We start from the raw sequence: 56,646 nt of genomic DNA on the forward strand, positions 1-56,646 counted from the left end.
CGCGTCTGGATCCGGAACGCGGCGGCCGCCGCCTGGCGAACTACCTGCGGGTCATGACCACCGAAGCCCAGACCATCGCCCGCGCCTGCGGCAAGTCGCATATCCAGAATCTCGAGCCGGAGGACCTGGTCGCGCTCGATATCGAATCCGCGGCCATGGCCCGGGTGCCGCTGGCAGGCACGGACTGGATCCCGGGGCGCGCCAAGAGTGAAATATAGATATTCAAGCAACATAAGAATTTTATACCAAAATTCGCCTTTATTCAATATTTTTTAAAAATTCACAACCTAATAATAATTGTGACGAAAATTACTTTTCTTCATTCAAGGAGAGCCCAATGCGACACGGAGACATTTCCAGCAGTGCCGATACCGTCGGCGTCGCGGTCGTCAACTACAAGATGCCGCGCCTGCACACCCGCGCCGAGGTGCTCGACAACGCCAACAAGATCGCGGACATGATCCAAGGCATGAAAGTCGGTCTGCCCGGCATGGATCTCGTCATCTTCCCTGAATACAGCACGATGGGGATCATGTACGACAACGACGAGATGATGGAAACCGCCGCCACTATCCCCGGCGACGAGACCGCGATCTTTTCAGAGGCCTGCCGTCAGGCCGATACCTGGGGCGTGTTCTCGATTACCGGCGAACGCCACGAAGACCACCCCAACAAGGCGCCCTACAACACGCTGATCCTGATCGACAACAAGGGCGAGGTCGTACAGAAGTACCGCAAGTGCATCCCCTGGTGTCCGATCGAAGGCTGGTATCCGGGCGACAAGACCTACGTGGTCGACGGCCCCAAGGGGCTCAAGGTCAGCCTGATCATCTGCGACGACGGCAACTACCCCGAAATCTGGCGCGACTGTGCCATGAAGGGCGCCGAGTTGATCGTGCGCTGCCAGGGCTATATGTACCCGGCCAAGGAACAGCAGGTGATGATGTCCAAGTGCATGGCCTGGGCCAACAACTGCTATGTGGCGGTGGCCAACGCCTCGGGCTTCGACGGCGTCTACAGCTACTTCGGTCACTCGTCGGTGATCGGCTTCGACGGCCGCACGCTCGGCGAATGCGGCACCGAGGAGAACGGCATCCAGTACGCCCAGCTGTCGGTGCCGGAAATCCGCGACGCCCGCGCCAACGACCAGTCGCAGAATCATCTGTTCAAGCTGTTGCACCGCGGCTACAGCGGCACCAACGACTCCGGCGAAGGCGACAAGGGCATCGCCGACTGCCCGTTCGAGTTCTACCGCACCTGGGTCATGGACGCGAAGAAAGCCCAGGAGGACGTCGAGGCGATGACCCGCAGTACCGCTACCACGGCGGACTGCCCGGTGGGCACGCTCTCGCACCCGGGCAAGGAAAAGACCGCCGGCGGCTGATCGACGCCCTCTCGCGGCGGCGCCGTGATCGGCGCCGCCGCACCTTCGACCGCTGGAGCCGATCAGGCACATGCCCTTCATCAACGACATGCTGGCCGAGAACGCGCAGCACGCGACGGCGACGGCACACACGACCGGCGCCGAGAGCCGGCAGACGCTAGCCAACCGCACCTCCCGTTTTCATTTCGAACCGGCCGACGTCATGCATGCGCTGCATGCGCGCATCGTTGGTCAGGATCAGGCGCTGGCAACGGTCGAATCGGCCCTGAAGATCGTCAAGGCCGATATCGGCGATCCCCGCCGCCCGCTCCATATCGCCCTGCTCCTCGGGCCGACCGGCGTCGGCAAGACCGAACTCGTGCGCGTGCTGGCCGAGGCCATCCACGGCCAGGCGGATGCCTTCTGCCGTATCGACATGAACACGCTTGCCCAGGAGCACTACGCGGCCGCACTCACCGGCGCGCCGCCCGGCTATGTCGGCAGCAAGGAAGGCACCACGCTCCTCGACCCCGACCGTATCGCCGGCAGCTTCGGCGCGCCCGGCCTGGTCCTGTTCGACGAAATCGAGAAAGCCAGCCGGGAAGTCTCGCGCTCGCTGCTCAACGTCTTCGACAACGGCCAACTCACGCTGACCTCGGGCGCAAAGACGATCGACTTTCGCAATACGCTGATCTTCATGACCAGCAATCTCGGCGCGCGCGAACTGCAGCGCTACGAGACCAGCCTGAGACGCGGCTGGCGACGCCTGCTGCCGATCTCGACCGCACGCCGACGCCGCAACATGCGCCGTCTGGTCGATACGGCACTGCACGACACGTTCGATCCCGAGTTCATCAACCGTATCGACGCCATCACCCGCTTCAATTGGATCGAGCACGACATGCTCGATGCGCTCATCGACATCGAGCTGGCCAAGCTCAACACCCGCCTGGCACGTATCGGCCGGCGCGCCGAACTCGACGACAGCGCCCGCGCGCTGCTGCGCGATGCCGGCTTCGACCGTCGCTACGGCGCCCGGGCCATGGGGCGCGCTTTTCGGCAACACGTCGAGCTGGCCGTGGCCGAGGCGTTGGTCGATGCCGATCTACGCAAACGCGACCCCGCCGAAATCGAGCCAATGCAAGGCCGCGTTGGCCCGGATGCCGCAATACGTTTCAGTTAGACAAATTCCTTCCACAAAATCGCGCGGCGGAGTTCTGACGAAACCATGACGTTAACGCAGCGAAACCGCCATTCGAATTGCCAAAAAAGATCAATTTTTCGCAGCGGCAAAGAAAATTAATATATATATAAATTTAACCCCAAATATCTCCGTTTCAATTTTTACGTCATTAATCCATTCGACGAACCGAAAAACCTATTTCTATTTTTGGCTTATTTTTTGCCTTGCTATTTTATAGAGATTCTAATTTCAGAATCCTCTGCCTCAATTTAGTTCACAGGGAGACAACATGAGCAAGAAACGCACTTCGGCGACACCATGGCTGACGGCGCTGCTTCTATGCGGTGCGTGCGGCACACTCCAGGCCCAGACCGCCGACAGCGCGCCCAACAGCGACGCGCCCCCGGAAGACACGACGATGGCGGAGACCCCGCCCAGCCCGGGCGAACATATCTCGGGCACCGTCGGCTTCGACTACGCCTCCCACTTCATTTCCTACGGCGGGGATGTCTGGGGCGCCGGCGACGAGTTCTACGGCACGCAGTCCACGACCTTTGGCTATGTCGACCTGGGCGTCGACCTGCCGAACGGCTTCGCGCTGACACTCGGGGCATGGAGTGATATCAACAACAACGCCGAGAACAGCATTGGCGGCAACATCCAGGAAATCGACGTCTACGGCGGCCTGACCTATACCACCGGCGCCGTGACCCTCGGCGCGGTCTATCAACAGTGGTATTACGGCGGCGATACCGAGCGCGTGCTCGATCTCAGTGTCGGCCTGGACGACTCAGGCTTCTGGGGCGACAGCGGCTTCGCCCTCAATCCGAGCTTCGTGAGCCATATTCGCGTCAACGGCCAGGAGAGTCAGGATGACGGCGCCGCCTTCGTCGGTTCGGTCGAGCCCGGCGTGACGCTCTCGGACGACGAGACCCTGCCCTTGTCGCTCGCCTTCCCCGCAAGCATCGGCTTCATGACCGACGACTTCCAAGGCGGCGACGGCGGCTTCGGCTACGCCTCGATCGGCGCGACGCTGGGGATCGGGCTCGATTTCATCCCCGTCGGCTATGGCGACTGGAGCGTCGCTGTCAACACGACCTACTATCACACCGAAGAGGACGTCATTCCCGGCAACCCCGAAGAGGACTTCGTCACCGGGACTGTCGGCATCGCGATGGCATTCTGAAACACACACTGCGAACTTGCGCCAAACGCTGTTTTGCGATAACAATATTTTTGATAACACGCTAGCGTGAAGTTACTGCATAGCGCGCACTGCGCCTCATTTTGCCGCGAAACAGCGTTTGGCTCAACGAGCTGGGCTGCACAGAGAATTTAACCATAGGTCCCCTGAAATGTTGCAAAGGTAATCCCAGGCAAATAGCACGCATCAGCGGTGGAATTTTCTCGTACTCTGAACCGACGAGGGTAAGTCCCCCATCGACCATACCCCGCTATTGAGTAGCACGCCGATCTGGAGTCCAATCACCCGAAGTCTGGAGATTGGACATGAAGAAGCTCTACACCGAAGAGCAGATCATTGGCTTTCTGAAGGAAGCGGTAGCCGGCACGCCGGTTGAGGAGTTGTGCCGCCGGCACGGCTTTTCCGAGGCCAGCTATTACACGAGGCGAAACAAGTTCGGCGGCATGGACGTCTCGGACGCCAAGCGTCTGAAGGCGCTCGAGACGGAGAACAGCCGCTTGAAGCGCCTGTTGGCCGAGTCGATGCTCGAAAACGAGGTCACCCGCGAGGCCTTACGAAAAAATGGTGACCGCAACAGCTAGTGTCCTGTTTCGTTAATCCGTTCACAGTATCGTTTGACAGAATTTAGGATCTGATCGGCGGTTTTGGTCCAGACAAAAGGTTTTGGGTCGGCGTTATATATCTTCAGATAATTCCGGATAGCGCCTTCCAGTTCGGCCGTGCTGCGATGCGTACCGCGACGAATCTGCTTGTCGGTGAGCTGCGCGAACCAGCGTTCCACGAGGTTGAGCCATGAAGCGCTGGTCGGCGTGAAGTGGAGCTGGAAGCGGGGATGTTTCACCAGCCAATTGTGAATCATCGCGGTCTTATGCGTGCCGTAGTTATCGAGCACGAGGTGGACTGCCAGATCGGCCGGTACTTGGCGTTCGATCGCTTGAAGAAACTGCTTGAATTCACACGCGCGGTGGCGTCGATGGCATTGACCCAATACCTCGCCTGTCGCCGTGTTCAACGCGGCAAAAAGGGACGTGGTGCCATGCCGAACATAGTCGTGGGTCCGGCGCTCAGGGAGCCCGGGACGCAGCGGCAATCCGGGCTGGGTTCGATCCAATGCCTGAATTTGTGATTTCTCGTCGACGCAGAGCACCACTGCTCGCTCCGGCGGATTGAGATACAACCCGACCACATCCCGTACCTTTTCGATGAACAGTGGATCCCGGGACAGCTTGAAGGTTTCGACGCGATGGGGCTGCAACGCGAACGCGCGCCAGATGCGGTGCACAGCCGTGGCGCTGAGGCCCGTCGCGTTCGCCATCGAGCGTGTGCTCCAGTGGGTGGCATCCGAAGGTATGGATTCGAGGGTTTTGGCGATCACACGCTCTACATCCGCATCACTGATGCGTCGAGGTGCGCCCGGCCGCGGTTCGTCTAGCAGGCCGTCACACCCGCTCTGGATAAAACGTCGACGCCATTTGCCGACGCTCTCGCGAGTGGTCTTGAGCTGCTCAGCCACCGCCATATCACTGCAGCCTTCAGCACACAGCAAGATGATTCGCGCGCGTTGTGCCAGGGCCTGAGCCGTTTTGGGTCGCCGCTTCCAGCGCTCAAGCTCAGACCGTTGATCCGCCGAAAGCGTCGGCGTGACCCGAGTATGATGGTTCGCCATGATCTGCGCTCCGAACGCGCTGTATGCGCGATCAGCGCAGTATAGCCGCAATTCTTACGCTGATAACGAATTAAGGAAACAGGACACTAGGTGTGACCTCTCAGTAGATTGTTCATCCGAGCCGCATTCCCTGAAGCTGATGGGTGCTGAAATCCGTCAGACGTAAGGAGCGACCCGGATGAACACGCACAAGAATGCGCGACTCACCGTTCACAGTCGACAGGTGCTTGTCCGTCGCGTGATCGAGCACGGGCTGCGGCCCATCGACGTGGCCCAGGCCATGGCCGTGAGTCCGCGTACTGTGTACAAGTGGCTGGATCGCTATCGACGCGAAGGCGGGGCCGGATTGTCGGATCGTACCTGCCGGCCCCATCGATGCCCGCATCGGCTTTCCGAAGCGCAGCGAGCCCGCGTGATCCGTTTGCGCCGACAACGGCTGATTTATCGCGCGATCGTGCGCCAGACCGGCGTGCCCCGCGCGACGGTTGCCCGCGTGCTTCAACGCGCCGGCCTGAATCGCCTGGCGGCGCTTGAGCCGTCACGGCCGGTACGACGATATGAGCACGCGGCCCCGGGCGATCTGCTGCACCTGGACATCAAGAAAGTGAACCGTTTCACGCGCCCGGGCCACCGTGTGACGGGCGACCGGCGGCACAAGTCACGCGGTGCCGGCTGGGACTATGTGCATATGGCCATCGATGACCACAGCCGAGTGGCCCATGCCACGATCTGGCCGGACGAAACCGGCGCCAGCGCCGTTCGGGCGTTGATCGCCGCGCTACGTTACTACCGGCGTCTGGGCGTGCGGTTCAAAGCGGTGCTGACCGACAACGGGGCCTGTTATCGATCCCGCCGCTTTGCCAGGGCCTGTCGCCGACTCGGGCTCAAACACAAGCGCACGTGGCCATACCGGCCACGCACCAACGGCAAAGCTGAGCGGTGGATCCAGACGGCACTACACGAATGGGCGTATGCGCATGTCTATCAGAACGCCGACGAGCGCGCGGCCTATCTGCCGTACTGGCTCCACGACTACAACTGGCATCGACCGCATGCCAGCCTGCAGCACAAACCACCGATCAGCCGATTGCAGCTATCCGTGAACAGTGTGGTGGGTTTACACAACTAGGTCACGAGAAAATTCGCTTTTGACCTGCGTTTTTTAGGAACATTATCGTCATACGCTTAGTATCAATCCAGCGCCGCAGGCGACAACGGCAGCACCGGCGATCCGAAGCAGTCGCGGCCTAGCGGTCAACCCTCGGCCACCTAGAATGCAACCAACTCCAGTGATGAGTGCACTCGAAACCATAAAACCGACCATGCACTGCAGCGCTTCGGCGCCATAAGCCAACTCTGTGCCGTGCGCATTACCATGCAATAGAAGAAGCGCAAATATACTTGCCGCTCCCACTGCCGCAGGCAACCTAATAAGAGTGCACAGGCATACGCCCGCCAGAAGAACGCTGAACGCGATGCCGAACTCGACGCCAAACAACGATAAGCCCATCCACGCCAAAGTCGCGCCGCCGGCCATCGCCACTGCGACGATCAATGGGGTCAGCCAACGCAAAGCGAGCGTTTGCCGACTACTCCACAGGCCGATCGCAAACATTGCCAACAGGTGATCGATCCCGGTCAGCGGGTGGACGAACCCCGCACCGAACCCAGCAACAGGCGCATGAGTGAATCCCCCCGGATGCGCGAATGCTGGCATCCAACACGCGATCAGAGCCAATAGAGCAACTCTTGCCGCACATAGAATGTGGTTGTATCGGAGTGGTTTCATGAAAGAACCTCGATCAGAGTAAAGAGAAAACATCGATTCGCCTGCGCGGTTAATGTCGTCTCGCCGCAGGCTCCACGCCAAACCGCAAGCGTCGAACGGTGGCCCACACTCGGTGCGTCAGCCGACTGAGGATCGTAGCGTCACGCGCAGCGAGGCGTACCACCAGTCCGCAGGCATTGGGTAGCCGACTGACGCCCCAGCTGCCCTCGGGCTCGATCGGCAGGGCCCCACGCAGGGCCTCACTCAGCGAGTCGATTATTGGGCCATCAGTCACGATCATCAGCGTGGACAGTACGGTTCGGTCGCGCATCACGCCGATCACGTCAGACTCGAAATCATCGCCCTCGACGAACATACGATCGCTGACCAGAAGTCGTCCTGCGGGTGTTCGCACGTCGATACTCGCGCGGTACCAATCGAACGATCCGTTCATGCCGTCGGGCACATGAACGCCGAAGCTGTCGGACACCACGACGCAGGCGCCCGGCCGGTGTGTAACCTCGATAAGACTCGTCAAGCGCGCACGAGGAAACATAAGCGTCGGTTTGGGAAGGTATTCGAGATAGGCGCTGTCGTGAGCGTCTAGTCGAACCGTCTGAAGCGCATCCGCCTCCAGCATACTGTGGGCAACTGTCGCCGCGCCGGTACTGACGTGCGCGTGAGAGCCCGCTGCCGCCGTGAGACACAGCCCGAGGGCCTCGCCGGCGAAGATGCCACCAGAACAAGACTGCAGGTAGACCGCTGCCATGCCAGGCGGGTCGCCGGACAATTGCAACTGCCGCCCCAGATGGAATGGATAGGCGACATTCTGGCGACCGACGTAAGTGGTGCCACGACGACGGGCTGAAAAACCGATATCGCATTGCAGCGGTCGTACCGCCGACGATGCATTAAGCACTGCAGCATTCACGACTGATCGAAGAGCACAGCCTGGCCGATCGCCTCTACGACGTCGTCCACGCCCTGGCCGGTGGCACAATTGGTAAACAGGACCGGCCGATCCCCGCGCGCTTGAAGAGATTCACGGCGCATGCGTTCCAAGTCCACGCCGACGTAGGGCGCAAGATCAAACTTGTTCACAACGAGTAGATCGCAATGCAGTACGCCGGGGCCCTGCTTGCGCGGTATGTCGTCGCCACCGGCCACATCGATCACGAACAACCAATAGTCGACCAGGTCGAGCGAGAACGTCGAGGCGAGGTTGTCACCGCCGGATTCGATAAGCACGAGATCTAGGCCGGGATAGAGACTCTCGAGTTCGTCAGCGGTTTGGATATTAAGCGTCGGATCCTCGCGAATGGCTGTGTGCGGGCACGCGCCGGTTTCCACCGCCCGAACCTGTTCGGGATCGATCAGACCGCTTTGTTGCAAGCGCTCGGCATCCTCGTGCGTCGTCAGATCGTTGGTGATCACGGCAAGTTTCGTTCCCCGTTCGATGAAACGTGGAATCAACTGTTCCAGCAGTCGCGTCTTCCCTGACCCGACCGGCCCTCCGATACCAACGCGCGCCGCACCGACCTTTGAAGCCGGCCTGGATTCGACACTCAGGGTTTCTACACTCATGACAATTGTCCGATTGAACTAGCGCAGCATGTATCGCTGCGTGAGCGGCAACGTGCTCGCAGGTTCGCAGGTCAGCTTCTGATCGTCGGCGAACACATCGAAAGTCTGTGGATCGACGCGGATCGTGGGGCAGTAGGTGTTATGGAGCATGTCGGCTTTGCTCAACCGACGTGTGCCGGCGCAAGGCAGCAGCGGTTTCTGCAGTCCAAGTTTGCGCCCAGCGTCAGCGTCGATCGCGGGCTGACTGACGAAATTGAACGACAGCGCCTGCTTAGCGTTACCGAATGCGCCCCACTGTGGCCGCATGATCAGCGGTTCGCAGGTATACAGCGACGCGGCCGAGTCACCCATTACGCTGTGAACGATGAACCCACCCTTGACGACCAACTCCGGCTTGATACCGAAGAATCCCGACCGCCAGAGTACGAGATCAGCGATCTTGCCATCCTCGAGCGAGCCGACGTGCTGGTCGATACCGAAGACCTTCGCGGCATTGATCGTGTACTTGGCGATATAGCGCTTGATGCGTTCGTTGTCGCCGATGGCCGTCTTTTCCTCGTCGAGCCGACCGCGCTGACCTTTCATCTTCGACGCAAGCTGCCAGGTCCGGCAGATCACTTCATTGATCCGCCCCATCCCCTGGCTGTCGGAGCCCAGCATGGAGATGCCGCCGAGATCATGCAGAACATCCTCGGCAGCGATTGTCTGCGGCCGGACCCGCGATTCGGCAAAGGCCACATCCTCCGGCACGTTGGGGTTGAGGTGATGGCAGACCATGATCATGTCGAGATGCTCGTCGAACGTGTTCACGGTGTATGGGTTTGTCGGATTGGTCGACGACGGCAGACAGTTGGGTTTGCCAGCTACCGAGATGATATCCGGCGCATGACCGCCACCGGCGCCTTCGGTGTGATACATGTGAATAGTGCGATCGCCGATCGCTTCGAGCGTATCTTCCAGAAATCCCGATTCGTTGAGCGTATCGGTGTGTATCTGGACCTGGAAATCGTATTCATCCGCCACCTTCAAACACGTATCCACCACCGCCGGCATCGCGCCCCAGTCCTCGTGAATTTTGAGACCGAGGCAGCCACCTCTTAGCTGCCCGAGCAGCGACTCAGGTTTACTCGAATTGCCACGGCCCAGAAATCCGAAGTTGATCGGCCACTGCTCCGACGCCTGGAGCATTTTGCCGACGTTCCATTCACCGCCGCAGTCGATGCCAACGGTGATCGGGCCGAGCGAGCCACCGATGAGCGTTGTGAGCCCGGAAGACAATGCATGTTCACAAAGCTGGGCCGAGTCGAAATGCACGTGGACATCGATGCCGCCTGGCGTCACGATCATGCCCTCGGCATCGCGCACGGTCGTCGACACCCCGCAGATCAGGCGCGGATCTACACCCTCCATGAGCTTGGGGTTACCGGCCTTGCCGATGCCTACGATCCGGCCCTCCTTAATGCCGATATCGCCCTTGACGATGCCAACCACCGGATCGATCACTAGGGCGTTGCACAACAACATATCGAGCGCGCCGTCGGCGCTGTCGTGGCCTGGCATCAGGCCCATGCCGTCGCGAAGCGTCTTGCCGCCACCGTGCAGACATTCATCGCCGTAGGCCGCGTAGTCGAACTCGACTTCCGCCACCAGCGATGTATCGCCCAGACGCACCGCATCGCCCGTAGTAGGACCGTACATCGCCGCATAGTCCGCGCGCGTCATCGTTGCCATATCACGCTCCTTTGAATCCTTTGGCGCGCGCGTTCTCTAGCGCACGCTCGCGGCAGGCGGGATCGTTGAGATCGCCGTTCGTAAGACCGCTGAAACCATGAATCTCGCCGCTGCCGCCGTAGCGCACCAACGCGACTTCTCGCACTTCGCCCGGCTCGAAACGCACCGCCGTCCCGGCCGGAATGTCGAGATGCATACCAAAGGCGGCTGCGCGCTCGAAATCCAGCGCCTTGTTCACTTCGAAGAAATGGTAATGGCTGCCGATCTGTACGGGTCGATCGCCTTTGTTGACGACCTTGAGCGCGCGTTTCTCGCGACCGGCGTTGATTTCAATTTCCCCCTCGGCGGGCAGAATCTCGCCAGGGCGCACGCTGTCGTCGTGGTCGTTATCGCCCGGCCGGATGGGCTGGTGCACTGTCACCAGCTTCGTGCCATCGACAAACGTGGCCTCTACCTGCAACACAGGCATAAGGTCTGCGACGCCGGGCATGACATCGTCTGTGTTCAGAATCGTCGAACCACGGCCAATGAGCTCGGCGACGCTGTCGCCTTGTCGCGCCCCCTCCAATATTTCATCCGCGATCAGCGCGGTGGCCTCCGAGACACTCAGCGCAAGCCCCTTGGCGCGATGCTTGCGCGCAATCTCGGCGGCGGTAAAGAGCGTCAGTCGCTCCAGTTCGGTCGGCGTCAGCAGCATTGTCTAGTGCTCCATCGGAATCAGTTGGCGAACAGACGTGGGCTGAGCGTCTCGTGGCGCATCACCGCCATTTCGGCCAGCGGAGTGAATGCACTGGCCCGAGACACATCCGGCACTGGCGTCACCAATAACGCCCGAATAACGGGCTGAAGCTCGGCGAGGATCAGCTGGCCAGCCAAGTGACCGACGACACCCAGACGTAGCGCCGCACTCACCAGCCCCGTGCTCAGCATGTGCGCCGAGGCAAGCAGGGCATCCTCGTGATCGATCCCGAGGGCCCGCCACAACATGCCCTGGAGTACGGCGACGTGTCCGGGTGCCTCTTCGGTATCCACCCGACGCTGATAGTCGGCCGCGTGGGCGGTGCCAAGCTCAGCGTGAACTCCCAGCAGGGAGGCACCCAGGCGACGCGATCCCTGGCGCAACTCGGCGGCGAGCGTGATCGCCTCAAGCTCAAAGTCCAGCGAGATCCAGTCGTCTAAGACACCGTCGACGTGCCACGCAGCGGCGAGAAACGCACGGTCACAGCAGGCCCATCGGTGGGTAAGCTGACCCACAATGAACTGTCTTAACGCATCGGACGCGTCATCACCCGCGCCGACGGCTCCCCGCGCGCGCTGTCGTGAACGACGGCTCGCCGTCGGGATCACCGCCTCCGCCACTAGAGTTTCCAGTCCCCAGGACCAAGCCACCGCACCGCCGGGGAAGAAGCTGTCGGCCTGCTGCAACATCAGCAAGCGGCTGGCTACGGCACGCATGGCGACTCCACTTGTACTTTGCCGCTTTCGATCATCGGTGTCAGCCGGTCGAGGTAGTCCTGCACCTCACCCTTGATCTGTATGGCGAGCACATCGGTATCGAAACGCACGCTCCAATGCATGTTGCCCGCGAAGTACCCGAGCTCGAGCGCCCCGGCTGCATCCACTGCCCGAACCATCAGATACTGTGGCTGGTCGGTGCGCACCATGATCGCGCGCTCGGTATCCAACAGGAGTATCGCACCGTCGCTTAGGCGCTGTGTGCGAGCTAGCCTGATCGCGCAGTCGGTCCCGGCATCGCTGGTCAGGCGCAGTCGTCGGCGTTGCACGTCATCGCCCGAAACCTGAAGCAGTTCAAGCCCGCCAACGTGCCCGATCTGATGCAGCCGTTCTGCCAACTCCGGCTCACTGGCTTGGCCCAAGATTCGATCTAGAATCAACATAAGATGACGCTGCTCCTTCCAGGCCGACCTGCATGCCACACATCGGCGATATCCCAAGAATAATCAGGATCTTCAATTAGCAATAATTGCACCATCTCAACGGTATTCACGTTCGTTACCCGCGCGGTAAAGAAAGACGCAGCACGCCGCTGCCGACGGCGCGCTGCATCGCGCGTCCGGGATCTCGAACTTCTGCTGGAAATAATCCCGTACCGCTAGCGCAGCACGTGGTGTCAACGCTGGTTTCCATAGCCAGATATCCCGCTGTCGATCGACCATCTGGCTGGCAAAGAGAGCGGCCTCGGGATCCGCACAGACGCCGACGAACCAGGCCCCGTCATTACCTTCGAATTCCTTCATGTAGCTCAGGAATTCGAACTTGATCTGCTGAACGCTGAAAGCCACGGCGATTACGCCGGCACCGGCTGCAGGGAAACGGCCGCCGCGTTCAGACCGGTTTTTTCCCGCCATCCCTGCAACTGCGTCAGACCATCGTTCTTTTCGTTAGCCGACATCTGCCCGGCGACGCGCTCGAGCTGCGTCAAAGCAGTGCCGATTCCGTGCTGGGCAGCCATCGAGAGCCAGACGAACGCCTGGACACGATCCTTTTCTACGCCGAGACCACACTGATAGCAGTACCCCAGCCGGGCCTGCGATGGATAATGCCCCTGCTCTGCGGCCGCTCGATACCAGCGCGCCGCCTGAGGCGGGTCTTCGGGCACATGATCGCCGCTGGAATAGAGCGTCGCCAGATTGAATTGGGCACCGCTATCGCCACCTCGGGCCGCGCGCTCGAGCCAGCTCAAACCGTCGGGCACATTCGGTTCGCAGCCCTGGCCCATAATCAACATGGCCCCGACATTGGTCTGCGCCTGAATGTTGCCGTTCTCAGCGGCCCGGCGGTACCAGACCAACGCCTGATCGACCGATGCTGGAAGACCGTGCCCTTGGGCATAACAAGCACCGACCCACATCTGGGCCATTGCATCGCCTTCTTCGGCTAGCGCCTGGAAGCCAGCTACAGCGGCGGCGTGTTCGCCCCGCTCATAGTGGGCCACGGCGGCGCTCAGCGGAGAATCCGCGGCACTTTCGTCGACTGCGGTGTTCATATCATGTACTCCTTGGCGCGTCCGAACAGCTGAAGTTCGTCGCGGCTCGAAATGGTTTTCGTAATACGCTCCACGAGACGCCGCTGGCCCCATATGCCGGCCGGATCGCGTTGTAACGGCTGTGTGGCACTTGAACCCGAACCATCATCCTCGTTACGCCATGAGCGTGAGAGCGCCGCCATGGACCACACGCCGGACTGGCCGCGGGCTTCGACCCGGTCAAACCAGTCGCTGCCATCATCGGGCGCACTGAACACCTGGACACGACACAGTGTCCGTCCGATGGCGGTGGGTTGCAGCACGATGACGCAACGACTGGACCCGTTGCTCAGCACCAGAAGATTGGGAAAACACCACGCCACGTTCAGCTCGCCGGATACTCCGTGTAGCCAGGCGTAATCGCCTATGGCCGGCGCCCGAGCTTCGTCCATCGCCAGCAGGTGCTGTGCAAGCAGCTTCCAGTTGCAGTCGAACTCGAACCAGCGCTCAGCGGTGCGCGTGTCGTCGATGGCGGGAACCAGATTATGCGCCTTGCGACCCTTTGCCATGGGTGACGCATCAAGATCGAGATTGACGAAGATGAGCGCGCTCTGTGTATCGACCTGCACCGGCAGCAGTCGCTCGGGGCGCAGACCGAGATACTGGTGTGACGCCCCCGACCCCTGTTCCAGCTCCGCACTCGTAATCGGGCCACGGTCACGACTATAACCGCAGGAGGTGAACGAACAGCCCGTTTTGGTACCGTTTTGACATTGCAGCGGCACCATGCGACACCCGCCATGTTGAGCCATGTTGAACGCACCGACGAGTGCCCCATCGGGGTCGCGCCGGACATGAATACCGTGATAGCCGACGGTATAGGGCAGCATATCGCCGTCGGCGACGACATCGTGCTCTGTGCCGATGCATACCCAGTCGCGCGTCCAAACACGCTCGTCTTCAAGATGCGTGAACACGAGCGATCGATACGCGGCGGGCGGGAGCAGCGTACAGTTGCTCGCCTCCTCTATCGCACGCCTGTATAGATCGGCGTCGTCCAGGTTGACGCCCTCATCGAGGTAACCCAGTTCGGGGCGACGGGACATTAACGTTCTCCTTCAAAGCAAACCTGCAGGGTGGCCCCGGGAGGGGCCACCCTGTCGTCCGGTTTTACACGCCGCCGCTGCTGTGTCGCTCTTCTGCCGGCGCTTCATAATCCGCCCGCCCACGGTAGTGAATCGCATCTTCAGGCGGCGCCGGCAGCGGCCCGTCCATGGAGAAGCGATCCAATACGTTCTTCGTCAGCCGCGATATGTTGTTGTCGCAGTTGTTCCAAGGTAGCGAGCCGCAGTAAGCGATCGAACTGAAAGCGAAGCAAGCTCCACCATTGGGCGTTTCGTGGAACGCGATGTCGGAGCGCACTCGGGGATGGGTCGTACCGTCCAAACCCTGCTGGTTAAACCCGAAGTCCTCCATGACCAGCAGATAGGCCTCGGTATGCCTGCCCGCAGAGGTTGCCACCACGAGCGTGTGTGGAGGCGTGCCTAGCATGGTGTCGGCTATGTCTAGCTCGAGACCGGCAGCGCCGCCGCCCACGAGCCCGAAGTTGCCGATGTCTTCGTCGTAGTCGATGCCCTCGAAAGCCCAGCTCACACGCGGGTTGTTGCTGTCCGGCGTACGCGAGTAATACGAAGAGATGTCAAAGCCCTCGGATGACATGCCCGTGCCAGCGACAGAATGCAGATAACGGCCTCTGAACCGCCACATTCCGCCAAGTTCTCCCGTGCCTTGGTGGTAATACTCGCCCGGATCGGCGCGCCAGGTACGGATGCCCGATTCGCAACGCCGCATCTCGGTAATCACGCCGCGCCCTTTGTCTTCGTAGCCGGGGTGGAACGAGTGCACCCAGTACCACGCGTCGGCGCCCATGTACATGAGGCGACCCCCGCGCTGGGTATAGTTGTGCAGCGCATCGAGCTGCGTGCCGGTATTGTGCTCCGGATGGGATCCCGTGATTATCACGTTGTAAGGTTCGAGCCGGGCGAGCCCTTCGTAGGTGACATCCTCGTCAGTAAAGACGTCGTAATCGTAGCCCATGGTCTCTAGCCAGTAGATCAAATGAAGATCCGCTGGATACTGCCAGGGCGCCTGGGCAAGAAAGTGATCGTACTTCGGTCGAATGCTGAGTATCGGACGCAGTCGCGACGACATGCAGATACCGCTGCCGTCAGTGTGCGTGTCGTAGATTGAACCGCCATACTCGCGATGCTCGGCCAAGAACATATTCTGTTGCTGCATGATCGGCACGCGGTAAACGAACAACTCTGCACCGCCGGCATTGCAGGCGACATGCTCGTTGGCATAAGCCATGTAACTTATGGTCGGCACCATGACGGCAATTTTGGACTGCGCCTTACCGATTTCGGGTACGACCCAGAATGGAATATAGTCTTCGTCGCCATCGGCAGTGGTCAGCTTGGCCGCATAGAACCGGCTTTTAGCGTCGGCCGGAACCTCCCATTCGAAGTCGACCTCCCACCGTGCGTCGTCGACGTCGTCGTCGTGGAAATGAATCGCACTGTACTGCTCGGGCGCCTGCTTCCAGTCAAATACGGTGCCCGACCAGTTGTAGCCTGTCATTGCACGTGTCGGACAGTTCACCAAGCGGCCATCGAGCTGATACGGGCCGCAATCCGCAACCTTTATCGTGTCGATACCGATAGAGAAGTCCCAGGCCGCCACGAGGCATTTCGCCAGATCTCCTGTCGGGCCGCTGTTGCGTCGTTCCGTCAGTCCAGGCTGGGCGCCCTGCTTCATGCTTTCGATCTCGAAACGACTCAGCGCGCGATTACATAGCCGAGGCGAATCGATCTTGCCGTTGTACTTTCCAGCAAAGCTCACACCCGCGGGCAACGACGAGCGCGCCAACGGCCCCTCATCGAGCGCGTCCACGTGGGCGGCGATTGCCAGCGGTACCGGCACATTATGGACCGGCTCCGAAAGCATGCGCTGCACCGGCTCGATGGCTGGGTCAAGCGCGTAAACCACCTGCGGCTCGTGATAGAGAACTGCCTCCCCGGTCTTCGCGTCAAACGTCGCGGCGAGGAAGTGCCATGCGTGATCGCGTAACGGTTGTGCCGTTGTGATTGATTCGCCATTAATGCGCAGTTCAGCACAGCCCTTTTCGTTGAGGAACAAGCCGTAGCCCTTATCGCCCATCCACTTGGTGACCAGCCCCTGCGGGCCATGCTTCCAATATTTCGGATGTGTCTTGGGCGCAGTTGGCCAGACCCAGCACTGCAGGGTGAAGCTATCCACGTTCAGCGGCGCCGAATCAGGCACGAACGCATACGAACCGCTGTGGATCACCTGCTTACGGCCCGGTACAGTGTCCCGAAAGCCCCCCGGCACTGCTCTTTCGATAAAGCCTGGGCCACGCGGGTTCGTGTCGCCGTGGATCATCTGCACGATCTCGGCGTCGAAAGACGCCGGACCGTCGCAGTTGACGTAAAACTTGATCTTGTCGCCGGGATGAACGCTGAACTTGTCGGCGTAGCCCGTCAGACGCATTGAGGTCATAGCGTATTACCTTATTTCGGTCGAAAAAGCCCCGGGGACAGGTCTGCAAGGACGAATCCGGGAAGCTCTCGTTAATTGAACTAGGGTTGTTTATGACGACCGGCCGCCTTTGAGTGACGACCGGTAGCGGGTCGATCTGCGTCAGGTCACCGGCCAGTTATCGTCCCGGCGCTTCCAGCCTTCGTGGAAATGCTCCGGCATTCCGGCTTCCGCCGGGAGTTCATCCAAACGCATCAGAAAGATGTCGTGCTGGATCTCCTGCTCATCGTCATAGACCTTATCGGTGACGAAAGCTGGCGGTACACCACGAACGCCCGAGAGTCGCCCGATACGCCATTCTTTTTCGATTTTCGTGCAGATAACGATCAGCTTGCCCCCCGGGCTCTCGCCGCGCATGCGCATCAACACACGGCGCAGCAAAGGAAACTCATGAACGCCACCGTCGATATCGGTCGTGTCACCGGGTTCACCACAATGCAGGACCGAAAAGCCCGCCACGCCCTTCATCGAGTCCACGCAACGCCGGTGCTCGTCTATCAGCGCCTCACGTTCAGGGGTGCCTTTTGCAGGAATCGTTATCATCGCTTTACTCCACTCTATTCTTGATCAGAAAACGCGTGAAAATGAGGCCGGCTGATCGCTCAGACCGTCATGTGCTCGTCCACTAGCTCATCGGTGAGTTCATCGATATCGCCTTCGGCCACGACACGGCCGTTATCGATCATCAGAAACCGGTCACTTAACTTCCGTGCGACCTTGATGTGCTGCTCCGCAAGTATCAGCGTCATGCCGAGTTCCTTATTCAGCATGCGCAGCGTTTCGCCAATCTCGGCGACGATATTCGGCTGGATTCCATCGGTCGGCTCGTCAAGCAGCAGCACCTTTGGCTTCACCGCCAGCGCTCGCGCAATGGCCAGCTGCTGTTGCTGGCCGCCGGACAACAATCCGGCACGGCGTTCCAGGTTTTCGGCCAGATAGGGGAACAGCGAGGTACACATCTCGGGTACCTCGACCTGACCGTCGGCTCTCGCAAACGATCCGAGAAGAATATTTTCCCTAACGGAGAGCTTCCCAAATATCTGGCGACCCTGAGGGATATATCCGATCCCGCACCGGCTGCGCTCGTGCGTCGGAAGCTCGCCGATCTGTCGGCCTGCGAATTCGATCTGCCCCGTTGTGCGATCGGTAAGGCCCATGATGCTTCGCATGAGCGTGGTCTTGCCGACGCCGTTTCTTCCGAGTACGCAGACGCACTGCCCCTCATCGAGAGCAAACGAAAAATCGCGGAGTATTTGCGTTTTCCCGTAGAAGGCCGACATACTCGACATTTGCATAAGCATCAGGCGGCATCCTCTTCGGTCCCGAGGTATATCTCTCGAACATTCTGATTGGCCTCTATTTCGTCGATCTTGCCCTCGGCGAAGTGAGTACCCATGTGCATGACCGTCACCATATCTGCGACCCGACGCACGAATCCCATGTCGTGCTCAACCACGATCAATGTGCTGTGCTGGCGGACTTCGCGAAGCAATTTCGCTGTCTGGTCGACTTCCGCCTCCGTCATCCCGGCAATGGGTTCGTCGAGCAGCAACAGCTGCGGCTCCTGCATCAGCGTCATGCCGATCTCAAGCCACTGGGTCTCTCCGTGCGAAAGCAGGCCAGCCACAATGCTGAGTCGATTTTCCAGGTTGACTAAAACACTGACTTCCTCAAGCTTCGCGAGCATAGCTTTGTCGCGAAACTTCAGCATATTTCGAAACGGGTTCACCTCACGGCTAAATGCAATCTCCAAATTCTCGCGTACCGTCAGCTCCTTGAATACAGCCGGCACCTGAAATTTGCGACCGACACCGCGTCGTGCGATATCGCTTTCGCTCAACCCGGACAACTCATCACCACGAAAACGGACGCTGCCGCTACTGGGCTTGAGCCTGCCACTGATCAGATCCATAAGTGTCGTCTTGCCCGCACCATTCGGTCCGATGAGGCAGGACAACGTCTGCTCAACGACGTCCATGCTGAAGCCTTGGATGACATGGTGGCTATCAAAGCTCTTGTGTAGATCGCGTATCTCAAGAACACCCCCCATAAATCTATACTCCTGCCTTTTCGGCATTTGCAGCAGCCGGGCTTTTCGCGCGACCGTGTGGCGGACTCTCTTCCGTACTCGAGCGGGAACGCTTGGCAAGCAGCATTTCCAGCAGCCCCGCCAGTCCGTTGGGCAGGAATCGCACAATGATCACGAAGAAAAAACCGAGAATAAGGTGCCAGCTATTGAGAAACTGGTCGCCTAGATAGCTTTCACTACCCTGAATTAAAAATGCACCGATGATCGCGCCAATCAGCGAAAGACGGCCGCCAACTGCAGCCCAAATCACCATCGTGATGCTAAAAACCACGTCGAACTGGTCGGGTGAAACGTATTGAATGAGAATGGTGAAACAACACCCCGCGACAGCTGCAATAAAGGCAGAAATCGCGTAGATAAGCGTTTCATACAGAGCGACGTTATAGCCGAGAAACCGGACACGCTCGGGATCCTCGCGTAATGCACGGACGATCTGACCGAACTTACTCTGGTTAAGTAGCTTAGCGAGCACGGTCAAACTAAAGAGCAGGCCAAAAATAAGCCAGTAAGCAGCCGGCGAGTAGGGATCCAAGCTGTAACCTGCGACTTCCAACGGCATCCGCGGGCTTATCCCATTCGCACCGTTGGTATAAGGCTGCATATCCAGCACGAGAATGTAGAACGCACTGAGCATTGCAAGCGACATGATCGCGAAAAACGGCCCCGAAACGCGTGCCTGGAACATCAACGCGCCAAATATCAACGAAAAGATCGTTGGAACGGCCAGCGCGAGGAATATCCCGCCACCAGTACTCCAGAACGGCTCCCAAAACCAGGGCAGTTGTTCGAGACCGTTCGTGGACATGAATGATGGTAACGGCGAAAATTCGGGATCTTGGGATTGCATCTGCATGGTCATGGCCATGCCGTATGCGCCCATACCGAAAGCGATACCTTGGCCTAGATTGAGAATCCCGCCTGTCCCCCAACACAGACTGATCGACATCGCCAAGAGCCCGTAGATGCCGAACACCGCCAGCTGATTTAGCAGGAACGGATCGGCTTGCATAACCGGGATGAGTCCTAGCGAAACAAAGAAGACTATGTAGACGACCCACTGTGCACGCTTGTCGTGATAAATATTGCCGTTCATTACATTTTCCGCGTTTGCTTATTGATGCGACTGCTCTGTTCGGAGGCCATTACCGACGAACAGCTGTATTCGCGAAAAGCCCGTTGGGCCGAAAGCGGAGCACGATGACGATCAGAACGAAAAGCAAGAACTGCGCAAACGTGCTGTTGAAGAAGTATGAAAAAAACGACTTAAACTCTCCCATCATCGCGCTGGCTGCAATACTGCCCACTAGCGGCCCCCCGCCCGTTACCACAACCAGAAACGACTCAACCACATAGTTAGATCCCATCGTGGGTAGAACGATGGCCAACGCTGAAAACAAGCACCCTGCAACACCGGCCAAACCAGCGCCGAGCGCGAAGGTACACATATAAATACGTTCCGAATTGACCCCAAAGGACGCTGCCATCTCACGATTCTGCGTGACGGCGCGAATCTTGATACCAAAGTAAGTGCGGTAGAACAGATACCAGATCCCTACTATGAGAACGACAGTCATGAGTACGATCAGTATTCGAAGGCTGGACATGTTCATGATGCCCAGCGAAACATTGCCGGACAGGAACTCCGGCACCTGAACGTACTTGGGAGAGCTGCCGAAAATCATGCGAACGCCCTGGGTCAGCATCAAGGAAACGCCCCAGGTCGCCAGAAGCGTATCAAGCGGTCGGTGATATAGGTATCGGATCAAAACGCGCTCAAAAAACAAACCAATGAGCGCCACCACCACGAACGAGATCGGCAAGCATAAGAGAAACGGCGTACCGAGATAAGCTTGCGCACAATAGGCTGCATACGCACCAAGCATGATGAACTCGCCGTGCGCCATATTAATGACGCCTGCGGTCCCGTAAATAATGGTTAGCCCAAGCGCGGCGACGAGCCAGATACTTGCGATGCTCAGGCCGAGCACCAGCGACCCCATAAGTGGAGCCCACGAGTAATCCATAACGATCTCCCGCCCTTATGAAACCGCTCACGTTCCGGAGAGCCCAGGGCGTGAGCGGACAGTTGACGACATTTCGCCCTGGCGCTATCTAAATGACGTCCTTGCGAATACTGCCACTCGGCAATTTCAGGCCCTGCGCCGTGCAGGTCCCGGCGTCTGGATAGATCGAATAAGGAAGAGGCTCCACGTGAGAATCAGCTGTCTTGACGATCTTGAAGCTTCCATCTTCCTGGCACTGGCCAATCTTGGGCACGAGCCATGTATTGAAGTTGTTTTCGTCAACCCAGACTTCACCTTCTGGCGATACATCCGCACTCAGCCGCACGCCCGCCGCCGCATCACGAATTAATCTGGGCGTAACATTCTCCATGCCGTTCTCGTCAATCGCCTTCTCGATTGCCGCCTTGAACACATACGCCGAGTTATAGGTTTCTTCCATGTTGTAGTGGGTAACACCACTCTTGCCGTACTTGCTCCCTAGAAAGCCGTCCACGAATTTCTTGTTTGTCGGATTATCCAGCGCTTGGAAATAAGGGGCCGACAAGAAGTGACCAGCCCCATATTCGATACCCATGGCGCGAGTTTCGATCTCACCGGTTGTCAGCGAGGCGATTGGCATATCTTCGGCGTTGAAACCGGCCTGCTTGAACTGCCGATGGAACGCAATATCCGAAGCGCCCACGACAGTCGAGAAGATGAAGTCCGGCTTGGCCCTACGAATCTTGTTCAGAACGGATCCGAACTCCGAGCTGCCTAGCGGAACGTACTCCTCGCCCAGCAACTCGCCGCCAGCATCATCGAGCCAGATTCTAGCGTTCTTATTCGATTCCTTCGGCCAGACATAGTTGGAACCAACAAAGAAAACGCGTTTGCCGAAGTTCTCTACCATGTAGGGAATCAATTCTTGGGAGTGCTGATTCGCCAGCGGCCCTGTACATACGATGTTCTGCGAGCATTCCTTGCCTTCGTAGCAGGTCGGATAGAACAGCAGGTTGTCGCGGCTCATAACTGTTGGCATGACCGCTTTTCGGCTAGCCGACGTGTAACAGCCAAAAACCGAGATCACTCGATCCCGCAGTATCAACTCGCGCATCTTCTGCGCATAGACATTCATATCCGATTTAGCGTCAACGATGATAGGCTCGATCGGAGATCCGTTGATGCCCCCGGCCTCGTTGATCTCGTCAATGGCATACTGCATCACCAATGCCGAGTCTTCCTCGGGCACGGCGAGGCCACCCGTTAACGAAAATAGAATACCGACCTTAATTGGCTCCCCCTTTGCTAATGTAGCGGCGCGAGCGCGTGATGCACTTAAAAGAAGGCCGGGCGCCAAACTCGCAGCCCCAGCAGCCATCGAAAAGTTCTTAACAAAAGACCGTCTCGTATATTTCATCATTCCCTCGATATTTGGAACTATCAAAAGCAGCTGTGCGACGAATTTGCAGCGCCACCGAGTGTTTCGTGCTCGGCAACTTTGTTTCCTAATGGGAATGCAACTCGCTTGCCATTGTTCACCCCAACCCCGCTTCTTATTTTTATTAGTTAGTTATGTCTCGGAAAATGAAGTATTTTTTTTTGATCGCTCGACGTAGGAGATTAAAAATCGACCACCCCGCGGCAAGGGCAGTAGAAGTGGCGCACCAAGAGGGCGCCCCACTCTTTGCTCGACGCACGCGTATAGAGCACTACTGATAATTCCGCTCCGCCCGCAAGAGACTGGTGGTTGCAGTCGGAGCTTGAGGCGATACTGATCCGCCGTAGATCTCGGAGAAATAAGGGCCGTACTGAATGAGTAGGATCAGGACCCGATGCGAAGCCCGAACACCGAAAAACCGTCCTGTTTTCGTATTCGTGATACAACCGATTTCGTACCGCCCTGTCCTCGGCTTCGCCGAATTCCACCATTGGTTGATGGAATTCAAATCGCGGCAGGCGACACGCTGAAGGTCAGTTAGTCGCACACGTGCCACCGGCATTGCTCCCGCGCCATTGATCCAGATTGGGCTGCTGCAGGTGCTACATTCGATCCGCTCCGAGCGCCAGCTATCGAACAACTACGCCATGAGCATTCAGTTTCGGTCGCTCATTGGGTTGTCGCTGAACTACGAGCTATCGATCGGCACCGCGGCGATGATCGCGCTCGGCTGCAACCATCCGCGCTGGGAAAGCCAGTATCACGAGATCGGCTCGGCGGCCGGTTTCTACGACGACTACCACGAGGGCCGCGACCCGGCCGGCATCTCCACCCAGGACCCGGAACTGTCGCAGCGCCTGGATCCGGAACGCGGCGGCCGCCGCCTGGCGAACTACCTGCGGGTCATGACCATCGAAGCCCAGACCATCGCCCGCGCCTGCGGCAAGTCGCATATCCAGAATCTCGAGCCGGAGGATCTGGTCGCGCTCGATATCGAATCCGCGGCCATGGCCTGGGTGCCGCTGGCAGGCACGGACTGGATCCCGGGGCGCAGCCGGCCGTTGTGAGCGACCGCGCCCGGCGGCCGCGACCGCCGGGCGACGCCGATCACGAGCGCGGCCGCAGGCGCGGCGCCCTTTGGCCCGTGTTCCCGCGCATCGCGGTGACACAGGCCAGGGCGACCACGCCGCAGCCCAGCGCCAGCCGCAGGGTGGGCTCGACGTGGTCGGTCAGCACCAGGATCGCGGCGGCCACGCCGGGCACGGCATACGGCAACACCGGCACCACCCGCGGGTTGCCGTGCTGGAGCACGTGCGCCCACGCCATGAACGCCAGACCGTAGGGCCCGACACCGAGCGCCGCGGCCGCGGCCAGCGCGGCGGGCGACAGGGGCCAGACGAGCCCCTGCGTCGCCGCCTGCAGCAACAGCGCGACGACCGCGGCCAAGGCGAAGAAGGCCGGATAGGCTGACCCGACCGGCCGCGCATAGACCTGGACGAACAGCGAGTAGCCCGCCCAGCACAGACCGGCCCCCAGGGCAGCGACACAGCCGAGCCCGACCCGGCCGGCCAGCGACGCGCCCCCACCCTGCAGAATCGCCACGCCGGCCAGGCCCAGCAGCAGCGCCAGGATCGAGACGAACGACGGCGGCCGACGCCGATAGAGATCGCCGGCCAGCGCCAGCAGCAGCGGCCAGGTATAGGCGATCACCACAACCTGCGGCGCGGGCGCCAGGCTGAGCGCAGCGAAATACAGCGTCAGCGCCCCCAGCATGCCGCCGACGATCACCAGCCACGCCTGCGGCGGATGCGCTCGCAGGGCGCTGCGGAGCGAATCCGAGCCGGGCAGCAGCCGACTGCTCACCGCGGCGCAGCCCATGGCCATGGCCGTGAGCTGCAGCGCCGGCACCTCGCCGGCCAGCGCGCGCAGCCAAGGCAGCATGCCCCAGAGCACGACGACGAAGATCGCCAGTGCCGTCACGCGTAATTCCGGACGCCGCAGGGCGGCAGTGTATCGATCCATCATCGGCGGCCTCGCTCGGGCTTCGGTGTGTCGTTTCGCCGCTAATGTGAACCGCCGCTTCGCATGTTTAAAATGAATCCTGTTGAGATATGCATCAATTCTGGTGATAATCCATGAGACCCCCGGTACTCGACCTGCGCGCCCTGCAGAGCCTCGTCGCCATCCTCGACACCGCCAGCTTCACCCGCGCCGCGGAGCAGCTGAACTACAGCCAGTCGGCGATCAGCATGCAGATCAAGCGGTTGGAGGCGGAGCTAGGCACGCGGCTGATCGAGCGGGGCTCGGTGTTGCGACCGACCCGCCAGGGCCGTCAGGCGCTCGGTCATGCCAGGGAAATGCTGCGCCTGAACAGCGAACTGCGGCAGCGCGTGGCCGAAAGCGAGGTCGCCGGCCGCGTGCGTCTGGGCATGCCGGCCGACTTTGCGTTCTACCTGCCCGACACGCTTACCGTGTTCGCCGAACGCTATCCGCAGGTGGAGACCGAGGTCCGCACGGAGCTCAGCGACGCCCTCGTGCGTTCGGTCGCCGCGGGCGAGATCGATCTGGCGATCGTGACCCGCCAGGCGCATTCGCCCGGCGGCACGCGTCTGCGCCGCGAACCGCTCAAATGGGTCGGCGCCCCCGGCTCGGCGGCGCATCGACAGGAGCCGCTGCCGCTGGCGCTCTATCCGGAGAACACCTGCGAATTCCGCCAGGCCGCGACGCGGCGCCTGGACGCCATCGGCCGTGCCTGGCGGCCGGCCTATGTCAGTCAGGCGTTCGCCGCCCTGCACTCACCGGTGAGCGCCGGGCTGGCGGTCACCGTGGCCACGCCGAGCATGCTCGGCGCCCACCTGGAGATACTCGACGAGGACGCGACCGGCCTGCCGCCCCTGCCGGAGGTCGACATCGCCATGCACCGGCGACCCGGGCGGCTGGGCTACGCCGCGCGCCAGCTCGCCGATCTGCTCGTCGAACGGCTGCGGACCACCGGCGAGCCCGGCGCGAGCGTCACGCCTTGAGCCGCCTGCGCTCCGGGTCGTAGTGCGGCATCGCCACCACGGTGGCGGTCAACCGTTTCTGCTGGCCGTCGAGCTTGCCCACTTCCACGCGGGTGTCGGGCCCGGCGTGCTCGGCGGCGACCCGGGCCAGGGCGATGCTGCGGGCGAGCGTCGGCGAGCGCGTGCCGCTGGTGACGACGCCGATCTGCTGGCGGCCGATGTAGACGCCGTCGCCGTGGGCGGCGGCCTCCTCGCCGTCCAGCGTGAGGCCGACCAGCCGCTGCCGCGGTCGATCGCGACGCGCCTCCAGCGCGGCCCGGCCGATGAAGTCCTCGGCGTTCTTCTTCAGCGCCACGGCGAAGCCGATGCCGGCCTCGTAGGGATCGGTCCGGTCGCAGAATTCGTGGCCCGCGGCGATCAGTCCGGCCTCGATACGCAGCATGTCGAGTGCTTCCATGCCCATGGGTCTCAGCCCGTGCGGCGCGCCGGCGGCCCGGATGGCCTGCCAGATCTCGTCGGCGTCGTCGGGATGACAGAACACCTCGTAGCCGAGCTCGCCGGTATAACCGGTGCGGGAGACGATCATCGGCCGGCCGCGTTCGTGGCCGAGCCGGGCGATGGCAAACCGGAACAGGCCGAGCTCGTCCATGTCGGCCTGATCGGGGCGCGTCCAGACGATCTCGCGCAGGATGTCGCGCGCGGCCGGCCCCTGCACCGAGACGTTGTGCAGCTGCGCGCGCGAGCTCTTGATGCGCACCTCGAAGCCGCCGACCTCGGCCTGTTCGCGCAGCCACTCGCCGCAGTATTCGATCCCGCAGATCCAGCGGAAGTTGTTGTCGGCCAACCGGAAGAGCGTGCCGTCGTCGATCATGCCGCCGTCGGGCCAGCACATCGCCGAATAGGCGACCTGGCGGACGCCCACGCGCCGCACGTTGCGGGTGAGCGTGTGCTGCAGCAGCGCTTCGGCGTCCGGGCCCATGACCTCGAACTTGCACAGCGCGGACAGGTCGATGATCGCCGCTTTCTCGCGACAGGCCCAGTATTCGGCGATCGCGCCGTGCTGCGGGTAGCTGTTCGGCAGCCAGTAGCCCTCGTGCTCGACGTAGTCGCGGGTGAGCTGCGAGGTCTGGCCGTGAAAACCGGTCTGTTTCGTCATCCGGGCCTCCGCGTCGGGCCGTGGCCGGTAGGCGATGGAACGCCGCGCCTCGAGGTCGGCGTCGTAGACGCGCACGTGGATATCGGTCGGGTTCCAGCCGTTGGCCGGGTCGATGTCGTCCGGACAGGCCGAGGAGACACACACCAGATCGGTGAGCGCGCGCAGCAGCACGTAGTCGCCGGGCCGGGACCAGGGCTCGTCGAGCATGAGCTGATGCGCATCGTCGAACTCGGTGTTGTAGAAGAAGTTCATCGACATCCAGCCGCGGCGGGCGGTGACGCCGTAGGCGTCGAGCTGGCCGTTGAAGTTGTCGGAGCAGTTGGCGTGACCGAAGTAGCCGGCTTCCTCGTAGTAGGCCGGGTTGCAGGCCAGCGCGAAGGCGTCGTGGCGCGCGCAGGTGTCCTGCACGATCTCGACCAGCGGCTGGAAGTCGACGTCGTAGTATTTCGCCGCCAGCCCCGGCTGCGGCGAGCTGCGCGCCATGAGCGACCGCGTGGTGGTCACATCCAGACAGCGCTCGATGCCGCGATCCAGATGCGCGGTGGAAAACGCCTGGAAGTCGGTGCACTGGCGCCCGGCCACGTCGATGATCTGGATCCACTGCCCCGCGCGCACCGGATAGGCCTGCGCGGTCGCGCGCGCCACCCGGAAATCCTGATCCGGATCGGCCAGCGGCGCGGGCAGTTCCGGCGTCTCGCGCTCGGCGCGGGCGGGGTCGGCGCGCTCGACGTAGACGACGAGATCCGTCGGCGGCATGCCGCCGGCGACCGGCATGGGCTCGCCGGCGGCGGCGACCACGCAGAGCCCGTCGCCGCTGGCGGTCAGTTCGGCGACGCTGCCGGCACGGCTGCCCTCGGCGAACAGCGGGATCGCGCGCGCGCCTTCGACGGCCAGTTCGTAGGGCGCGAGCCGCTCGCGCAGGCGCGAACCGCGCCGGGGTTCGGCCAGCATCGTCTGCAGACCGTGGGCGGGCTGTCCGGCGCGCGCGCCGAACAGGCCCGGGTCGCCGCGACCGTCGACGAAGCCCACCACCTCCGCGACCTGGCCACCCTCGACGTCGACCACACGCAGGGTGTCGCCGCCGCGAATCCGAAACACGGCCAGGCTGCCGCCATCGACCGGGTAACGCTCGCTGCCGCGCGCCAGCGCGGGCTCGCCCGGGCGGCGGACGCCGCGTGACGCCGGCGCGGTGTTCGGTACGACGATCATGCCGCTCCCCTGCCCGCAATCCGCCTGGTGGCGCGCTCGAGCGGCATCACGTCAGCCCGTGCGGCTGGCCGGCGCGCGTTCGCCGACATAGGTGGCCATGGAGTCGTCGAGCGCGACCCACCAGTCGGTGTGATGCGCGGGCGAGGCCGTGCCGGTGCACGGCGAGGTGAAGCCGGCGCGGTCGCGGTAGGTGAGGATGTTCGCGTCCTTGTGGTGCTCCCACGCCTTGAAGATATCGCGGGTGAGATCGATATCAAACGCCGGGTAATCGGTCATCGACGCCAGATCCGCGATGTGGTCGGCCTGGAAATCGATGTCGTCGAAGGCGCCGTCGAGGCGTTCCTCGCGCTGCTGCCAGAGCGCGATGTCGGTCGCGCGTTCGCTGCGATCCGGCAGGGCGAGACGGCCGAGCACGTAGTCGCGGGCGACCCAGGCCTCGGTGTCGAACATGGTGAAGGTGTAGTACTGGTCCTGCATGCCCAGATACATGAGGTCCGGGTCCTCCAGCCAGAACACGCCCTTGTAGAGATCGGCCGGGTAGAGCCGGTTGGCGGTGCGCAGCTTCAGCGTATCCGCCATGAAGGGGAACTGGTGCTGATAGCCGGTGCAGAGCACGATGGCGTCGATCTCGCGCGTGCTGCCGTCGACGAAGTGCGCGGTCTTGCCGTCCATGCCTTTCAGCAGCGGCACCTCTTCCATGCCCTCGGGCCAGTCGAAGCCCATCGCCGCGGTCCGATAGCTGATCGTGACCGGGCCGGAGCCGTACTTGCGACACTGCAGGGCGATGTCCTCGGCGGAATAGCTGCTGCCCACCACGAGCAGGCGCTGGTTCTCGAACTCGACCGCGTCGCGGAAATCGTGCGAGTGCAGAATACGGCCCGGAAACCGGTCGAAGCCCGGAAATTCCGGCACGTTGGGCACCGAGAAATGACCGATGGCGACGATGACGTGGTCGAACGTCTCGGTCGTCTTCTCGCGCGTGGTCAGGTCCTCGACCGTAATCGAGAAACCCTTGCCGTCGGCGCTACGTTCGACCCAGCGCACGGCAGTCGAAAAACGGATGTGGCGACGCACATCGCGCTTTTCCGCACGGCCGAAGATGTAGTCCGCCAGCACCTCGCGCGGCGGGAACGACGGGATCGGCCCGCCGAAATGTTCCTCGAAGGGATAGTCGGCGAACTCCAGCGCCTCCTTCGGCCCGTTCGACCAGAGATAGCGGTACATGCTGCCGTGCACCGGCTCGCCGTGCTCGTCGAGGCCGGTCCGCCAGCTGTAGTTCCAAAGCCCACCCCAGTCGTCCTGCTTCTCGAAACAGACGAGCTCCGGGACGTCGGCGCCCGCTTCCCGGGCCTGTTCGAAGGCGTTGAGCTGCGCCAGGCCGCAGGGGCCGGCGCCGATGATGGCGACACGTTGGGTCATGGTCTTTCCTCGGATCGGTCGAAGACGAAATTCAGGGGCGAGACGCTAGTCGGGTGCGCCGCCGGGCGAGGTCGCGGCGCCGTCGTCGTACCGGGCGAGATAGTCGAGCACCGTCGGTCGAAAACCGATAAAGCCCTTGTAGTCGGCCAGGTCCTCGGGCAGATCGCGCAGCACGCGGTGAAGGCGCCGCGCCCATTTGGGGACGGTCGCCAACTCTTCCATGCTGATCAGATAACAGCGGATCGAGAACAGGATCGCGTTGCTGCGCGGCAGCCGCCAGAGCGACTGCAGCTCGACGCGCAGATGCGCGAGTTCGCCGACGTTGTCGGGCGTGATCGTGGCCCGATCGATGCCCCACTTGTCGTAGTTCTCCGGCGAGGTGTCCATGCGTGGATTGACCGTCATGGTCCAGTTCAGCCGCCGCACGGGACTGCCCACCTTGAGCGTGAGCAGATACTTCAGCGCGCGCTCGAACACGCCCATCTCGTGGGCGCGCGGCACCGGGCCGTGCCATTCGTAGAAGTTCATGCCCAGATCGAAGTCCAGCGACCAGTCGGCCTGGCAAGTGACCATGCCGCCGTCCATGTAGAGCATGTCGTTACGCTGGCCGTGCAGGGTGAAGTCCCCCTGCACCTGGCGGGTGATGTACTCGAAGGGTTCCAGCGGCAGCGTGTCCGCGTCCTTGAAGGTGAAGGTGTCGCGGATGTCCAGCAGGCGGTTCTCCCAGGTCCAGGTATCACCGTCGCAGGTCAGGCTGAAGTGCTCGGGATAGTCCGCGGCCAGCGAGGTCATCATCAGCTCGAGCGTGTCCCACTGCGCTTCCATCATGTAGGGCAGCACCTGGCAGCGCTTCGGATCCTCTTCGAGCACGGTGCGCCGCTCGGCCATCTCCGATAGATAGTGCTCGTCGATATCGAAGGCCGGCGCGTAGGCACTGCCGGGCGGCGTGCCGTCATGCGGCTCGATATTGACCGAGTACATGTAGTCGTCGCGGTGGAACGGAAACGGAAAGCGCCGGATCGCCTCGGGGCTGTTGCTGTAGGTGAAGTCGCCCCGGAAGGTCTCGACCGGTTTGACTCTCGGCGCTGCAACGGTGGCTTGTTCGCTCATGTTCATGACTCCCGCAAGTCGGCTCGCGTTGGATGGAAAGGCGTGGACGCGAATCGCGCTAGAGATCGAGCACCACGCGCTCGGAGGCCGCCCGCGAGACGCAGATCATCATCCGCGAGTGCTCGCGCTTGACCTCCTCGGAGAGATAGTCGTCGTGGTGCTCGATCTCGCCGGCGATCACGGCGGTCTCGCATTCGCCGCAGACGCCGCCACGACACGAACAGTCCGGCGCGTAGCCGTTGTCCTCGAGCACGTCGAGCACGGTGTCGTCGGGCCCGATCTCGAGCTCGTCGCCGCTCTTGTCGAGCACGACCGTGAACGGCTTGCCCGAGGGCGGCGCGGCGAACTCCTCCGCGTGGATATGGCTTTCCGGCCAGCCGAGACGCCGCGCCCGGGTCACGACGGTGTCGATCAGGCCCTCCGGGCCGCAGACATAGACGTGGGTGCCCAGCGGCTGATCGGCGAGGATGCGTCCCGGTTCGACGTAGTGGCCCTGCGAGCTTTCGTAGAAATGCGCGCGCTCACCGTGTTCCGCGGTCAGCCGATCCAGAAACGCGGTGTCGTCGGCACGCCGGTAAGCGTAGTGCAGCGCGTAGTCCGAGCCCTGTGCGCGCAGCTCGTAGAGCTGGGAGAGAAACGGCGTGATGCCGATGCCGCCGGCGATCAGGATATGCCGGCGCCCGAGCTCGTTCACCGCGAACAGGTTCGCCGGCGGCGAGACGGCCAGCTCATCGCCCACGCGCACGTTGCCGTGCAGAAACTTCGAACCGCCGCGGCCGTCGTCCTCCCGGCGCACCGAGATTTGGTAGAAGCGCCGCTCGTAGGGCGAACTCATCAACGAGTACGGGTTGCGATGGTTCTTGTCGCGCCCCTGCATCGTCACAACCACGTGGCTGCCACCCGAGAACGCCGGTAGCAGGCCACCGTCCAGCGGCTCGAGCGTGAACGTCTTGATGAAGGGCGAGACCGTCTCGATGGCCGCCACCCGCACCGGAATAGGCCCGGCTGCACTCATGGATAGACCTCCTCGATCGCCGGCACCTCGCCCGGCGCCTCGGCGTCGACGCAGACCGACTGGTAGACGCCCAGCCGGCGCGAGAAGTGGTCGCGCACGAACACGTGCAGGCCGCAACCCGGGCAGACGTAGACGTTCGTGGTCACGGCGGGATCGACGGCCTTGCAGTGCACACACTGCACCGGGCGCGCCAGCGTGCCGCAGCGCTCGCGCTGGACCTCGTCGTCGTCGACGCCGGTCTCGCGTGCCACGTTGACGCAGGCCCAGACGAAGGCCTCGCTGCCGGCGACATAGAGGCGCGTGCCCATCACGGCCTGAGTCAGCACCCGGCGCAACGCGGACTCCAGCCCGCGCCGGTCCGGGGCGACGACCGTATCGACGCCGGATGCATGCGACCGGAGCCGCGCGGACAGATCGGCCTCCGCGCTCGGCAGATACAGCACGTCCAACGGGCCACAGGCCGCATCGGCGTCACGACCGTGTCGCGCGGCCTGATCGAGCACGCGGAGCAGCGCGTCGCCGCCCGGGCCCTCGGCCAGCAGCACGTGCCGCGTGGCGTTGCCGTCGAATTCGAGCTCGCGATATTCCGGTTTGCTCTTGATGCCCATGCCGGCGATCCTCCTTACGCAAACAGCCAAACGTCGCCGGCCGAACCGTCACGCAGACGGCTCGGCGCGGCCGCCTCAGCCCTCGCCTTCCCGGCGCTGGCCGCAGAAGAAACCGATGCCGTAGCTCTCGGTCTCGAAGGTGATCTGGCTGCCCTTGGGGAAATAGAAGACGTCGCCGGGGCTGGCGGCCGCGGTATTGCCCTCGCCGTCGGTGATCTTGAATTCGCCGGCGAAGATGCATTTCATCTCGTCGTAGGTGTAGTCGTAGACCAGCGGCTTGTCCGACTTCTCGAGCTTGAAGAAGCCGCTGACGATGGTCTTGTCGGGATCGTTCGACACCGCCACGTCGTCGAGCCAGGCATTGCAGCCTTCGACCCCCATGCTCGGGAAATCGCCTTCGACGGCTTTCGGGTAGTGCTTCATCGCCATGGATACGCTCCTGCCTTTGTTTCCTTGAATGAATCTTTGTTTCTCATTGGGAATGCAAGAGCCTTGCCAAACGATCCCAGCCCAGCGACATCGATCACCGCTCGGCTGAAAAACGCGCCATACGACTGTCTTCACGACGATTTTCGGCCGGCTGCCGCGGTCGTCAGCGCCCATCCGGACGACCGCCTGGCCCCACGGCGCCGTGTCCTGGTGTGAGCGGTTTGCCCGCTGCACGAAAACAATGCCCCGCCGATGCACAGCCGCCGGGCAGCGCGGTCGATCGCATGGCGCGCAGGCGCGATACGCAGCAGACCGAGCGCGACGAGGGCCGTGCACCGGAACGCAACCACCGATGGCCGCGGCGTCGTTGACGCCTTATGCTGGTCGCAGCGCGCACAGCAATCGACGCTTACCCGTCGCACTGGCCGTGACGCAGCGGGCCCACCCCACACAGGATTGTCTGACCGGTGACAGAACAAGACCCGAGCGCCGACAGCGACTACGTGCCGCGCACACTGGCCACCCGCTTCACCGACAGCGATCGCGACCGGGCACTGGAGCGCTACATCGGCACCGTCCTGCGTCAGCAGCGCGTGGAGCGCGACCTGACCATCGCCGACGTGGCCGGACTCGCCGGGCTGAGCCGCGGCATGGTCAGCAAGATCGAGAACGGCCAGGTCGCCACCAGTCTCGACTCGCTCGCCCGCCTGACCGAAGCGCTCGGCATCACCTTCTCGCAGCTGTTCCGCGACTACGACTCCCCCGAAGGCGGCGCGCAGCTGGTCAAGGCGGGAGACGGGCTGGAGGTCGTGCGTCGCGGCACCCGCAAGGGCCACACCTACCACCTGCTCGCCTACAACCGCGGCCACCAGCGCAACTTCGAACCGTTTCTCATCTCCATGGATGACGAGAGCGAGGCCTTTCCGACCTTCCAGCACGAGGGCATGCAGTTCATCCACATGCTCACCGGCGAGATCGAATACCGCCACGGCAAGCACGTCTACACGCTGGAAGCCGGCGACTCGTTCACCTTCGACGCCCGCGTCCCGCACGGCCCGGAACGCCTCGTGACCGTGCCGCTGCGTTTTCTGGCCATCACCGTGTTCGACGACGGCGATTGACCGCGAAGGCGCGTGACGGCTGTCCCGAGACAGCCCGACGAACGGCACGCAGGACGCCGGCTGAGGTAATCCAGAGACCCGACATTCGATATCGGGGCATCGATGGCGCCCTGCGAGGTATCGGCTCAAGGCCGCTGTGGGGATGACACGAGCGCGATCCGTTCGGCACACGGCCGCTGAGCACGTGTCGTGCGTTCAGCGTCGCCACCAGGACCGAGGCTTGAATACGGGCTGGCCGACGCTGCCGAGACGCCTCGCACGGCAGCGACACGCTCCGGGCGCGGCGACGGTTCGGCTTCGCTGAACGAAGCCATCGAACCGAACTCAGGGCTCTGTCGCAGGTTCGAAACGTATCGATGAACCACACAAAAAAAACCAGCTCGCGGCCGGTGTTTTTGTGTGGTGCGCCCGGCAGGATTACTCGGCGCTGTCGCGCCTCGCCCTTCGGGCCCGTCGCTACCGCGACGGTTCGGACTCGCTGCGCGAGCCCGTCGAACCCGCTTGTTTGTTTGTCGCAGGTTCGAAACTCATCGATGAACCACACAAAAAAACCGGCTCGCGGCCGGTGTTTTTGTGTGGTGCGCCCGGCAGGATTCGAACCTGCGACCTTCGGCTTCGGAGGCCGACACTCTATCCAGCTGAGCTACGGGCGCCGCTTTGGCGCGACCAAGGATACGCCCACCGGCGGACGACGTCCATCGCAGCCGACGTTCGGCGCGCGGCGACAGGCTGGAATCCGGTATACTCGCGGCTGCTTACGAATCCCGATCCGACCACGCCGACACTAGCCTTCCTATGACTGCCGATCACGACAAGACTTTCTTTCGCACCTTCATGATCGTCCTTGGCCTGTTGGTTGCCATAACCGTGCTGGCGATCATCGGCGCCAACATCATCACCGGCATGACCGCGAACGACGAGATGCGCCCCGAGCAGATCTCGCGCGTGAAAGAGCGCACGCAGCCGGTTTATGCCGTCAATACCGATCCGAACGCGACCCAGGTGGCGGCCTCCGGCGACGAGGGCGGCGAACCGATGTCGGGCGAGGAAGTCTTCAATAACGTATGCACGGCGTGTCATACCTCCGGCGTGGCCGGCGCGCCCGAGGTCAGCGACACCGGCGCCTGGGAGAAGCGCCTGTCGGAACAGGGCAAGGACACGCTCTACACGCGCGCCATCGAGGGCTACAAGAGTATGCCGGCCAAGGGCGGCGATCCCAGCCTGAGCGAGGAGGAGATGCACAAGGCCGTGGACTATATCCTCAGCGAGGCCGGCGCCTCCTAGGCGGTCGACACCACGTTCGTACACCGCTTTAAAAGCCGCCCGCCGGGCGGCTTTTTAGTGGGCGCTTCCGATATGGCTGAGCTGTTGGCGCCGCGACCCGTGGCGTGAACCGCCGCGTACGGCGTCGTTCACTCTGCGGTGCGATCCGTGTCCGGTCCGTCCGATGCTGCGTCGGCGGTGGCCTGGTCGCCGAGCATGGCACGCAGGGCCGCCACCTGGCTGCGACCCTGCGCCGGATCCGTCCGGCCGCGGCGGCCTTCGGTCGGCCATTCGATCTCGTCGCGCGGCAACTCCTCCAGGAAGCGGCTCGGCGTGGTGTCGGTCTGCTCGCCGCCGCGCTGGCGCCGGCGCGCGTAGCTCAACGACAGCGTCCGGCGTGCGCGGGTGATGCCGACGTAGAGCAGGCGCCGCTCCTCTTCGATACGCTCGTCGTCCATGCAGGCATGATGCGGCAGCAGGCCCTCCTCGAGGCCGGCGAGAAAGACGTGGTCGAACTCGAGGCCCTTGGCGGCGTGCAGGGTGAGCAGATGCACCTGGTTCTCGCTGTCCTTTTCCGACTGGGCGGCAAAGTCCATGAGGCTCAGCCGCCGGACGACCTCGTCCAGTCCGCGCGCCTCACCGTCGGCGGTGGCGTCGAGATGGCCGAGCCAGCCGAGGAACTCGTCGACGTTCTCCAGCCGCTTGCGGGCCGCGCGGGTGTTAGCGGCGGTATCGCGCAGCCAGTCGCGATAGCCGATATCGGCGATCAGCGTCGTCACCAGCGTCTTCGCTGGGGTGGATTCGCCGGCAATGGCCAGATCCCGCGCCCAGTCCACGAATTCGGCCAGCCGCCGACCGGAGCGCTCGCCGACCCCGCCGGCCAGACCGATGCCCCGGGCGGCATCGAACAGGCCCAGGTGGCGGCCGCCGGCGTAGCGGCCGAGCGCTTCCAGCGTCGACGGGCCGATCTCGCGCCGCGGCAGATTGATCACCCGAAGGAAGGCGGCGTCGTCATCGGGATTGACCAGCAGCTTCAGGTAGGCGGCGAGGTCGCGGATCTCGCTGCGCTCGAAGAACGAACGCCCGCCCGACACGCGATACGGCACGCCGCGCTCGCGCAGCGCTTTCTCGAAGGCGCGCGACTGGAAGTTGCCGCGATAGAGCACGGCGTAGTCGCCGTAGCGGTTGCCGGTGCGCAGCCGGTGCGACGAAATCTCGCTGACCACGCGCTCGGCCTCCCCGGCCTCGTCCGCGCAGGCCAGCACGCGCACGCGATCACCCGGCCCCATAGCGCTCCAGAGCGTCTTCTCGTAGGCGCGCTGGTTGGATTCGATCAACCGGTTGGCCGCGGACAGCACGTGCCCGACCGAGCGGTAGTTCTGTTCCAGCTTGATGACCTTCAGATGCGGGAAGTCACGCGACAGGTCGGCGATGTTGCCGGGGCGCGCACCACGCCAGGCGTAGATCGACTGATCGTCGTCGCCGACGACCGTGAACGCCGCGCGCACGCCGGTGAGCAGACGCAGCAGCTCGTACTGCGCGGCGTTGGTGTCCTGATATTCGTCGACCAGCAGGTAGCGGAACCGGTTCTGCCAGCGTTCCCGGGCGGCGTCGTCCGTGCGCAGCAGCTGGACCGGCAACGCCAGCAGATCGTCGAAATCGACGGCGTTGTAGGCCTTGAGCCGGCGCTGGTATTCGCCGTAGGCCCGGGCGATCGCCTGTTCCGGTCCGCTCGCCTGCGCGGCGGCGGTCTCCGGGTCCACGAGGGCGGACTTCCAGCCGCTGATGGTGAAGCGCGCCAGCTTGCGCTGCTCGACGTCGCGTCCGACCAGATCGGCCAGCAGCTTGTCGGCATCCTCGGCATCGAAGATGGAAAAACGCGGCTTGAAGCCGAGCGCCACGTGCTCGACGCGGATCATCTGCAGGCCCAGGCTGTGAAAGGTGCTCACCGTCAGGCCCCGGGCGGCCTCGGCATCGATGAGCCGGCTCGCACGCTGCTTCATCTCGCGCGCGGCCTTGTTGGTGAAGGTCACCGCCGCGATCCGGTCGCCGGCGTAGCCGCGCTCGATCAGATGCGCGATCTTGCGCGTGATCACACCCGTCTTGCCCGAGCCGGCGCCGGCGAGGACCAGCAACGGCCCGTCGAGATAGCGCACGGCGGCGTCCTGACGGGAATTGAGCTTGGGCTGGGCCATGGGCGACGGAGTCTAGCAGGTCGGGCAAGCGCCGCCGTGACCGCCGGACACGAAAAGGCCGGCCCCGAAGAGCCGGCCTGACGCGATCCCGGCGATCGGGTCTAGAACGACTTGCTGACGGTACCCACCGCGGTCGCATCGCAGAGATCGGAGCCGCCGAAGCACTCGCTCTCGTTCAGATCGGTATCGATGTAGGCCACCGACCAGTCGAGTCCGAACATGGAGGTGCCCAGCGAGATCGACCAGTCGGCGTAGTCGGGCGTGCCCCACTGTTCGTTGTCGTCGATCGTCTGATAGCCCGCGTGCGCGCCGAGCGTCAGATACTCCGCCAGCGGGAACTCGAAGTCCGCGCCGTAGTAGAGCGCATCGCCGCTCTCGGCGTAGAAATCGTCGCTGTACGCGAGGCTCAGCGTGGCGCTGAGATTGTCATCGCTGTAGGTGATGCTCGGCACGTATTCGACATAGTCGATGTCCGCGGCACCGTTCTGCGTGCTCGCACCCGGGTAGTAGTAGTACAGCGCGCTGATGTCGAACGACAGCGTGTCGGTCAGCTCGGCGGCATAGCCGCCGTAGAAGTCGAGCTCGGCCTGCGCGCCGCCGGTCCCGTCGGGCGCCGGCGAGAAATTGTCCACGTTCGAGGCCCAGGTGCCGATGTAGAACCCCGAATCCCAGGCGTAGTCGAAGCCGCCCTGGATGGCGAAGTCCTTGTCGGTCTGGGAAATGCCGCGGAACCGGTAGTCGGTGGCGAAGGCGATGTTGGCACTCGCCTCGGCAAGCGCGCTGGCACTGGTCATGGCCATCAGTGCGGCGGCCGTGCCGATCATAAATTTTTGTTTCATCGAAATTTTGCTCCCATGCAAATTAATCCCGTGGTCCACGAGAAACCCGAATCCGAAGCGTCCGATTCCGGGGCGGAGCTTTCAATGCAGGAGGCGTGCCAACGTCATGCGCGGCCGTGGCGCAAACGACGGCCGACGGCGACGCGGCCACTCAACGGGCGTCTCGCCGGTGCGCGTCAGCCGGCGGTGCCGCGATCCAGTTGACGAAAACCGATCGCTTCCGCCACGTGGGCCTGTCGGATCGTGGGGTCATCGGCCAGATCGGCGATCGTGCGCGCCACGCGCAGGATGCGGTGATAGGCACGCGCGGACAGCCCCAGGCGGGTGACCGACTGATCCAGAATGGTGCGTGCACTGTTTTCGAGCGGACAGTGGGCGTCGATATCGGCGGCTGACAGCGCCGCGTTGCCGACATGACCGCGGGCCTGCGCGCGGGCCCGGGCCGCGACCACGCGGGCCCGCACGTCCGCGCTGCGCTCGGCCGGCGACGTCGGGGCCGTGAGCACGCGATGTTCGACCGGCGCCACGTTCAGATGCATGTCGATGCGATCCAGCAGCGGCCCGGAGATGCGCCCCCGATAGCGCTCGATGCGTTCCGGGGTGCAGTGACAGCGACCGGACGGATCGCCCAGATAACCGCAGGGACAGGGGTTCATCGCCGCGACCAGCTGGAACGCCGCCGGGAACTCGGCCTGACGCGCCGCCCGCGAGATCACGATATGGCCGGATTCGAGCGGCTCGCGCAGGACTTCGAGCACGCGCCGATCGAACTCGGGCAGCTCGTCGAGAAACAGCACGCCGCCGTGGGCGAGCGTGATCTCGCCGGGCCGCGGGGACGATCCGCCGCCGACCAGCGCCACGCCGGAGGCGGTGTGATGCGGCGCCCGAAACGGCCGCCGCCCCCAGTGGTCCGGATCGAAGCCGCCGGTGGCGATCGAAGCCACCGCCGCGACCTGCAGCGCCAGCTCCGAGCTCATGTCCGGCAGCAGACCGGGCAGTCGCGAGGCCAGCATCGTCTTGCCGGCGCCGGGCGGGCCGATCAGCAGCAGCGAATGGCCGCCGGCGGCGGCGATCTCCAGGGCACGCTTGGCCTGGGCCTGGCCGCGCACCTCCGCCAGATCCGCCACCGGTGTCGGCGTTGCGGGGACATGGACTGCCGGCTGGTGCCAGAGCGTTTCCGTACCCGCGAGGCTGGCAGTCACGTCGGCCAGATGGGCCGCGGCACGCACGTGCTCGGCCCCGGCCAGGGCCGCCTCGGGGCCGTTGATCTCGGGCGCGACCAGCGTACGGCCTTCGGTCTGGCAGGCGAGCGCGGCCGGCAGCGCGCCGCGCACTCCGCGCAGGGCCCCGGACAGCGACAGCTCGCCGAGAAACTCATGCTCGGGCAGCGCCGCCGCGGGGATCTGACCCGAGGCCGCCAGGATGCCGAGCGCGATGGCGAGATCGAACCGCCCGCCCTCCTTGGGCAGATCGGCCGGCGCGAGATTGACCGTGATCCGGCGGGTCGGGAACTGATAGCCGCTGTTGCTGATCGCGGCGCGGACACGGTCCTTGCTTTCCTTGACTTCGGTCTCGGGCAGACCGACGATCGCCAGCGCCGGCAGCCCGCCGGCCAGGTCCACCTCGACGGCGACCGCCGGCGCGCTCAGACCCGCCTGCGCGCGGCTGTGAACCGTGGCCAGCGCCACGCCGGCTAGCCGCGACCGCGTTCGGCTTCGAGTGCTTCGACCTCGCGCTCCAGCGCGTCCAGCTTGCGCCGGGTATGCGCCAGCATCTCGCGCGTGGCCTCGAACTCCTCCCGGGGCACGAGGTCGAGGCGCGACAGCTGGCTCTGCAGCACGGCACGGAAGTTGGCGCGCACCTCGTCGCGCACGGGGCCGAACTGGGGCGGGAGCGCCTGGGCCAGACGCTGGGCGATGTCTTCGATCGAGCGGACCATGTGCTGCGGGATGTCGCGGGTTCAGGCACCCAATATGCCCACCCCGGGCCGATCACGCAAAAGTCATTTGCACCGTCCTGGTGCAGCACCATGAACGCGCTTCACGAGCGCTGCATGCTACGCGCCGCCGAAACGCTAAGTTTCTGTTTTATATGCCTTGGCACGGTGAGTGCTTAAGGACCGGCGCAATCTCTCGCTTGCACGTCCCGAATGCTTGAATGCGAGGCACCGGGGTGCTGATCACGCATGACAGGAGCTAGTCAATGAAATTAATCGCAGCCGTAATCAAGCCGTTCAAGCTCGATGAGGTCCGCGAGGCGCTGTCCGAGGTCGGGGTGCAGGGCATCACCGTCACCGAGGTGAAGGGCTTCGGGCGGCAGAAGGGCCATACCGAACTCTATCGCGGTGCGGAGTACGTGGTCGACTTCCTGCCCAAGGTCAAGATCGAAGTGGCCATCGAGGAACCCAACCTCGACGCCGCCGTGGAGGCGATCTCCAAGGCGGCCCACACCGGCAAGATCGGCGACGGCAAGATCTTCGTCACCGACCTGGAACAGGCCATCCGCATCCGGACCGGCGAGACCGGCAAGGACGCGCTCTAGGCGCATCGCCCGCTTCCGGTCGACACTTTTCGAGGGATAACCAAAGCTATGGAAAACAACATCTTCGAATTGCAGTACGCAATCGATACCTTCTACTTTCTGATCTGCGGGGCACTGGTCATGTGGATGGCCGCCGGCTTCTCCATGCTGGAGGGCGGCCTGGTGCGTGCCAAGAACACCACCGAGATCCTGACCAAGAACATCGCGCTCTATTCGATCTCCTGCATCATGTACATGATCTGCGGCTACATGATCATGTATGACGGCGGTCTGTTCCTGAACGGCATCGCCGGCGGCGAGACGCTGGTCGAGGACGCGCTCGCCGCCTCCGCGGAAGCCGGCTTCGACGGCGGCTCGGTCTATGCCGGCGCGTCGGACTTCTTCTTCCAGGTCGTGTTCGTGGCCACCGCCATGTCGGTCGTCTCCGGTGCCGTGGCCGAACGCATGAAGCTGTGGGCGTTCCTCGGCTTTGCCGTGGTCATGACCGGCTTCATCTATCCGATGGAAGGCTCCTGGACCTGGAACGGCGATTCCGTGTTCGGCCTCTACACCCTGGGCGATCTCGGCTTCTCCGACTTCGCCGGTTCCGGCATCGTGCATATGGCCGGCGCCTCGGCGGCCCTGGCCGGCGTCCTGCTGCTCGGCCCGCGTAAGGGCAAGTTCCGCCCGGATGGCAGCATCGGCGCCATCCCCGGCGCCAATCTGCCGCTCGCCGCGCTCGGCACGCTGATCCTCTGGATGGGCTGGTTCGGCTTCAACGGCGGCTCGGTGCTCAAGCTGGGCGACATCGCCAGTGCCAACTCGGTCGCGATGGTGTTTCTCAATACCAACACCGCGGCCGCGGGCGGCCTCGTCTCCGCCCTGCTGCTGGCCCGCGTCATGTTCGGCAAGGGCGACCTGACCATGGCGCTCAACGGCGCGCTGGCCGGCCTGGTGGTGATCACCGCCGAGCCCTCCACGCCGACGCCGCTCATCGCCACGCTGTTCGGTGCCGCGGGCGGCATTCTGGTGGTCTTCTCGATCGTGTTCTTCGACAAGATCAAGATCGACGATCCGGTGGGCGCGATCTCGGTTCACGGCGTCTGCGGCCTGCTCGGCCTGCTGGTAGTGCCGCTGACCAATTCCGGTGCCACGTTCACCGGCCAGATCGTCGGCGCGCTGACCATCTTCGTCTGGGTGTTCGTGACCAGCCTCATCGTCTGGGGCATCCTCGAGGCCGTGTTCGGTATCCGCGTCTCGGAAGAAGAGGAAGTCGAGGGCGTGGACTTCGGCGAGTGCGGCATGGAAGCCTATCCGGAGTTCACCTCCGGCGGCAGCCGCCGCTCCGGCGCCTGATCGTCGAGCCATCGGCGTGACTCGGAGGCCCCGGCAACGGGGCCTCTTTTTTTGTGCCGCCCATGAAAAGGCCACGTTGCCATGCGGCCCGTTAGTCCCGTGGCCTCGCCCAGGCGTGGCGGCATGACGCGGCACGGAGGGTCGCCAGGCCGCCCCGGTGATCGAAATTCTGATCGGGCGTCAGGAACCGAGCGAGGCCACGTCACCACCAACCGCCGCGATCACGGCCGCGCCCGCCCCGTTCCGCGCCCGGCGTAGTCGCGCCGCGACCGAACGATCCGCCACCTCGGCCGGGCCGACACGGCTGCATCCGGACCGCATCGCCGCCGGCGCCGGGACCATGCCACGCACCCCGTCACCGCGGCGGCCACAAGAGCCCGTTCCACGGGGCCCAACACAACGCCCATGCGCGGCCGCGCCGGCGCGTTCGTGTGCCGCCACCTAGACGTCACCGCGTCGGACGACCGGCTCGAGTCGCCGAGACGGCGCTGCCGGCGAAACCCTTTGCGGGTGTTAGACTCCGAGCGACAACAATCCATGGAGCCCAGCTCATGAAAATGGTTACCGCCGTCATCAAGCCGTTCCGACTGGACGACGTGCGCGAGGCGCTGGCCGAGGTCGGCGTGCACGGGACCACCATGACCGAGGTCAAGGGATTCGGACGCCAGAAAGGCCACACCGAGCTCTACCGCGGCGCCGAATACGCGGTCGATTTCCTGCCCAAGGTCAAGCTGGAGGTCGCGGTACCGGACGACCGGGTCGACGCCGTCGTGGAGGCGATCGTGGAATCGGCGAAGACCGGCCAGATCGGCGACGGCAAGATCTTCGTGCACACGCTGGAGCAGGCCGTGCGCATCCGCACCGGCGAGACCGACCGCGACGCCATCTGACCGCCCCCGCCCGGCGGTGGCCTCGACCCGACCGCGGCTGCTCCTCCGCGGCCTGAGCATCGGCGGCATCGGCCCGCTCGACGCCGCGATCGCGCCCGGCGAATGCCTGGCCCTTTCGGGGCCCTCCGGGGCCGGCAAGACCCGGCTGTTGCGGGCCATCGCCGATCTCGACCCGCACGGCGGCGAATGCCGTCTCGACGACCGGCCCGCAGGGGTTTTCGCCGCGCCCGCGTGGCGGCGCGCCGTCGCCTATCTGCCCGCCGAGCCCGCCTGGTGGGCGGACACCCCGCGCGATCATCTGCGTACGGCCGATGCGCCGGCCGGCCACGACCGCCTGGCGGCGTTGGATCTCGAGACCACGATGCTCGACCGTCCGTTGACACAGCTGTCCTCCGGCCAGCGACAGCGTCTGGCCCTGCTGCGGCTGCTCGACGGCCAGCCGCAGGTGCTGCTGCTTGACGAGCCGACGGCCAATCTCGATGCCGACAACATTGCCCGAGTCGAGGCGCTGGTCGCCGACTACTGCGCCGAGCGTGACGCCGCCTGTGTCTGGGTCAGCCACGATCCCGGCCAGCGCCGACGCGTGGCGCATCGCCAGCTCGCGCTGGATGGCCGCGGCCGGGTCACGGCATGCAGCTGATCTCGCTGTCGTTCGCGGATCTGGCGCTGGCCGCCATCGGTGTGATCGCGCTCGCCGTCACCACCGCGATGCTCCGCCTGGGCGTGGCCCGAACGCTGGTCGTCGCGGCGATCCGCACCGCGGCACAGCTGTGCCTGGTGGGCCTGATTCTCGAGGCCGTGTTCGCCGAGCGTGCGTTCGTCTGGATCGCGCTGATCGCGCTGACGATGCTGCTGCTCGCCGGCCGCGAGGCCGCCGCGCGCCAGACACGGCGCTTCACCGGCGGTTACGGCTTCGCCGCGGGCACGATCTCGATGTTCTTGTCGGCCTTCGTGACCACCGTGCTGACGCTGGTCGTGGTGATCCGCGTCGAGCCCTGGTACACGCCGCAGTACGCGATCCCGCTGCTGGGCATGCTGCTCGGTAACACCATGACCGGCATCGCGCTGGCCCTGGACCGGCTGACCCAGAACGCCTGGCGCGAGGCCGCGGTGATCGAGGCGCGCTTGGCGCTCGGCGCGACCGCCGGCCAGGCCGTCGCCGATATCCGGCGCGAGGCGATGCGCGCCGGCATGATCCCCATGATCAACGCCATGGCGGCGGCCGGCATCATCAGTCTGCCGGGCATGATGACCGGCCAGATACTGGCCGGCAGCCCGCCGTGGGAGGCGGTGAAGTATCAGATCCTGATCATGTTCCTGATCGCGGCCGGCACCGGCTTCGGCACCCTGTCGGCGGTCACCCTCGGCGCCCGGCGGCTGTTCGATGACCGTCACCGCCTGCGCCTGGAACGGCTGCGACGGGCCAGGCCTTGACCACGTCGGAAAGCAGCCGATACGAGCCCGGCTTGGATGCGACCTCGGCGGCGCAGCGTGAACGAAGCCCCCTCGCGCATGCCTCTGCGCGAGCCGTAAGTCGTCGATTCAGGCCTGAGGGCGCAGCAGCCGGCTGAGGTACTCGAGCAGCCGCTGCCAGACGCCGCGCTTTTTCCACTGGCCCTCGCGCACGAGCTCGCAGCGCTCGCGATCCTGCTCGAAATCCGCGGACAGTTTGTCGACCGTCGGCTGGTGGACGAGCGTCACCGCGATCTCGTCGTCCTTGCCCATAGAACGGTGGTTGAAGTTGGCCGAGCCGATCACGGCGAGCACGTCGTCGAGCAGCGTGACCTTGGCGTGCAACATGGTCGGCTGATAGCGGTGGAGCCGGACGCCGGCCTCCAGCAGGGGCCGGAAGGCATCCTCGCCGGCGATCTTGGCGACACGCGAGTCGGTGTGCGGCCCGGGCATGAGGATATCGATCTCGACACCGCGACCGGCCGCCTCGCGGAGCATGTCCACAGTGATCGGGTCGGGCACGAAATAGCCCGTGGTCACGCGCAGGCGATACTGCGCCATGCGGATCAGCAGCCGGAACAGCGTGGCGATATCGCTGTAGTTGACCGCCGCCGAGGTCCGCAGCACCTGCATGCGGGCGTCACCGTCGGCGCTCGGCGTCGGGATCCGCCAGCGCTCCTCGAAGTCCGGACGCCGCGTTTCCACCCAGTTGGAGACGAAGGCGCCGCGCAAACCGTCGAGCACCGGCCCGGTCAGGCGGAAATGCGTCTCCCGCCATTCGTCCGGCTTGCGCGCGTCGCCATCCCATTCCGCGGCGATACCCACGCCCCCGGTGAAGCCCACCACGCCGTCGATCAGCAGAATCTTGCGATGGGTGCGGTTGTCGGCCTGCCAGAAGCGCCAGCGCATGGGCTGGCGAAACCAGGCGATCTCGGCACCGGCGTTCTGCATGCGCTCGAGTACGTCGCCGGGCATGCTGTTCGCGCCGAAGGCGTCCAGGAGCACGCGCACGCGCACGCCCGCCGCGGCGCGCTCGGCCAGGGCATGACCGAAGCGCTCGGCGACGTCGCCCTGCCAGTAGATGAAGGTGAGGAAGTCGATCGACTCGCGGGCGCCCTCGATCGCTTCGATCATCGCCGGGAAGATGCGAACGCCGTTGATCAGCGGCTCGATCGTGTTGCCGGTGGTGAACGGTATCCCCAGCGTTGCCTCGAAAGCGCGCTGATAGGCCTCGACCGGCGGTCGCGCGGCGGCCGCGCCCGTATTCGCATCATCTTTCATCACGCGGAGTCTAAGCGGCTCGTCCCGTCGGTGCCAATCCGTGATAATCACCGGCTACTCGGGCCGAGCCTCGTTTCGTCTCGCGCGTTCGGCGAGCGCACACCCGAGTTGCAGCGGCCCGAACACGAGGCCGGCGCCCAGCACCAGCACAAGGCCGCGGGCGACGCGGTTTTGGAACACCGGCCGCAGCAGGCGATCGTGCAGCCGGGTGGCCGGCCGCCCCGACACCCCCAGGCCCTGTTCGAGGCCGACATCGAGCGCGAAAAACAGTTGCCACGACTGCGATACCGCCACTCCGGCCACCCGCCAGGCGACGCGCCCGGTCGCGCGCGGACCGCAGTCCCGGGCCAGCGTACGCAGCAGCCGGAAGTAAGGCATGAGCCGCAGCCGGCCCGTCTCCGGCTGACGGGCGTAGACCCGCGGCGCGCGTGCGAAAAAGAGCGACACATCGGCGAGGTGCATGGACATGATCAACGCCATGAGCAGATAGCGCGCGAACGCGCCCTCGACCTCGAAACGACGCGCGGAGGTCGCCAGGGGGTGTTCGAGCAGACACCAGCGTCCCCGCGCCCGGATCGCGGCGGCCATGCGCTGATCCTCGAGAAACGGCAGGCGCGTGTCGAAGCCGCCGAGCGCGTCGAAGAACGCCCGCCGCAGCATCAGCCCCTGATCGCCGTTGATGGTGTAGCGCCGCCCGGTTGCCGTCTTGGCCTCGAGATAGCCATAGAACAGGCGGCGACCGGCCCGCGCGCGCACGAATCGCAGCCGGAAGTGCCCGGCCACGCGCTGGTCGTCGCAGGCCTCGAGTCGTGCGAGGGCGGCCGCCAGCTGGGCCGGATGGGTCAGGCGACTGTCGGCGTGCAGGAAGCACAGCCAGTCGCCGAGCGCGGCCGCGGCGCCGGCGTTCATCTGCGCGCCGCGGCCCGGGCGCGATTCGATCACCCGGGCGCCGGCCGCGCGGGCGATATCCGGACTCGCGTCCCGCGAGCCGCCGTCGACCAGCACGACCTCGAGCGCGACCCCGCGCTGTGCGGCGATATCGGCGAGCAGGCCCGGCAGCGCGCCGGCCTCATCGATGACCGGCACGATGACCGACAGCACGGGCGGATGCGGCCTCAGCCGGCCTGGCGCGCCGCGTCCGGCGAGTCGGCCCGCTCGAAACCGGGCAACGCCTCGCGCAGAAACGCGGGAATGCGTGTCTCCAACCAGTAGACGGGCTCGCCGTAGCGCCCGCCGGCGACGAAGCCGACGTGTCCGCCGTGACGCGACAACTCGAAGCGGGTCGAAGACGACAGGTCGCGCTCGGCCGGGATGATGTCCGGGGCCATGAAGGGATCGTCCTCGGCGTGCAGGATCAGAGTCGGCACACGGATATCGGCCAAAAACGGCCCGCTGCTGGCCCGCGCGTAGTAGTCCTCGGCGTCGGCGAAGCCGTTCAGCGGCGCGGTCACGACGTTGTCGAACGACGGAAAGTCGCGCACGCGGGACAGATCCGGCCACGGCTCCGGCGGGTCGATGAGGCTGAACTTGGCCTCGAACGAGGCCTTGAGCCCGTTGATGAGATGGGCCTGATAGATGCGTGCGAGCCCCTGCTGGATCGCCTCGGCGCAGCGCTTGAGATCATAGGGCACCGACACCGCGGTCGCGCAGGTCAGCGGCGCGTCACCGCCCCGCTCGCCCAGATACTTGAGCAGCACGTTGCCGCCGAGCGAATAGCCTGCGCCCGCCAGCGGCGCCCGCGGATAGCGGCGCCGGATGTGATCGACCACCGTGCCGAAATCGCCCGTCTCACCGGAGTGATAGCTGCGCGGCAGGCGGTTGGGCTCGGCCGCGCCGCGAAAATGCATCAGTACGCCCCGCGCGCCGTGGGCGTAGACCTCGCGCAGCAGGCCGCGCGCGTATTTGGATTCCAGCGAGCCGTTCAGGCCGTGCAGAACGATCACGATCGGCGCGTCGTCGTCGAGCCCGCGCTCCGGCAGCCAGGACAGATCAAGGAAGTCGCCGTCATCGAGCTCGATGCGTTCGCGCTCGACCGCAAGCGGCGGCTGAGGCCGCAGCTTGGAGGCGAACACGGTCTGGGCGTGGGGGTTGCGCAACCAGAACGCCGGCTCGAACTCACTCCGCTTCAGCATGACTCCAGACTAGCGCAGATTCGTTGAAATCCGATGACGAGGCGCGTGCATTATACACAGGTCGCGGTGCACGACCGACGACCGACACGGGTTCAGCGCGTGAACACGTCGTCGAGATAGTCGCGGCCCAGCTGGCGCATCTGGCCGGCGATCCAGGTCTTGCGGCCCCGCACGTGCGGCCCGGGTGCGGTGGCGCTGTAGCGGGTCGGCGCGGGCAGAACCGCGGCCAGCGCCGCGCACTGGTCCGGCGACAGGCCCGCTGCGGTGGTGCCGAACAGCCGCTGGGCCGCCGAGCCGACGCCGAAGACATGATCGTCGAACTGGGCGATGTTGAGATACACCTCGAGGATGCGACGCTTGGGCCAGAGCACTTCGAGCCAGCCGGTCAGGTACGCCTCGATGGCCTTGCGGACATAGCTCTTGGCCGGCCACAGAAACAGGTTCTTGGCCGTCTGCTGACTGATGGTGCTCGCGCCGCGCACGCTGCCACCGCGGGCGTTATCGGCGATGGCATCCGTGATCGCCGACCAGACGAAACCGTGGTGATCGGGAAAGGTCTGATCCTCGGATGCCACCGCAGCCAGCGGCATGCAGGGCGCGATATCGTCCAGCGGTGTCCAGCGGTGATGAATCGCCGGACCGTCAGCTCCGGTCTGCCAGTGGGTGCGCAGCATGTACGCGCTGATCGGCGGATTGACCCAGCGCATGAGCAGTATGAGGACCGCCGGCGCGAGGAGTATCGCGCCGGCGATGATCAGGACATAGCGTCCCGGACGACTGAGCAGAAGCCTCAATAGTCTCCGTCGCCGCTGCTGCCATAGCCGCTGCCGCCGTCGGCACCGTCGCTGCTGCGCTGCCGCGCACCACCGTTGCCGTCGTTGTCGGCGGCGTCGTAGTTGCCCTGCTGGACGGTCACGCCGTCGCCGCCGTCCTCGTACGGCGTGGCCTGACCGCGGCCGCCATACTCGTCGCTCTCACGATTGGACGCGCTCGCATCGCCACTGCGGTTGCGGCTACCGACATCACCGCCGGGATTGCCCGCGGGGGCGTTGTCGCGATAGTTCTCGGCGGCCGGCATGTAACGATCCAGCGTATAGACGAAGCGCTCGCCCGCCTCGGGCAAACCGGCCTCGTCGGAACTGCGCAGAATGTTGTAGGCGTCGATGCCCGCTTCATCGTAGAACAGCCAATTGGCGTCCTGATCGATGCCCAGCCGGGCGCCTTCGATCGACACCCCGGCGAACAGACCCCGCGAACGGGAGTAGGAATAGACTTCGGCGTCAAAGCCCAGATCGGTGGATGCGCCAACGCTGCGCCCGACCGGGCCCGCGGCCACGGTGGCGTCCGCGCCCAGGTTGAACTGGCCGTTGGCGATCTTGTCGACGCTGCGCTGGGTCTTGAACACCAGGATGATGTCCGAGGAGGAGGCACCCGCCTGCCAGCCCAGCGAACCGCCTGTGAGCGTGATGAAGCTCGGGTTCGACCACGAGCCGTCCTGCGTTCGCACCGAGAGCACGCCCTTGCCGCGGCGGCCGCCGACCACGAAGCCGACCTTCAGCACGCTCGGTATCACGGCGATGCCGTAGGCCTCACGCAGCAGCGCCGGCGGAATGGCGTTCTCCGGTATGTCGACGAACTGACGGATCACCGTGGTGGCATCGTCGAGCTTGTTTTCCTGAGCGGTGGCAGCGAACGCGGCCTGCGTGGTGCCGAGCAGCATCGCGCTCGCGAGCAGCGCCATCATCCATCGTTTCATGTGTGCTTTCCCTGGTTGGAGAGAATGAGCCGGCAGCCCGGCGAAAACCCGTCAATGTGCGCTTCAGACCGCAACGACGGCGGCGGGTTCACGCCCGTGCCGGCACTTGGCCTAGCCCGGCCCCTCCATCAAGCGCTTCTGCACCGACAGACCCGGCGCATCGCCCGCCGGTTCGACCGCGTGATAGCGGCCGTCGCTGGCCAGCATCCAGGCCTGGCTATCGTCGGCGAGATAAAGCGCCAGCTCGCGCATCACCCGATCATATAATGGCGCCGCGGTCACGGGAAAGCAGGTTTCGACCCGGCGGAAGAAGTTGCGGTCCATCCAGTCCGCGCTCGCCAGATACACCTCGGGCGCGTCGTCGTTGCCGAAATGGAACACGCGGGTGTGCTCGAGAAAGCGACCGACAATCGAACGCACGCGGATGTTGTCCGACACCCCCGCCACCCCCGGACGCAGGCAGCAGATGCCGCGCACGATCAGATCGATCTCCACCCCCGCCTGCGAGGCCGCGTACAGCGCGCGGATGACCCGCGTCTCCACCAGCGAATTCATCTTGGCGATGATGCGCGCGCCACGCCCCGCCCGGGCATGCGCGGCCTCGCCCTCGATCTTCTCGAGGATGGCCGAGTGCAGCCGGAACGGCGCGTCGATGATGCGCTCCAGGCCGGAGACCTTGCCCAGACTGGTCAGCTGCAGAAACATCTCGTGGACGTCGTTGGCCAGCGTCTGGTCGCAGGAGAACAGGCCGTAGTCGGTGTACAGTCGCGCGGTCTTCGGGTGGTAGTTGCCGGTGCCCAGATGAATGTAGTTGTGCAGACCGTCGGCCTCGCGGCGCACGATCAACGTCATCTTGGCGTGGGTCTTGTAGCCGACCACACCGTAGACCACGTGCGCGCCGGCGGCCTGCAGCCGGTTGGCGAGTTCGATGTTGTCGGCCTCGTCAAAGCGCGCGCGCAGCTCGACCACGACGGTGACCTCCTTGCCGGCCTTGGCGGCCTCCACCAGGGCATCCACCACCGCGGAATCGGGCCCGGTGCGATAGAGCGTCTGCTTGATCGCCAGCACCCGGGAATCGGCCGCGGCCCGGCGCACGAAGTCGATCACCGGCAGGAACGAATCGAAGGGATGATGCAGCAGCACGTCGCCGGCCCGGATCTCGGCGAACAGGTCGCCGCTGGGGCCGAGTTCGCTGGGCAGGCGCGGCGAGAACGCCGGGTACTTGAGATCCGGACGGTCGATCGTCTCCAGCAGCGCCATCAGGCGATTGACGTTGACCGGCCCGTCGACCTGGTAGAGATCCTCGTGCGTGAGCAGGAACCGGTCCATCAGATAGTCGCACAGCGACTGCGGGCAGTTGTGGGCCACCTCGAGGCGCACGCAGTCGCCGTAGCGGCGCGAGGGCAGCTCGCCCTCGACGGCGCGCAGCAGATCGTCGACCTCCTCCTCGTCCACGAACAGGTCGGAATTGCGCGTGACCCGGAACTGAAAACAGCCCTTCGTGCCCATGCTCGGAAACAGGTCGACGACGTGTTCGTGGATGATCGACGACAGGAACACGAAATCGTGCGGGCCGCTGCCCGTGGCCTCGGCCGGGAGCTGGATCACGCGCGGCAGCGCCCGGGGCGCCTGCACCACCGCATAATCGATCTTGCGGCCGAAGGCGTCGGTGCCGTCCAGCGCGACGATGAAGTTCAGCGACTTGTTGAGGATGCGCGGAAACGGATGCGCGGGGTCCAGCCCCAGCGGGCTGATCACCGGCAGCAGCTCCTCCTCGAAGTATTCCGCGAGCCATTGGCGCTGGCGCGGATTCCACTCCGAACGCCGCAGGAAACGGATGCCCTCGGCCTCCAGCGCCGGGATCAGCTCATCATTGAGGGTGGCGTACTGCTTGTCGACCAGTTCGTGCGCGCGCACGCCGATCTCGCGCAGCACCTCGCGCGGGGCGCGGTTGTCGGCCTCGGTCGGGGTGTTGACGAGCTCGGCCTTCTGCTTGAGGCCCGCCACCCGCACCTCGAAGAATTCATCGAGGTTGGTCGAGGAGATGCACAGGAATTTCAGCCGCTCGAGCAGCGGCACGCGCGTGTCGCGGGCCTGCGCCAGCACCCGCTCATTGAACTCCAGCAGCGACAGCTCTCGGTTGATGAACAGTTCGGGCGCATCGAGGCTCGGCGTGCCGCCCGCGTCGGGCTCGGATTTTCGGGTCGCGGTCATAGGGGTATTCTGGCGCCTTGTCGTCAGGGTCGCGAACTCGGCCCTCGTGGATAGCAACAGGACATGACAGCACCATGACAGTTTTATGATGGCCGATTCGCTGCGCGCCCTCGATTTCTATCAGATCGACGCCTTCGCGACACGGGTGTTCGAAGGCAACCCGGCGGCCGTCGTGCTGCTCGACGCCTGGCCGGACGACGCCACGCTGGCGGCGATCGCCGCTGAGCACAATCTGGCCGAGACCGCCTTCGTGCGCCCGGCGTACGGGCAGGATGCCGCCGTCCACGAGCTGCGCTGGTTCACGCCCACCTGCGAGGTCGAGCTCTGCGGCCACGCCACACTGGCCAGCGCCCATGTTCTGCTTCGCTGCCGCGACGGCTTCACGCCGCCGCTGACCTTCTCGACGCGCCGGGCGGGCAGGCTCGGCGTCGATATGGCCGACGGCATGCTCTGGCTGGATTTCCCGGCGCAGCTCGTCGAGGCCGCGGCGCCGCCGGCCGCGCTGACCGCGGCCCTGGGGGCCACGCCCTCGGCCTGGCGCGTCGGCCCCAACCACATGGCCGTGTTCGACGACCCCGCCACCGTGGACGCCCTCCGGCCCGATCTGGACGCCCTGGCGCGCCATGCCGCCGGCGACAACCGCGGCCTGATCGTGACCGCGCCCGCCCACGACGCCGATCACGATTTCGTCTCGCGCTACTTCGCCCCGCACCACGGCGTCGACGAAGACGCGGTCACCGGCTCGGCGCACTGCATGCTCGCGCCCTACTGGGCGCAGGTGCTGGGTCGCGATACGCTGGCCGGCCGCCAGCGCTCGCGCCGCGGCGGCACCGTGGCCTGTCGCCTGGCCGGCGCCCGCGTGCATCTGGGCGGGCACGCCGTGTGCTATGCCCACGGCCGCATCCATATCCCCGACGACCGGTTTCCCGCATGAGCCAGTTCGCCCTCGCCGCCGGCAGTCTCTATGGCCTGATCGGCGTACTGTTCGGTGCCTTCGGTGCCCACGCCCTGGCCTCTCGGCTGCCCGCCGATCTCCAGGCGATCTGGCATACGGCGGTGCAGTATCAGTTCTATCACGCGCTGGCACTGCTCGGCGCCGGCATCCTGGCGCGTCAGGGCCTGGCCGGCACCGCGCTGACGACCGCGATCGGCGGCTTCACGCTCGGCACGCTGGTCTTCTCCGGGAGTCTCTACGTACTCGCACTGAGCGGCGTGCGCTGGCTGGGGGCGATCACGCCGATCGGCGGCGCGCTGCTGATCGGCGGCTGGATCGCACTGCTGCTGGCCGTGGTCCGGCGATAGAATCCCACACGAATCCGCGCCGGCGGAAGCGGTCGGACGCGGCGTCGCCGCCTCGAGCGCCCGGGCATTCGAGCTGCCTGCCGGCGACGCTGTGACGGAATGGCGCGCATGCTGCGGCGGAAGCGGCGCGCCGCAGCGCGCCTGGCCGCAACGCCGACTAAGCCCGGCCGGACAGCGACTGCAGCGTAGCCATGGCGCGGTCGACGTGGCGCGCGGCCGCCAGCTGGGCCTGATAGCGCAGCCGGACGATGCCGTCGCGGTCGATGACGAAGGTCACACGGTTGGCCAGCACGCCCAGCGCACGGCCGACGTCGAAGGTCCGCGACAGCGCGCCGTCGGTATCGGCCACGAGCGCGAAGTCGAGTCCGTGACGGGCCGCGAACGCCCGGTGGCTGGCGTCGTCGTCGGCGCTGACACCGATGACTTCGGCATCCAGCGCGGCAAAGGCGTCCAGGCGATCACGGAATCCGCAGGCCTGACGAGTGCACACCGGCGTGGCGTCGCGCGGATAGAAATACACCACGACCGGATGGGCGCCGATCGCCGCCCGCGTGTCCACGCTGCGACCGTCATGAGCCCGGCGCCGGATCGGCGGCGCGGTGTCGCCGACGTCGACCCCGCTCATACGAACACGGCGCGCCAGAGCACCGTGGTCACGGTCAGCGCGCAGGCCAGGCCGAGGGTGAGGCCGAGCGCACCCGGCCAGCGCGAGCGGGGCTCGGTCTCGGTGGTCGTCGCGGACTCCAGCCAGCGCCGCATCAGACGCTCGTTGCGGCGGTTCGATTTCCAGTAGAGGTCGAACAGATCCCCGAACACGGGCACCAGACCGATGACGAAATCCAGCCCCATGTTGAGCCCCATGCGCGCCCACACGCGCTTGGGCGCGCCCAGCCGGACCGCCTCGATCACGAGTAGACTGGACAGCCCGGCGCCCACCAGGTCTCCGGCGAAAGGCACCAGACCAATGATGCCGTCGACACCGACCCGCCGGTCGATGCCCGGAATCCGCACCACGTCGTCGAGCCACCAGGCCAGACGTTCGATGCGGGCCAGCCCGGCGCGCCGCTTGGCGTGTAGTTCGGGCGAGACCTCAGCGCTCATATATGGATAATGCGTGGTTTTGGTGTGGGGGCCGAGTATACGGAATCACGGGGCGCCGCCGCGGCACGATCGTTCATCGAGGACCGCATGAAGAAACTGTTGACACTCGCCGTACTCGCGGTGGCCGGCTGGGCCGCCTATGCGGTGTTCTGGCCGTCGTCCTTCGAGCCGCAGGCCTGGAACCCACCGCCGCTGGCCGACGCCGAGGCAGCTTTCGCCGACAGCGGTGATCTGTCCGGCGAGACCCGCATGGCACACGGCGTGGCCGAAGGCCCGGAGGATGTGGCGAGCGACGCCCAGGGGCGCCTGTACGCCGGTTACGCCGACGGCACCATCCGCCGCTTCGACGCCGACGGCGGCGACAGCGAGGTCTTCGCCACGACCAACGGCCGCCCCCTCGGGCTGGCGTTCGCCGAGGGGCCGGTGCCGCGCAGCGAGGAGGCCGACTCCGGCGATGGCGAGAACAGTGAAGACGGCGGCGACCGCGCTGATCAGACCCTGATCGTGGCGGATGCGGACAAGGGCCTGCTCGCGATCGACGCCGAGGGCGACATCACGGTGCTGGCCAGCGGGGCCGACGGCACCCCGTTCGCCTTCACCAACGACGTCGACGTCGCCGAAAACGGTCAGATCTATTTCTCGGATGCCTCCAGCCGTTACGGCCAGACGGATTACCGCACCGATCTGCTCGAGCACGGCGGCCACGGCCGACTGCTGAAATACGATCCGGCCAGCGGCCGCACGACCGTCCTGCTCGGCGGCCTGCAGTTCGCCAACGGGGTCGCCGTGGGCCCCGACGACGCCTATGTGCTCGTGGTCGAGACCGGCAGCTACCGGATCTGTCGCTACTGGCTCACCGGCGACCGGGCCGGCCAGAGCGACATCTTCATCAACAACCTGCCCGGCTTCCCGGACGGTCTGTCCTTCGACGGCGAGGGCACGTTCTGGCTGGCATTGTTCGCCCCGCGCGATCCACTATTGGATTTCGCCGCCGACAAGCCCTGGCTGCGGGCGATCGTCCACGACCTGCCGCGGGAACTCCAGCCGCAGCCGGCCCATGTCGGCCACGTGATCGGGCTGGACACCGACGCCCGCGTGATCGCCAATCTCCGCGACGCCGGCGACCGCGCCTTCGCACCCATCACCAGCGTCGAGCGTGTCGGCGACAGCCTGTACCTGGGCAGCCTCACCGCGCCGGCCTTCGCGCGCATCCGGGTACCGGACGCGGGCCGGTGAACGACGCCGACACCCTGCGCGGGGCGCTGACCGAGCTGCGCACCGAACGGGCGCAGTGCGAAACGCCCGAGCGGCCAGGCCTGGCCGAACAGATCGAGCGGGTGCGCCGCTGGCAGGCCGACCACGTCGCGGCCCGCCACCGCGACCACGCCGCGCGTCACGACGGCGCGGCGCTGCTGCGATTCCTCAGCCGCAGTTTCTATCTCGAGGCCGACTGGTCGGAGCTCACCGACGATCCCGACCGGACCGTCGCCCGCGTCGGCCGCATCATGAGCGATCTGCGGCCGCTGATCGTGGCCGCACGGCTGCAGGCCAGCGCCGATCGGCTGGACCGGGCGCTGGCCGCCGCCCTGCTCGACGGCCGATACCCGGTGACGATCACGCCCATCGGCTATGTCCGCGCCTTCCGGCGGGTCGGCGAGGCCGCCGAACGCGAGCGCCAGCTGGCCTGGGTGGGCGAGCTCATCGAGCGCTTGGCCGGTTTCGCCGACAATCGCGCCGCCTGGTGGGCCTTCAAGGCCGCCCGCGCGCCGGCGCGCGGCTTCGGCATGGGCCAAACCCATGTCCTGCTGGCCGAGGGCTTCGCCGCACTGCGTGCCACCCGTGATCCGGCCGAAGCGACCCGCGAGGCCCTGGACGCCCAGCGCGTCCTGGTCCGACGTCTGTTCGGTGCCGCCACCGCGGGGGCCGCGCCGCCGTCGTACTGACGCCGACCGGGCCGCGGTCGGCACGGCCGGGCGCACCTTCCGACACGCGGGCGGCCCGCGCCGTTCTGTCGGGAAGTTTTCCCATGGTGGCGCACCCGCGGCCACGCTAGATTCGTCCCGGTGCCGCCGTCCGGCGGGCCGATAACTATAAGCGACAGAAGGACGAGGGTATGCAACGCACGACAACCGTGCGCTCCAGGAATTGGGGCGCGGTCTCCGTCATGGCCTGCTCGGGGCTGATGTTCGAAGCGGTGCCGGTATTCGCCGAGGAGCGCAAGCGCGGCATGCTGGCACCGATCAACGTCGAGGAGACGGTGCCGACCGACATCACCGAAACCCCCGGGGCGGCGGCCACGCTCTACGACGACGAGCTCGAGGAAAAGCAGCCGTACACGCTAATGGACGGGCTCGACTACGCCGCCGGCGTGCGCACCGTGTATGACGACGTGCTCGGGCGCCGCTCGGGCATTGCGGTGCGCGGTGCGCCGACCCGGCGATCGCGCAAGACCCTGTTGCTGGAGGACGGCGTACCGATCAACGGCTCGACCTACATCGATCCGAGCGCGCACTACACGCCGCCGGTCGAACGCCTCGAGCGGGTGGACGTGCTCAAGGGCGCGGGGCACGTGCTGCACGGCCCGCTCAACAACCACGGCATCGTCAACTTCCGCAACAAGCAGCCCACCGAAACGCCGGAGAC

At 64.6% G+C, this 56,646-nt stretch carries 54 protein-coding genes, 1 tRNA gene and 3 pseudogenes (1 of these 58 only partly in view); 20 read left to right on the top strand and 38 right to left on the bottom strand.

All coding sequences use genetic code 11. The features are described from left to right. The 5 genes and pseudogenes from SAOR_RS15345 to SAOR_RS15365 form a co-directional block, all read left to right on the top strand. Positions 1–218, top strand: a pseudogene (locus SAOR_RS15345) (FMN-binding glutamate synthase family protein); the annotation flags it as partial. A 119-nt stretch (positions 219–337) separates the two neighbouring features. After that, on the top strand, positions 338–1,384 hold the full coding sequence (locus SAOR_RS15350; RefSeq protein WP_123632198.1) for an aliphatic amidase: 1,047 nt from the start codon (positions 338–340) through the stop codon (positions 1,382–1,384). Positions 1,385–1,454: 70 nt separating this feature from the next. Continuing rightward, on the top strand, positions 1,455–2,546 hold the full coding sequence (locus tag SAOR_RS15355) for an AAA family ATPase (RefSeq protein ID WP_245965506.1): 1,092 nt from the start codon (positions 1,455–1,457) through the stop codon (positions 2,544–2,546). Positions 2,547–2,835: 289 nt separating this feature from the next. Further along, entirely contained in the window at positions 2,836–3,732 is an 897-nt protein-coding gene (locus SAOR_RS15360) for a hypothetical protein (protein ID WP_123632199.1), read from the top strand. 323 nt (positions 3,733–4,055) lie between these two features. Next, a pseudogene (locus SAOR_RS15365) lies at positions 4,056–4,310 on the top strand (transposase); the annotation flags it as partial. Positions 4,311–4,327: 17 nt separating this feature from the next. On the opposite strand, the gene SAOR_RS15370 reads toward SAOR_RS15365, so the two are convergent. Beyond that, positions 4,328–5,416 carry an IS630 family transposase gene (locus tag SAOR_RS15370; RefSeq protein WP_123632200.1) on the bottom strand — a complete coding sequence of 363 codons (1,089 nt, stop codon included), beginning with the start codon at positions 5,414–5,416 and terminating at the stop codon, positions 4,328–4,330. Between the two features lie 178 nt (positions 5,417–5,594). Here SAOR_RS15370 and SAOR_RS15375 point away from each other — a divergent pair, with 178 nt between their 5' ends. Next, a complete protein-coding gene (locus tag SAOR_RS15375; protein ID WP_123632201.1) occupies positions 5,595–6,545 on the top strand; it encodes an IS481 family transposase in 951 nt (316 codons plus the stop codon). A 48-nt stretch (positions 6,546–6,593) separates the two neighbouring features. Here SAOR_RS15375 and SAOR_RS15380 read toward each other — a convergent pair whose 3' ends face one another. The 17 genes from SAOR_RS15380 to SAOR_RS15460 form a co-directional block, all read right to left on the bottom strand. Continuing rightward, a complete protein-coding gene (locus tag SAOR_RS15380) occupies positions 6,594–7,205 on the bottom strand; it encodes a HupE/UreJ family protein (protein ID WP_123632202.1) in 612 nt (203 codons plus the stop codon). 49 nt (positions 7,206–7,254) lie between these two features. Then, positions 7,255–8,115: an urease accessory protein UreD gene (locus SAOR_RS15385; protein WP_123632203.1), complete on the bottom strand. Its 861-nt coding sequence runs from the start codon at positions 8,113–8,115 to the stop codon at positions 7,255–7,257. Continuing rightward, positions 8,112–8,768 (bottom strand): urease accessory protein UreG, encoded by a 657-nt coding sequence (ureG, locus tag SAOR_RS15390; protein ID WP_123632204.1) that lies wholly within the window; start codon positions 8,766–8,768, stop codon positions 8,112–8,114. Before ureG ends, SAOR_RS15385 begins: the two co-directional genes overlap by 4 nt. Before the next feature lie 18 nt (positions 8,769–8,786). Continuing rightward, entirely contained in the window at positions 8,787–10,499 is a 1,713-nt protein-coding gene (ureC, locus tag SAOR_RS15395; protein ID WP_123632205.1) for an urease subunit alpha, read from the bottom strand. A gap of 1 nt (position 10,500) precedes the next feature. Continuing rightward, positions 10,501–11,196 (bottom strand): urease subunit beta, encoded by a 696-nt coding sequence (locus tag SAOR_RS15400; protein ID WP_123632206.1) that lies wholly within the window; start codon positions 11,194–11,196, stop codon positions 10,501–10,503. A gap of 20 nt (positions 11,197–11,216) precedes the next feature. Next, positions 11,217–11,954 carry an urease accessory protein UreF gene (locus SAOR_RS15405; protein ID WP_123632207.1) on the bottom strand — a complete coding sequence of 246 codons (738 nt, stop codon included), beginning with the start codon at positions 11,952–11,954 and terminating at the stop codon, positions 11,217–11,219. Beyond that, positions 11,942–12,397, bottom strand: coding sequence for an urease accessory protein UreE (gene ureE, locus SAOR_RS15410; protein ID WP_123632208.1), 456 nt, complete (start codon positions 12,395–12,397; stop codon positions 11,942–11,944). Before ureE ends, SAOR_RS15405 begins: the two co-directional genes overlap by 13 nt. Before the next feature lie 96 nt (positions 12,398–12,493). After that, positions 12,494–12,802 (bottom strand): hypothetical protein, encoded by a 309-nt coding sequence (locus SAOR_RS15415; RefSeq protein ID WP_123632307.1) that lies wholly within the window; start codon positions 12,800–12,802, stop codon positions 12,494–12,496. Between the two features lie 5 nt (positions 12,803–12,807). Further along, positions 12,808–13,506, bottom strand: a complete 699-nt coding sequence (locus tag SAOR_RS15420; protein WP_123632209.1) for a tetratricopeptide repeat protein — start codon at positions 13,504–13,506, stop codon at positions 12,808–12,810. Continuing rightward, complete coding sequence (locus SAOR_RS15425) at positions 13,503–14,591, bottom strand: Rieske (2Fe-2S) protein (protein ID WP_123632210.1); 1,089 nt, start codon at positions 14,589–14,591, stop codon at positions 13,503–13,505. Before SAOR_RS15425 ends, SAOR_RS15420 begins: the two co-directional genes overlap by 4 nt. A gap of 64 nt (positions 14,592–14,655) precedes the next feature. Further along, positions 14,656–17,064: a N,N-dimethylformamidase beta subunit family domain-containing protein gene (locus tag SAOR_RS15430; protein WP_185015723.1), complete on the bottom strand. Its 2,409-nt coding sequence runs from the start codon at positions 17,062–17,064 to the stop codon at positions 14,656–14,658. Positions 17,065–17,205: 141 nt separating this feature from the next. Then, positions 17,206–17,646 carry a N,N-dimethylformamidase alpha subunit family protein gene (locus SAOR_RS15435; RefSeq protein WP_123632211.1) on the bottom strand — a complete coding sequence of 147 codons (441 nt, stop codon included), beginning with the start codon at positions 17,644–17,646 and terminating at the stop codon, positions 17,206–17,208. Between the two features lie 59 nt (positions 17,647–17,705). Continuing rightward, a complete protein-coding gene (gene urtE / locus SAOR_RS15440) occupies positions 17,706–18,404 on the bottom strand; it encodes an urea ABC transporter ATP-binding subunit UrtE (protein ID WP_123632212.1) in 699 nt (232 codons plus the stop codon). Then, a complete protein-coding gene (gene urtD, locus SAOR_RS15445; RefSeq protein ID WP_123632213.1) occupies positions 18,404–19,153 on the bottom strand; it encodes an urea ABC transporter ATP-binding protein UrtD in 750 nt (249 codons plus the stop codon). The genes urtE and urtD overlap by 1 nt, the downstream gene beginning before the upstream one ends. 4 nt (positions 19,154–19,157) lie before the next feature. Beyond that, entirely contained in the window at positions 19,158–20,285 is a 1,128-nt protein-coding gene (urtC, locus tag SAOR_RS15450; RefSeq protein ID WP_123632214.1) for an urea ABC transporter permease subunit UrtC, read from the bottom strand. A gap of 49 nt (positions 20,286–20,334) precedes the next feature. Beyond that, positions 20,335–21,216: an urea ABC transporter permease subunit UrtB gene (urtB, locus tag SAOR_RS15455; RefSeq protein WP_123632215.1), complete on the bottom strand. Its 882-nt coding sequence runs from the start codon at positions 21,214–21,216 to the stop codon at positions 20,335–20,337. A gap of 88 nt (positions 21,217–21,304) precedes the next feature. Then, a complete protein-coding gene (locus SAOR_RS15460; RefSeq protein WP_123632216.1) occupies positions 21,305–22,612 on the bottom strand; it encodes a transporter substrate-binding domain-containing protein in 1,308 nt (435 codons plus the stop codon). Between the two features lie 716 nt (positions 22,613–23,328). Here SAOR_RS15460 and SAOR_RS15465 point away from each other — a divergent pair. Continuing rightward, positions 23,329–23,700 (top strand): annotated as a pseudogene (locus tag SAOR_RS15465) (glutamate synthase-related protein); the annotation flags it as partial. Positions 23,701–23,740: 40 nt separating this feature from the next. Here the strand turns inward: SAOR_RS15465 and SAOR_RS15470 are convergent. Next, a complete protein-coding gene (locus SAOR_RS15470) occupies positions 23,741–24,613 on the bottom strand; it encodes a DMT family transporter (RefSeq protein WP_185015724.1) in 873 nt (290 codons plus the stop codon). Positions 24,614–24,768: 155 nt separating this feature from the next. On the opposite strand from SAOR_RS15470, the gene SAOR_RS15475 reads away from it, so the two are divergent. Beyond that, positions 24,769–25,656 carry a LysR family transcriptional regulator gene (locus tag SAOR_RS15475; protein ID WP_123632219.1) on the top strand — a complete coding sequence of 296 codons (888 nt, stop codon included), beginning with the start codon at positions 24,769–24,771 and terminating at the stop codon, positions 25,654–25,656. Here the strand turns inward: SAOR_RS15475 and SAOR_RS15480 are convergent. From SAOR_RS15480 to SAOR_RS15505, 6 genes are all read right to left on the bottom strand, one after another. Further along, positions 25,646–28,000 carry a trimethylamine N-oxide demethylase gene (locus tag SAOR_RS15480; protein WP_123632220.1) on the bottom strand — a complete coding sequence of 785 codons (2,355 nt, stop codon included), beginning with the start codon at positions 27,998–28,000 and terminating at the stop codon, positions 25,646–25,648. The genes SAOR_RS15475 and SAOR_RS15480 overlap by 11 nt on opposite strands. A gap of 51 nt (positions 28,001–28,051) precedes the next feature. Then, the gene (locus tag SAOR_RS15485) at positions 28,052–29,419 is read right to left on the bottom strand and encodes an NAD(P)-binding domain-containing protein (protein WP_123632221.1); all 1,368 of its coding nucleotides are present in this window, start codon (positions 29,417–29,419) and stop codon (positions 28,052–28,054) included. Positions 29,420–29,464: 45 nt separating this feature from the next. After that, complete coding sequence (locus SAOR_RS15490; protein WP_123632222.1) at positions 29,465–30,529, bottom strand: heme-dependent oxidative N-demethylase family protein; 1,065 nt, start codon at positions 30,527–30,529, stop codon at positions 29,465–29,467. A 58-nt stretch (positions 30,530–30,587) separates the two neighbouring features. Beyond that, positions 30,588–31,544, bottom strand: a complete 957-nt coding sequence (locus tag SAOR_RS15495) for a PDR/VanB family oxidoreductase (protein ID WP_123632223.1) — start codon at positions 31,542–31,544, stop codon at positions 30,588–30,590. After that, positions 31,541–32,152 (bottom strand): dimethylamine monooxygenase subunit DmmA family protein, encoded by a 612-nt coding sequence (locus SAOR_RS15500; RefSeq protein ID WP_123632224.1) that lies wholly within the window; start codon positions 32,150–32,152, stop codon positions 31,541–31,543. Before SAOR_RS15500 ends, SAOR_RS15495 begins: the two co-directional genes overlap by 4 nt. 75 nt (positions 32,153–32,227) lie before the next feature. After that, complete coding sequence (locus SAOR_RS15505; protein ID WP_221180030.1) at positions 32,228–32,581, bottom strand: cupin domain-containing protein; 354 nt, start codon at positions 32,579–32,581, stop codon at positions 32,228–32,230. A 467-nt stretch (positions 32,582–33,048) separates the two neighbouring features. On the opposite strand from SAOR_RS15505, the gene SAOR_RS15510 reads away from it, so the two are divergent. Continuing rightward, complete coding sequence (locus tag SAOR_RS15510) at positions 33,049–33,702, top strand: helix-turn-helix domain-containing protein (RefSeq protein ID WP_245965507.1); 654 nt, start codon at positions 33,049–33,051, stop codon at positions 33,700–33,702. 576 nt (positions 33,703–34,278) lie between these two features. On the opposite strand, the gene SAOR_RS15515 is transcribed toward SAOR_RS15510, so the two are convergent. Then, positions 34,279–34,355: transfer RNA gene (locus SAOR_RS15515), tRNA-Arg, on the bottom strand. Between the two features lie 142 nt (positions 34,356–34,497). Between SAOR_RS15515 and SAOR_RS15520 the strand changes: the two genes are divergently transcribed. Next, positions 34,498–34,986 carry a c-type cytochrome gene (locus SAOR_RS15520; RefSeq protein WP_123632225.1) on the top strand — a complete coding sequence of 163 codons (489 nt, stop codon included), beginning with the start codon at positions 34,498–34,500 and terminating at the stop codon, positions 34,984–34,986. Positions 34,987–35,114: 128 nt separating this feature from the next. Here SAOR_RS15520 and SAOR_RS15525 read toward each other — a convergent pair whose 3' ends face one another. The 4 genes from SAOR_RS15525 to SAOR_RS15540 form a co-directional block, all read right to left on the bottom strand. Continuing rightward, positions 35,115–37,160, bottom strand: coding sequence for a UvrD-helicase domain-containing protein (locus SAOR_RS15525; protein WP_123632226.1), 2,046 nt, complete (start codon positions 37,158–37,160; stop codon positions 35,115–35,117). Between the two features lie 101 nt (positions 37,161–37,261). Then, on the bottom strand, positions 37,262–37,999 hold the full coding sequence (locus SAOR_RS15530; protein ID WP_123632227.1) for a TorF family putative porin: 738 nt from the start codon (positions 37,997–37,999) through the stop codon (positions 37,262–37,264). A gap of 176 nt (positions 38,000–38,175) precedes the next feature. After that, positions 38,176–39,687 (bottom strand): YifB family Mg chelatase-like AAA ATPase, encoded by a 1,512-nt coding sequence (locus SAOR_RS15535; RefSeq protein ID WP_123632228.1) that lies wholly within the window; start codon positions 39,685–39,687, stop codon positions 38,176–38,178. Positions 39,688–39,692: 5 nt separating this feature from the next. Continuing rightward, positions 39,693–39,938, bottom strand: a complete 246-nt coding sequence (locus SAOR_RS15540) for an accessory factor UbiK family protein (RefSeq protein WP_123591037.1) — start codon at positions 39,936–39,938, stop codon at positions 39,693–39,695. Positions 39,939–40,201: 263 nt separating this feature from the next. Between SAOR_RS15540 and glnK the strand changes: the two genes are divergently transcribed. The 5 genes from glnK to SAOR_RS15565 all read left to right on the top strand — a co-directional run bounded on the left by glnK (position 40,202) and on the right by SAOR_RS15565 (position 44,199). Further along, positions 40,202–40,540, top strand: a complete 339-nt coding sequence (gene glnK / locus SAOR_RS15545) for a P-II family nitrogen regulator (RefSeq protein WP_123632229.1) — start codon at positions 40,202–40,204, stop codon at positions 40,538–40,540. Between the two features lie 48 nt (positions 40,541–40,588). Continuing rightward, entirely contained in the window at positions 40,589–41,875 is a 1,287-nt protein-coding gene (locus SAOR_RS15550) for an ammonium transporter (RefSeq protein ID WP_123632230.1), read from the top strand. A gap of 551 nt (positions 41,876–42,426) precedes the next feature. Further along, positions 42,427–42,765, top strand: coding sequence for a P-II family nitrogen regulator (locus SAOR_RS15555; protein WP_123591034.1), 339 nt, complete (start codon positions 42,427–42,429; stop codon positions 42,763–42,765). Positions 42,766–42,781: 16 nt separating this feature from the next. Then, entirely contained in the window at positions 42,782–43,405 is a 624-nt protein-coding gene (locus SAOR_RS15560) for an ABC transporter ATP-binding protein (protein WP_221180031.1), read from the top strand. Then, complete coding sequence (locus tag SAOR_RS15565; RefSeq protein WP_123632231.1) at positions 43,396–44,199, top strand: ABC transporter permease; 804 nt, start codon at positions 43,396–43,398, stop codon at positions 44,197–44,199. Before SAOR_RS15560 ends, SAOR_RS15565 begins: the two co-directional genes overlap by 10 nt. 108 nt (positions 44,200–44,307) lie before the next feature. Here SAOR_RS15565 and SAOR_RS15570 read toward each other — a convergent pair whose 3' ends face one another. From SAOR_RS15570 to ppk1, 6 genes are all read right to left on the bottom strand, one after another. Continuing rightward, the gene (locus SAOR_RS15570) at positions 44,308–45,498 is read right to left on the bottom strand and encodes a phospholipase D-like domain-containing protein (protein ID WP_123632232.1); all 1,191 of its coding nucleotides are present in this window, start codon (positions 45,496–45,498) and stop codon (positions 44,308–44,310) included. A 54-nt stretch (positions 45,499–45,552) separates the two neighbouring features. Then, positions 45,553–46,599 carry a TIGR04283 family arsenosugar biosynthesis glycosyltransferase gene (locus SAOR_RS15575; protein WP_185015725.1) on the bottom strand — a complete coding sequence of 349 codons (1,047 nt, stop codon included), beginning with the start codon at positions 46,597–46,599 and terminating at the stop codon, positions 45,553–45,555. Between the two features lie 14 nt (positions 46,600–46,613). Further along, positions 46,614–47,630 carry a hydrolase gene (locus SAOR_RS15580; RefSeq protein WP_123632233.1) on the bottom strand — a complete coding sequence of 339 codons (1,017 nt, stop codon included), beginning with the start codon at positions 47,628–47,630 and terminating at the stop codon, positions 46,614–46,616. A 92-nt stretch (positions 47,631–47,722) separates the two neighbouring features. Further along, entirely contained in the window at positions 47,723–48,424 is a 702-nt protein-coding gene (gene mtgA / locus SAOR_RS15585) for a monofunctional biosynthetic peptidoglycan transglycosylase (protein WP_123632234.1), read from the bottom strand. Beyond that, the gene (locus SAOR_RS15590) at positions 48,421–49,386 is read right to left on the bottom strand and encodes a lipid-binding SYLF domain-containing protein (protein WP_123632235.1); all 966 of its coding nucleotides are present in this window, start codon (positions 49,384–49,386) and stop codon (positions 48,421–48,423) included. The genes mtgA and SAOR_RS15590 overlap by 4 nt, the downstream gene beginning before the upstream one ends. 111 nt (positions 49,387–49,497) lie before the next feature. Then, positions 49,498–51,600 carry a polyphosphate kinase 1 gene (ppk1, locus tag SAOR_RS15595; protein ID WP_123632236.1) on the bottom strand — a complete coding sequence of 701 codons (2,103 nt, stop codon included), beginning with the start codon at positions 51,598–51,600 and terminating at the stop codon, positions 49,498–49,500. 88 nt (positions 51,601–51,688) lie between these two features. On the opposite strand from ppk1, the gene SAOR_RS15600 reads away from it, so the two are divergent. Further along, positions 51,689–52,534 (top strand): PhzF family phenazine biosynthesis protein, encoded by an 846-nt coding sequence (locus SAOR_RS15600; protein ID WP_123632237.1) that lies wholly within the window; start codon positions 51,689–51,691, stop codon positions 52,532–52,534. Beyond that, a complete protein-coding gene (locus SAOR_RS15605) occupies positions 52,531–52,902 on the top strand; it encodes a DUF423 domain-containing protein (protein WP_123632238.1) in 372 nt (123 codons plus the stop codon). Before SAOR_RS15600 ends, SAOR_RS15605 begins: the two co-directional genes overlap by 4 nt. Positions 52,903–53,059: 157 nt before the next feature. On the opposite strand, the gene SAOR_RS15610 is transcribed toward SAOR_RS15605, so the two are convergent. Then, positions 53,060–53,527: a peroxiredoxin gene (locus tag SAOR_RS15610; protein WP_123632239.1), complete on the bottom strand. Its 468-nt coding sequence runs from the start codon at positions 53,525–53,527 to the stop codon at positions 53,060–53,062. Next, positions 53,524–54,003: a DUF4112 domain-containing protein gene (locus SAOR_RS15615; RefSeq protein WP_123632240.1), complete on the bottom strand. Its 480-nt coding sequence runs from the start codon at positions 54,001–54,003 to the stop codon at positions 53,524–53,526. The genes SAOR_RS15610 and SAOR_RS15615 overlap by 4 nt, the downstream gene beginning before the upstream one ends. Before the next feature lie 87 nt (positions 54,004–54,090). On the opposite strand from SAOR_RS15615, the gene SAOR_RS15620 reads away from it, so the two are divergent. The 3 genes from SAOR_RS15620 to SAOR_RS15630 all read left to right on the top strand — a co-directional run. Further along, positions 54,091–55,239 (top strand): SMP-30/gluconolactonase/LRE family protein, encoded by a 1,149-nt coding sequence (locus SAOR_RS15620; RefSeq protein WP_123632241.1) that lies wholly within the window; start codon positions 54,091–54,093, stop codon positions 55,237–55,239. Further along, positions 55,236–55,946 (top strand): FFLEELY motif protein, encoded by a 711-nt coding sequence (locus tag SAOR_RS15625; protein WP_123591021.1) that lies wholly within the window; start codon positions 55,236–55,238, stop codon positions 55,944–55,946. The genes SAOR_RS15620 and SAOR_RS15625 overlap by 4 nt, the downstream gene beginning before the upstream one ends. A gap of 170 nt (positions 55,947–56,116) precedes the next feature. After that, on the top strand, positions 56,117–56,646 hold the beginning of the coding sequence (locus SAOR_RS15630; RefSeq protein ID WP_123632242.1) for a TonB-dependent receptor family protein. Its footprint extends 1,753 nt past the window's final position; 530 of the gene's 2,283 nt are visible here — the first part of the coding sequence; the start codon lies at positions 56,117–56,119; the stop codon falls past the right edge of the window.

The sequence above is a fragment of the Salinisphaera orenii subsp. orenii MK-B5 genome (assembly GCF_003788635.1).
In the GTDB taxonomy this organism is placed as follows: Bacteria; Pseudomonadota; Gammaproteobacteria; order Nevskiales; family Salinisphaeraceae; genus Salinisphaera; species Salinisphaera orenii.

What these genes read in the sequence shown, in the direction of transcription:
- SAOR_RS15620 (WP_123632241.1), top strand. Translation starts at nt 54,091, where the DNA reads ATGAAGAAACTGTTGACACTCGCCGTACTCGCGGTGGCCGGCTGGGCC.
- SAOR_RS15520 (WP_123632225.1), top strand. Translation starts at nt 34,498, where the DNA reads ATGACTGCCGATCACGACAAGACTTTCTTTCGCACCTTCATGATCGTC.
- SAOR_RS15425 (WP_123632210.1), bottom strand. Translation starts at nt 14,591, where the DNA reads ATGTCCCGTCGCCCCGAACTGGGTTACCTCGATGAGGGCGTCAACCTG.
- SAOR_RS15430 (WP_185015723.1), bottom strand. Translation starts at nt 17,064, where the DNA reads ATGACCTCAATGCGTCTGACGGGCTACGCCGACAAGTTCAGCGTTCAT.
- glnK (WP_123632229.1), top strand. Translation starts at nt 40,202, where the DNA reads ATGAAATTAATCGCAGCCGTAATCAAGCCGTTCAAGCTCGATGAGGTC.
- SAOR_RS15600 (WP_123632237.1), top strand. Translation starts at nt 51,689, where the DNA reads ATGGCCGATTCGCTGCGCGCCCTCGATTTCTATCAGATCGACGCCTTC.
- SAOR_RS15565 (WP_123632231.1), top strand. Translation starts at nt 43,396, where the DNA reads ATGCAGCTGATCTCGCTGTCGTTCGCGGATCTGGCGCTGGCCGCCATC.
- SAOR_RS15485 (WP_123632221.1), bottom strand. Translation starts at nt 29,419, where the DNA reads ATGACCCAACGTGTCGCCATCATCGGCGCCGGCCCCTGCGGCCTGGCG.
- SAOR_RS15590 (WP_123632235.1), bottom strand. Translation starts at nt 49,386, where the DNA reads ATGAAACGATGGATGATGGCGCTGCTCGCGAGCGCGATGCTGCTCGGC.
- SAOR_RS15405 (WP_123632207.1), bottom strand. Translation starts at nt 11,954, where the DNA reads ATGCGTGCCGTAGCCAGCCGCTTGCTGATGTTGCAGCAGGCCGACAGC.
- SAOR_RS15555 (WP_123591034.1), top strand. Translation starts at nt 42,427, where the DNA reads ATGAAAATGGTTACCGCCGTCATCAAGCCGTTCCGACTGGACGACGTG.
- SAOR_RS15400 (WP_123632206.1), bottom strand. Translation starts at nt 11,196, where the DNA reads ATGCTGCTGACGCCGACCGAACTGGAGCGACTGACGCTCTTTACCGCC.
- urtC (WP_123632214.1), bottom strand. Translation starts at nt 20,285, where the DNA reads ATGAACGGCAATATTTATCACGACAAGCGTGCACAGTGGGTCGTCTAC.
- SAOR_RS15480 (WP_123632220.1), bottom strand. Translation starts at nt 28,000, where the DNA reads ATGATCGTCGTACCGAACACCGCGCCGGCGTCACGCGGCGTCCGCCGC.
- SAOR_RS15375 (WP_123632201.1), top strand. Translation starts at nt 5,595, where the DNA reads ATGAACACGCACAAGAATGCGCGACTCACCGTTCACAGTCGACAGGTG.
- SAOR_RS15360 (WP_123632199.1), top strand. Translation starts at nt 2,836, where the DNA reads ATGAGCAAGAAACGCACTTCGGCGACACCATGGCTGACGGCGCTGCTT.
- SAOR_RS15380 (WP_123632202.1), bottom strand. Translation starts at nt 7,205, where the DNA reads ATGAAACCACTCCGATACAACCACATTCTATGTGCGGCAAGAGTTGCT.
- SAOR_RS15495 (WP_123632223.1), bottom strand. Translation starts at nt 31,544, where the DNA reads ATGAGTGCAGCCGGGCCTATTCCGGTGCGGGTGGCGGCCATCGAGACG.
- SAOR_RS15435 (WP_123632211.1), bottom strand. Translation starts at nt 17,646, where the DNA reads ATGATAACGATTCCTGCAAAAGGCACCCCTGAACGTGAGGCGCTGATA.
- SAOR_RS15580 (WP_123632233.1), bottom strand. Translation starts at nt 47,630, where the DNA reads ATGCTGAAGCGGAGTGAGTTCGAGCCGGCGTTCTGGTTGCGCAACCCC.
- SAOR_RS15475 (WP_123632219.1), top strand. Translation starts at nt 24,769, where the DNA reads ATGAGACCCCCGGTACTCGACCTGCGCGCCCTGCAGAGCCTCGTCGCC.
- SAOR_RS15490 (WP_123632222.1), bottom strand. Translation starts at nt 30,529, where the DNA reads ATGAGCGAACAAGCCACCGTTGCAGCGCCGAGAGTCAAACCGGTCGAG.
- SAOR_RS15525 (WP_123632226.1), bottom strand. Translation starts at nt 37,160, where the DNA reads ATGGCCCAGCCCAAGCTCAATTCCCGTCAGGACGCCGCCGTGCGCTAT.
- SAOR_RS15550 (WP_123632230.1), top strand. Translation starts at nt 40,589, where the DNA reads ATGGAAAACAACATCTTCGAATTGCAGTACGCAATCGATACCTTCTAC.
- SAOR_RS15610 (WP_123632239.1), bottom strand. Translation starts at nt 53,527, where the DNA reads ATGAGCGGGGTCGACGTCGGCGACACCGCGCCGCCGATCCGGCGCCGG.
- SAOR_RS15605 (WP_123632238.1), top strand. Translation starts at nt 52,531, where the DNA reads ATGAGCCAGTTCGCCCTCGCCGCCGGCAGTCTCTATGGCCTGATCGGC.
- SAOR_RS15615 (WP_123632240.1), bottom strand. Translation starts at nt 54,003, where the DNA reads ATGAGCGCTGAGGTCTCGCCCGAACTACACGCCAAGCGGCGCGCCGGG.
- SAOR_RS15420 (WP_123632209.1), bottom strand. Translation starts at nt 13,506, where the DNA reads ATGAACACCGCAGTCGACGAAAGTGCCGCGGATTCTCCGCTGAGCGCC.
- ureG (WP_123632204.1), bottom strand. Translation starts at nt 8,768, where the DNA reads ATGAGTGTAGAAACCCTGAGTGTCGAATCCAGGCCGGCTTCAAAGGTC.
- SAOR_RS15460 (WP_123632216.1), bottom strand. Translation starts at nt 22,612, where the DNA reads ATGAAATATACGAGACGGTCTTTTGTTAAGAACTTTTCGATGGCTGCT.
- SAOR_RS15505 (WP_221180030.1), bottom strand. Translation starts at nt 32,581, where the DNA reads ATGGCGATGAAGCACTACCCGAAAGCCGTCGAAGGCGATTTCCCGAGC.
- SAOR_RS15500 (WP_123632224.1), bottom strand. Translation starts at nt 32,152, where the DNA reads ATGGGCATCAAGAGCAAACCGGAATATCGCGAGCTCGAATTCGACGGC.
- urtB (WP_123632215.1), bottom strand. Translation starts at nt 21,216, where the DNA reads ATGGATTACTCGTGGGCTCCACTTATGGGGTCGCTGGTGCTCGGCCTG.
- SAOR_RS15350 (WP_123632198.1), top strand. Translation starts at nt 338, where the DNA reads ATGCGACACGGAGACATTTCCAGCAGTGCCGATACCGTCGGCGTCGCG.
- urtE (WP_123632212.1), bottom strand. Translation starts at nt 18,404, where the DNA reads ATGCTTATGCAAATGTCGAGTATGTCGGCCTTCTACGGGAAAACGCAA.
- SAOR_RS15570 (WP_123632232.1), bottom strand. Translation starts at nt 45,498, where the DNA reads ATGAAAGATGATGCGAATACGGGCGCGGCCGCCGCGCGACCGCCGGTC.
- SAOR_RS15530 (WP_123632227.1), bottom strand. Translation starts at nt 37,999, where the DNA reads ATGAAACAAAAATTTATGATCGGCACGGCCGCCGCACTGATGGCCATG.
- ppk1 (WP_123632236.1), bottom strand. Translation starts at nt 51,600, where the DNA reads ATGACCGCGACCCGAAAATCCGAGCCCGACGCGGGCGGCACGCCGAGC.
- SAOR_RS15540 (WP_123591037.1), bottom strand. Translation starts at nt 39,938, where the DNA reads ATGGTCCGCTCGATCGAAGACATCGCCCAGCGTCTGGCCCAGGCGCTC.
- urtD (WP_123632213.1), bottom strand. Translation starts at nt 19,153, where the DNA reads ATGGGGGGTGTTCTTGAGATACGCGATCTACACAAGAGCTTTGATAGC.
- SAOR_RS15370 (WP_123632200.1), bottom strand. Translation starts at nt 5,416, where the DNA reads ATGGCGAACCATCATACTCGGGTCACGCCGACGCTTTCGGCGGATCAA.
- ureC (WP_123632205.1), bottom strand. Translation starts at nt 10,499, where the DNA reads ATGGCAACGATGACGCGCGCGGACTATGCGGCGATGTACGGTCCTACT.
- SAOR_RS15355 (WP_245965506.1), top strand. Translation starts at nt 1,455, where the DNA reads ATGCCCTTCATCAACGACATGCTGGCCGAGAACGCGCAGCACGCGACG.
- ureE (WP_123632208.1), bottom strand. Translation starts at nt 12,397, where the DNA reads ATGTTGATTCTAGATCGAATCTTGGGCCAAGCCAGTGAGCCGGAGTTG.